The organism is Planotetraspora mira, from assembly GCF_016863275.1.
GTDB classification, from domain to species: domain Bacteria; phylum Actinomycetota; class Actinomycetes; order Streptosporangiales; family Streptosporangiaceae; genus Planotetraspora; species Planotetraspora mira.
The window spans coordinates 56,396-112,978 of sequence record NZ_BOOO01000033.1 but is presented as its reverse complement, the minus strand read 5'-3'; the positions used below and the strand labels follow the sequence as shown (position 1 = coordinate 112,978).

General features: G+C 70.1%; 52 protein-coding genes (2 of these 52 only partly in view). 21 read left to right on the top strand and 31 right to left on the bottom strand.

Going from position 1 to position 56,583, the window contains the following annotated elements:
• Window positions 1-1,599, top strand: the 3' portion of a protein-coding gene (locus Pmi06nite_RS27395; protein ID WP_203956007.1) for a glycoside hydrolase family 15 protein. 156 nt of this gene lie to the left of the window's left edge; 1,599 of the gene's 1,755 nt are visible here — the last part of the coding sequence; its start codon lies beyond the left edge, outside the window; it ends in the stop codon at window positions 1,597-1,599.
• A 51-nt stretch (window positions 1,600-1,650) separates the two neighbouring features.
• On the opposite strand, the gene Pmi06nite_RS27390 is transcribed toward Pmi06nite_RS27395, so the two are convergent.
• Together Pmi06nite_RS27390 and Pmi06nite_RS27385 are read right to left on the bottom strand one after the other, a co-directional pair.
• On the bottom strand, window positions 1,651-2,571 hold the full coding sequence (locus Pmi06nite_RS27390) for a hypothetical protein (protein WP_239114238.1): 921 nt from the start codon (window positions 2,569-2,571) through the stop codon (window positions 1,651-1,653).
• Window positions 2,572-2,614: 43 nt separating this feature from the next.
• Window positions 2,615-3,538: a S66 peptidase family protein gene (locus Pmi06nite_RS27385; RefSeq protein ID WP_239114237.1), complete on the bottom strand. Its 924-nt coding sequence runs from the start codon at window positions 3,536-3,538 to the stop codon at window positions 2,615-2,617.
• Between the two features lie 146 nt (window positions 3,539-3,684).
• Here Pmi06nite_RS27385 and Pmi06nite_RS27380 point away from each other — a divergent pair, with 146 nt between their 5' ends.
• On the top strand, window positions 3,685-4,563 hold the full coding sequence (locus Pmi06nite_RS27380) for a sulfotransferase family protein (RefSeq protein ID WP_203956006.1): 879 nt from the start codon (window positions 3,685-3,687) through the stop codon (window positions 4,561-4,563).
• Here Pmi06nite_RS27380 and Pmi06nite_RS27375 read toward each other — a convergent pair.
• From Pmi06nite_RS27375 to Pmi06nite_RS27355, 5 genes are all read right to left on the bottom strand, one after another.
• On the bottom strand, window positions 4,541-6,436 hold the full coding sequence (locus Pmi06nite_RS27375) for an ABC transporter ATP-binding protein (protein ID WP_203956005.1): 1,896 nt from the start codon (window positions 6,434-6,436) through the stop codon (window positions 4,541-4,543). The genes Pmi06nite_RS27380 and Pmi06nite_RS27375 overlap by 23 nt on opposite strands.
• A gap of 54 nt (window positions 6,437-6,490) precedes the next feature.
• Window positions 6,491-7,393, bottom strand: a complete 903-nt coding sequence (locus tag Pmi06nite_RS27370; protein ID WP_203956004.1) for an enoyl-CoA hydratase/isomerase family protein — start codon at window positions 7,391-7,393, stop codon at window positions 6,491-6,493.
• 189 nt (window positions 7,394-7,582) lie between these two features.
• The gene (locus tag Pmi06nite_RS27365) at window positions 7,583-7,798 is read right to left on the bottom strand and encodes a helix-turn-helix domain-containing protein (protein WP_203886152.1); all 216 of its coding nucleotides are present in this window, start codon (window positions 7,796-7,798) and stop codon (window positions 7,583-7,585) included.
• Window positions 7,799-7,912: 114 nt separating this feature from the next.
• Complete coding sequence (locus Pmi06nite_RS27360; RefSeq protein ID WP_203956003.1) at window positions 7,913-9,511, bottom strand: ABC-F family ATP-binding cassette domain-containing protein; 1,599 nt, start codon at window positions 9,509-9,511, stop codon at window positions 7,913-7,915.
• 148 nt (window positions 9,512-9,659) lie between these two features.
• Window positions 9,660-10,334 (bottom strand): acVLRF1 family peptidyl-tRNA hydrolase, encoded by a 675-nt coding sequence (locus tag Pmi06nite_RS27355; protein WP_203956002.1) that lies wholly within the window; start codon window positions 10,332-10,334, stop codon window positions 9,660-9,662.
• Window positions 10,335-10,497: 163 nt separating this feature from the next.
• Here Pmi06nite_RS27355 and Pmi06nite_RS27350 point away from each other — a divergent pair, with 163 nt between their 5' ends.
• Entirely contained in the window at window positions 10,498-11,865 is a 1,368-nt protein-coding gene (locus Pmi06nite_RS27350) for an EAL domain-containing protein (protein ID WP_239114236.1), read from the top strand.
• Window positions 11,866-11,893: 28 nt separating this feature from the next.
• On the opposite strand, the gene Pmi06nite_RS27345 is transcribed toward Pmi06nite_RS27350, so the two are convergent.
• The 8 genes from Pmi06nite_RS27345 to Pmi06nite_RS27310 all read right to left on the bottom strand — a co-directional run bounded on the left by Pmi06nite_RS27345 (window position 11,894) and on the right by Pmi06nite_RS27310 (window position 19,328).
• On the bottom strand, window positions 11,894-12,499 hold the full coding sequence (locus tag Pmi06nite_RS27345) for a response regulator transcription factor (RefSeq protein ID WP_203956001.1): 606 nt from the start codon (window positions 12,497-12,499) through the stop codon (window positions 11,894-11,896).
• Between the two features lie 17 nt (window positions 12,500-12,516).
• On the bottom strand, window positions 12,517-13,680 hold the full coding sequence (locus Pmi06nite_RS27340; RefSeq protein ID WP_203956000.1) for a sensor histidine kinase: 1,164 nt from the start codon (window positions 13,678-13,680) through the stop codon (window positions 12,517-12,519).
• Window positions 13,681-13,777: 97 nt separating this feature from the next.
• Window positions 13,778-14,515 carry an ABC transporter permease gene (locus Pmi06nite_RS27335; protein ID WP_203955999.1) on the bottom strand — a complete coding sequence of 246 codons (738 nt, stop codon included), beginning with the start codon at window positions 14,513-14,515 and terminating at the stop codon, window positions 13,778-13,780.
• A 2-nt stretch (window positions 14,516-14,517) separates the two neighbouring features.
• Window positions 14,518-15,402, bottom strand: a complete 885-nt coding sequence (locus Pmi06nite_RS27330) for an ABC transporter ATP-binding protein (protein WP_203955998.1) — start codon at window positions 15,400-15,402, stop codon at window positions 14,518-14,520.
• A 214-nt stretch (window positions 15,403-15,616) separates the two neighbouring features.
• Complete coding sequence (locus Pmi06nite_RS27325) at window positions 15,617-16,576, bottom strand: sugar kinase (RefSeq protein ID WP_203955997.1); 960 nt, start codon at window positions 16,574-16,576, stop codon at window positions 15,617-15,619.
• Window positions 16,573-17,325 (bottom strand): SDR family NAD(P)-dependent oxidoreductase, encoded by a 753-nt coding sequence (locus tag Pmi06nite_RS27320; RefSeq protein WP_203955996.1) that lies wholly within the window; start codon window positions 17,323-17,325, stop codon window positions 16,573-16,575. The genes Pmi06nite_RS27325 and Pmi06nite_RS27320 overlap by 4 nt, the downstream gene beginning before the upstream one ends.
• The gene (locus tag Pmi06nite_RS27315; protein WP_203955995.1) at window positions 17,322-18,215 is read right to left on the bottom strand and encodes a dihydrodipicolinate synthase family protein; all 894 of its coding nucleotides are present in this window, start codon (window positions 18,213-18,215) and stop codon (window positions 17,322-17,324) included. Before Pmi06nite_RS27315 ends, Pmi06nite_RS27320 begins: the two co-directional genes overlap by 4 nt.
• Window positions 18,216-19,328, bottom strand: coding sequence for a mandelate racemase/muconate lactonizing enzyme family protein (locus tag Pmi06nite_RS27310; protein WP_203955994.1), 1,113 nt, complete (start codon window positions 19,326-19,328; stop codon window positions 18,216-18,218).
• A 98-nt stretch (window positions 19,329-19,426) separates the two neighbouring features.
• Between Pmi06nite_RS27310 and Pmi06nite_RS27305 the strand changes: the two genes are divergently transcribed.
• The 6 genes from Pmi06nite_RS27305 (at window position 19,427) to Pmi06nite_RS27280 (ending at window position 26,455) form a co-directional block, all read left to right on the top strand.
• Entirely contained in the window at window positions 19,427-20,230 is an 804-nt protein-coding gene (locus Pmi06nite_RS27305; RefSeq protein ID WP_203955993.1) for an IclR family transcriptional regulator, read from the top strand.
• Window positions 20,227-21,105, top strand: coding sequence for a carbohydrate ABC transporter permease (locus Pmi06nite_RS27300; RefSeq protein WP_203955992.1), 879 nt, complete (start codon window positions 20,227-20,229; stop codon window positions 21,103-21,105). The genes Pmi06nite_RS27305 and Pmi06nite_RS27300 overlap by 4 nt, the downstream gene beginning before the upstream one ends.
• The gene (locus tag Pmi06nite_RS27295; protein WP_203955991.1) at window positions 21,102-21,992 is read left to right on the top strand and encodes a carbohydrate ABC transporter permease; all 891 of its coding nucleotides are present in this window, start codon (window positions 21,102-21,104) and stop codon (window positions 21,990-21,992) included. Before Pmi06nite_RS27300 ends, Pmi06nite_RS27295 begins: the two co-directional genes overlap by 4 nt.
• Window positions 21,993-22,026: 34 nt before the next feature.
• Window positions 22,027-23,307, top strand: a complete 1,281-nt coding sequence (locus Pmi06nite_RS27290) for a type 2 periplasmic-binding domain-containing protein (RefSeq protein ID WP_203955990.1) — start codon at window positions 22,027-22,029, stop codon at window positions 23,305-23,307.
• Window positions 23,308-23,422: 115 nt separating this feature from the next.
• A complete protein-coding gene (locus tag Pmi06nite_RS27285) occupies window positions 23,423-25,750 on the top strand; it encodes a golvesin C-terminal-like domain-containing protein (protein WP_203955989.1) in 2,328 nt (775 codons plus the stop codon).
• 63 nt (window positions 25,751-25,813) lie between these two features.
• Window positions 25,814-26,455, top strand: a complete 642-nt coding sequence (locus tag Pmi06nite_RS27280) for a bifunctional 4-hydroxy-2-oxoglutarate aldolase/2-dehydro-3-deoxy-phosphogluconate aldolase (protein ID WP_203955988.1) — start codon at window positions 25,814-25,816, stop codon at window positions 26,453-26,455.
• 74 nt (window positions 26,456-26,529) lie between these two features.
• Here the strand turns inward: Pmi06nite_RS27280 and Pmi06nite_RS27275 are convergent, their stop codons facing one another.
• Both Pmi06nite_RS27275 and Pmi06nite_RS27270 read right to left on the bottom strand, forming a co-directional pair.
• Window positions 26,530-27,528, bottom strand: a complete 999-nt coding sequence (locus Pmi06nite_RS27275; RefSeq protein WP_203955987.1) for an amidohydrolase family protein — start codon at window positions 27,526-27,528, stop codon at window positions 26,530-26,532.
• A complete protein-coding gene (locus Pmi06nite_RS27270) occupies window positions 27,525-27,890 on the bottom strand; it encodes a metal-sulfur cluster assembly factor (protein WP_203955986.1) in 366 nt (121 codons plus the stop codon). The genes Pmi06nite_RS27275 and Pmi06nite_RS27270 overlap by 4 nt, the downstream gene beginning before the upstream one ends.
• Before the next feature lie 104 nt (window positions 27,891-27,994).
• Here Pmi06nite_RS27270 and Pmi06nite_RS27265 point away from each other — a divergent pair, with 104 nt between their 5' ends.
• Entirely contained in the window at window positions 27,995-28,753 is a 759-nt protein-coding gene (locus Pmi06nite_RS27265) for an IclR family transcriptional regulator (RefSeq protein ID WP_203955985.1), read from the top strand.
• A gap of 161 nt (window positions 28,754-28,914) precedes the next feature.
• Window positions 28,915-30,318, top strand: coding sequence for an acyltransferase family protein (locus Pmi06nite_RS27260; RefSeq protein WP_203955984.1), 1,404 nt, complete (start codon window positions 28,915-28,917; stop codon window positions 30,316-30,318).
• 36 nt (window positions 30,319-30,354) lie between these two features.
• Here Pmi06nite_RS27260 and Pmi06nite_RS27255 read toward each other — a convergent pair whose 3' ends face one another.
• From Pmi06nite_RS27255 to Pmi06nite_RS27200, 12 genes are all read right to left on the bottom strand, one after another.
• Entirely contained in the window at window positions 30,355-30,657 is a 303-nt protein-coding gene (locus Pmi06nite_RS27255) for a YciI family protein (RefSeq protein WP_203955983.1), read from the bottom strand.
• Window positions 30,658-30,677: 20 nt separating this feature from the next.
• On the bottom strand, window positions 30,678-31,523 hold the full coding sequence (hisG, locus tag Pmi06nite_RS27250) for an ATP phosphoribosyltransferase (protein WP_203955982.1): 846 nt from the start codon (window positions 31,521-31,523) through the stop codon (window positions 30,678-30,680).
• A gap of 67 nt (window positions 31,524-31,590) precedes the next feature.
• On the bottom strand, window positions 31,591-31,854 hold the full coding sequence (locus tag Pmi06nite_RS27245) for a phosphoribosyl-ATP diphosphatase (protein WP_203886168.1): 264 nt from the start codon (window positions 31,852-31,854) through the stop codon (window positions 31,591-31,593).
• Window positions 31,855-32,333: 479 nt separating this feature from the next.
• Complete coding sequence (locus Pmi06nite_RS27240) at window positions 32,334-34,019, bottom strand: DEAD/DEAH box helicase (protein WP_203956109.1); 1,686 nt, start codon at window positions 34,017-34,019, stop codon at window positions 32,334-32,336.
• A 526-nt stretch (window positions 34,020-34,545) separates the two neighbouring features.
• Window positions 34,546-34,920: a metal-sulfur cluster assembly factor gene (locus Pmi06nite_RS27235; protein ID WP_239095063.1), complete on the bottom strand. Its 375-nt coding sequence runs from the start codon at window positions 34,918-34,920 to the stop codon at window positions 34,546-34,548.
• Between the two features lie 136 nt (window positions 34,921-35,056).
• Window positions 35,057-35,494, bottom strand: coding sequence for a Fe-S cluster assembly sulfur transfer protein SufU (gene sufU, locus Pmi06nite_RS27230; RefSeq protein WP_203955981.1), 438 nt, complete (start codon window positions 35,492-35,494; stop codon window positions 35,057-35,059).
• A gap of 4 nt (window positions 35,495-35,498) precedes the next feature.
• A complete protein-coding gene (locus tag Pmi06nite_RS27225) occupies window positions 35,499-36,764 on the bottom strand; it encodes a cysteine desulfurase (protein WP_203955980.1) in 1,266 nt (421 codons plus the stop codon).
• On the bottom strand, window positions 36,764-37,540 hold the full coding sequence (sufC, locus tag Pmi06nite_RS27220; RefSeq protein ID WP_203955979.1) for a Fe-S cluster assembly ATPase SufC: 777 nt from the start codon (window positions 37,538-37,540) through the stop codon (window positions 36,764-36,766). Before sufC ends, Pmi06nite_RS27225 begins: the two co-directional genes overlap by 1 nt.
• 4 nt (window positions 37,541-37,544) lie before the next feature.
• The gene (locus Pmi06nite_RS27215; RefSeq protein ID WP_203955978.1) at window positions 37,545-37,898 is read right to left on the bottom strand and encodes a non-heme iron oxygenase ferredoxin subunit; all 354 of its coding nucleotides are present in this window, start codon (window positions 37,896-37,898) and stop codon (window positions 37,545-37,547) included.
• Window positions 37,895-39,016 (bottom strand): Fe-S cluster assembly protein SufD, encoded by a 1,122-nt coding sequence (sufD, locus tag Pmi06nite_RS27210; RefSeq protein WP_203955977.1) that lies wholly within the window; start codon window positions 39,014-39,016, stop codon window positions 37,895-37,897. Before sufD ends, Pmi06nite_RS27215 begins: the two co-directional genes overlap by 4 nt.
• Entirely contained in the window at window positions 39,016-40,428 is a 1,413-nt protein-coding gene (sufB, locus tag Pmi06nite_RS27205; RefSeq protein WP_203955976.1) for a Fe-S cluster assembly protein SufB, read from the bottom strand. The genes sufD and sufB overlap by 1 nt, the downstream gene beginning before the upstream one ends.
• On the bottom strand, window positions 40,425-41,174 hold the full coding sequence (locus Pmi06nite_RS27200; RefSeq protein ID WP_203956107.1) for a helix-turn-helix transcriptional regulator: 750 nt from the start codon (window positions 41,172-41,174) through the stop codon (window positions 40,425-40,427). Before Pmi06nite_RS27200 ends, sufB begins: the two co-directional genes overlap by 4 nt.
• Window positions 41,175-41,656: 482 nt before the next feature.
• Between Pmi06nite_RS27200 and Pmi06nite_RS27195 the strand changes: the two genes are divergently transcribed.
• From Pmi06nite_RS27195 to Pmi06nite_RS27175, 5 genes are all read left to right on the top strand, one after another.
• Window positions 41,657-42,589, top strand: a complete 933-nt coding sequence (locus Pmi06nite_RS27195) for an ABC transporter ATP-binding protein (RefSeq protein ID WP_203955975.1) — start codon at window positions 41,657-41,659, stop codon at window positions 42,587-42,589.
• A 120-nt stretch (window positions 42,590-42,709) separates the two neighbouring features.
• Complete coding sequence (locus Pmi06nite_RS27190; protein ID WP_203955974.1) at window positions 42,710-43,474, top strand: ABC transporter permease; 765 nt, start codon at window positions 42,710-42,712, stop codon at window positions 43,472-43,474.
• Window positions 43,475-43,792: 318 nt separating this feature from the next.
• Window positions 43,793-44,698 carry an EamA family transporter gene (locus tag Pmi06nite_RS27185; RefSeq protein ID WP_203955973.1) on the top strand — a complete coding sequence of 302 codons (906 nt, stop codon included), beginning with the start codon at window positions 43,793-43,795 and terminating at the stop codon, window positions 44,696-44,698.
• A gap of 97 nt (window positions 44,699-44,795) precedes the next feature.
• Entirely contained in the window at window positions 44,796-45,800 is a 1,005-nt protein-coding gene (locus Pmi06nite_RS27180; protein WP_373317338.1) for a COX15/CtaA family protein, read from the top strand.
• Window positions 45,801-45,810: 10 nt separating this feature from the next.
• Entirely contained in the window at window positions 45,811-46,509 is a 699-nt protein-coding gene (locus Pmi06nite_RS27175; protein ID WP_203955971.1) for a SanA/YdcF family protein, read from the top strand.
• A gap of 93 nt (window positions 46,510-46,602) precedes the next feature.
• On the opposite strand, the gene Pmi06nite_RS27170 is transcribed toward Pmi06nite_RS27175, so the two are convergent.
• Window positions 46,603-48,012 (bottom strand): PrsW family intramembrane metalloprotease, encoded by a 1,410-nt coding sequence (locus Pmi06nite_RS27170; RefSeq protein ID WP_203955970.1) that lies wholly within the window; start codon window positions 48,010-48,012, stop codon window positions 46,603-46,605.
• Between the two features lie 201 nt (window positions 48,013-48,213).
• On the opposite strand from Pmi06nite_RS27170, the gene Pmi06nite_RS27165 reads away from it, so the two are divergent.
• Entirely contained in the window at window positions 48,214-49,776 is a 1,563-nt protein-coding gene (locus tag Pmi06nite_RS27165; RefSeq protein WP_203955969.1) for a N,N-dimethylformamidase beta subunit family domain-containing protein, read from the top strand.
• Between the two features lie 24 nt (window positions 49,777-49,800).
• Here the strand turns inward: Pmi06nite_RS27165 and Pmi06nite_RS27160 are convergent, their stop codons facing one another.
• Window positions 49,801-50,763: a heme o synthase gene (locus Pmi06nite_RS27160; protein ID WP_373317337.1), complete on the bottom strand. Its 963-nt coding sequence runs from the start codon at window positions 50,761-50,763 to the stop codon at window positions 49,801-49,803.
• A 255-nt stretch (window positions 50,764-51,018) separates the two neighbouring features.
• On the opposite strand from Pmi06nite_RS27160, the gene tkt reads away from it, so the two are divergent.
• The 4 genes in view from tkt to zwf are tightly spaced (at most 46 nt apart) and all read left to right on the top strand, a layout consistent with a single transcriptional unit that may run on beyond the window.
• Window positions 51,019-53,157: a transketolase gene (gene tkt / locus Pmi06nite_RS27155; RefSeq protein WP_203955968.1), complete on the top strand. Its 2,139-nt coding sequence runs from the start codon at window positions 51,019-51,021 to the stop codon at window positions 53,155-53,157.
• Window positions 53,158-53,167: 10 nt separating this feature from the next.
• Window positions 53,168-54,271, top strand: a complete 1,104-nt coding sequence (gene tal, locus Pmi06nite_RS27150; RefSeq protein ID WP_203955967.1) for a transaldolase — start codon at window positions 53,168-53,170, stop codon at window positions 54,269-54,271.
• Window positions 54,272-54,277: 6 nt separating this feature from the next.
• Complete coding sequence (locus Pmi06nite_RS27145) at window positions 54,278-55,903, top strand: phosphoglucose isomerase-related protein (protein ID WP_203955966.1); 1,626 nt, start codon at window positions 54,278-54,280, stop codon at window positions 55,901-55,903.
• 46 nt (window positions 55,904-55,949) lie between these two features.
• Window positions 55,950-56,583: the beginning of a glucose-6-phosphate dehydrogenase gene (zwf, locus tag Pmi06nite_RS27140; RefSeq protein WP_203955965.1), read on the top strand. 1,034 nt of this gene lie beyond the right edge of the window; only the first 634 of its 1,668 coding nucleotides appear in the window; it begins with the start codon at window positions 55,950-55,952; its stop codon lies beyond the right edge, outside the window.

Genomic DNA, 56,583 nt, shown 5'->3' with positions numbered 1-56,583 from the left:
GCCCCCACCGGGCAGGAGACGGCGACCCGGCGGCAGTACGTCAAGGACACGCTGGTCCTCGAGACCGTCTGGGAGACCCCCACGGGGACCGTCAAGGTCATCGACTTCATGCCGCCCCGCCACGCCAACCCCGATCTGGTCCGGATCGTGGAGGGCGTCTCGGGGACGGTGGAGATGACCGCCGAGATCCGCATCCGGTTCGACTACGGGCGGATCATCCCGTGGGTCCGCCGCTTCGACGGCGCCCTCCACGCCATCGGCGGGCCCGACTCGGTCTGGATCCACACCCCCGTCCAGCTGAAGGGCAGCGGCTACCGGCACACCGGGACCTTCACGGTCTCCGCCGGCGAACGCCGGCCCTTCGTGTTCACCTGGCATCCGTCCCATCAGCCGCAGCCGGACCGCATCGACCCCGTCGAGGAGCTCGCGGAGACCAAGCTGATCTGGGAGGAATGGGTCTCCCAGTGCGGCTACACCGGCCCCTGGCGCGACGAGGTCGTGCGTTCACTCATCACCCTCAAGGCGCTCACGTACCGCCCGACAGGCGGCATCGTCGCCGCGCCCACCACCTCGCTGCCCGAGCACATCGGCGGGGTCCGCAACTGGGACTACCGCTTCTGCTGGCTCCGCGACGCCGCGATGACGCTCGACGCGCTGACCGACTCCGGCTACATCGACGAGGCCGGCGCCTGGCGCGACTGGCTGCTGCGCGCCGTCGCGGGCCGCCCGGAGGACCTCCAGGTCATGTACGGCGTGGCGGGCGAGAGGCGGCTTCCCGAGCTCACGCTCGACTGGCTTTCCGGATACGAGGACTCCACGCCCGTGCGGATCGGGAACGGCGCGGCCGACCAGCTCCAGCTCGACGTCTACGGCGAGGTCGTCAACTGCCTCTACCAGGCCCGCAAGAAGGGCCTGCCCCCGGACGACCACGCCTGGTCCATCGTCCGCAGGCTCATGGACTTCCTGGAGCGCAGCTGGGACCAGCCCGATGAGGGGCTGTGGGAGGTCCGCGGCCCGCGGCGGCACTTCGTCCACTCCAAGGTCATGGCGTGGGTGGCGGCCGACCGCATGGTGCGCATCGTCGAGGAGCTCGGCCGTACGGGTCCGGTCGAACGCTGGCGGGCCATGCGCGACCGCATCCACGCCGAGGTCTGCGACAAGGGCTTCGACGCCGAGCGCGGCACCTTCACCCAGTCGTACGGCTCACGCGAGCTGGACGCGGCGCTCCTCCTGATCCCGATCGTCGGCTTCCTCCCGCCGGAGGACCCCCGGGTCGCCGGCACGATCGACGCGATCGAGCGCGAGCTGATGACGGACGGCTTCGTGTTGCGCTACCCGATAGCCGAGAGCAACGACGTCGACGGCCTCCCCGGAGCCGAGGGCGCCTTCCTCGCCTGCAGCTTCTGGCTGGCCGAGGCCCTCGCCCTGGTCGGCCGCAAGGACGAGGCCCTGGAGTTGTTCGAGCGACTGCTGGCACTGCGCAACGACGTGGGCCTGCTCGCCGAGGAGTACGACCCGGTCGAGGGACGCCAGCTCGGCAACTTCCCGCAGGCATTCACCCACATCCACCTGATCCGCACGGCCCAGGCGCTCAGCTAGCCCGGACCGCGCCGCTACCGGCGCCGCCGGCCCGCGAGCCTGGGCCGGGGCTCAGCGGGACGTTCCGGCGATTCGGGCGAGCAGACGGGCGAACTCCGGCGGCGGCGCCACGACCAGGCGGGTCTGCCCGTCATGGGTGATCAGATCGGCCTGGATGCGGGTCAGCCTGCCGCGATGCCACCAGTAGACGTGGGGGCTGATCCCGTCGTCCCTGGAGTCGAACTCCCGCTGGGCGAACAGCCGGAGCCGCTCGATGGCCCGCACGACGCCGATGCCCGCGACGGGGTGGACGGCCACCGCACCCCGGTGCGGGAGCACGGTGAGCGCACCGTCGGACGGCACGAGCACATGGTCGGCCAGGCGGCGCAGGTGCGCAGCGGCGCTCGGCGCGGTCAGGAGCGACACGCGCGTGCCGCCGAGGTCGAGCCACTCGGTCATCGGCCGCTCGTCCGCCAGCGCGTTGTCCAGCGCGAGGTCGAGGGCCTCACCCGGGGGGATCGGCCAGCAGAACGCCTCCTCGGGGCGGACCGGCCGCGCGCCGATGGTGAGCACCTCGATCAGGTCGGCGCTCAGGTGCCGGCCGATGATCCGGGAGGGGTCGGGAATGGCCGGGTCGTCCGCGGCGTGAACCCTCGTGCGCAACAACGGCCGGATGGGCGCGAGGTTGCAGGCGTCGAACGGCTCACCCGACACGGCGTGGGCGAGGTGCTCCGAGACCAGCATCGGCCAGTCCTCACGGACACGTCGCGCGGCCTCCCTGCGCAGTCCCACGAGGTTGACCACGCGCCCGCTCTCCGGGGTCTCGTCGGCCGAACCGAGCGTGAGCGAGGTCCCGTCCTCGGCGAAGCCGCAGGTGAACCCCATCGTCTCGGCGACCAGCGCGAGCAGGGAGTCAAGGTCGGCGTCCTCCGCCGATCTCGATGCGGGGAGATCAGGTTGCGTCCGGCCGAGCAGTCGCCGCAAGAGTCGCAATGCACCATCCCTCCACCGCTGCCCGGATAATTCCAGGCGGCTTTCAGGGTGCCCTGTCCGGATAGCGGAACATGCCAGTCAGAGAGCACGATTTGGTATCAATAACCCCATCTGTCTCCAGCCACACACCGAACTGTGGTGATCCATGTCCGATGGGAAGGCCCGCGATGATGGGCACACCAAGGGATGCGAGCCGTTCGGTCAGCACCGGCAGCGGATCTCCGCAGTCCACCCACGACCCGAGCACGAAGCCCAGCGCGCCGTCGAGACAACCTGCCTGGAGCAACTGCGTCAGCATTCGGTCGATCCGGTAGGGCTCCTCGCTCACGTCCTCGAGCAGGACGATGCGGCCCTCCGCGCGCATGGCGTACGGCGTGCCCGCCAGGGCGGCGAGCAAGGTGAGGTTGCCCCCGGTGACAGGGGCCGTCACCGAGCCCTCGGTCCCGATCGACGCGGTGCCGGTCACCGGCCCGGACGTCCCGCCTTCGAACAGGGTGCCCTTGAGGTGGGCGAGGGTCATCGGCTCGGGGCCCGCCTCGTCCGCCATGGTCGCGGAGGCCGGCATCGGGCCGAAGAGCGTCGAGACGCCGAGCCTGTGGGCGAAGGCCCGATGCAACGCGGTGATGTCACTGGAGCCGAGGAGGATCTTGGGTTCCGCCTCCCCCATCGCGTCCCAGTCGAGCAGGTCGAGCAGCCGGGTCGCGCCGTAGCCGCCCCGTGCGCAGATCACCGCCGCCACCCCCGGGTCGCACCACGCCTCCTGGAGTTCGGCCGCCCGCGCGGAGTCCGATCCGGCCAGGTACCCCTGCCTGTCCAGCAGGCGATGCGACGCCCCCACCTCGAGGCCGAGATCCAGGAGGACCTGCTTCCCCCGGGCCAGCCGTACGGGATCGACGGGGCCGGAGGGCGCCACCAGGACGACGCGGTCCCCCCGCCGCAGCCGCCGGGGCGGGCTAACCACGGGCACGCCCGTCACCCGAAGGGAGGACGACCGAAGATCGGTGCGTTCGCGCAGGCAGAGGCAGGTGCCAGACCGTTATCGAGGCTTCATCGTCCGCCCTGGCCGGGATGCGTCCTTTCACCCCCCAAAGGGTGTCAGACTTAGCCGTACCTATGCGACCTCCGACGCACATTCTCGTGGTCAACGGCGTGAAGGTCCGCCAGCCGGTGTTCGTGGTCGCCGCCCCGCACTCCGGAGCGGGCCTCTTGGGCCGTGCCTTGAAACGATCACCTGGCTTCCACCTGACGATGGGCCGCGGGCCTGTCGCGCGGGTGGTCTACGCCTTCGCCCGGAGGCCGTCGATCGCGCGCAGCGGCGGGGCGCCGACCGTGATCCGCGACGTGCTGGCCGAGGCCTGGCAGGTCGTGCCCGGAGCCTGCACGGAGTGCACCGCGACCTGCCGGGAGGCGGGCGGCGTCATCGGTGCCGGGCCCTGCGTGGGAACGGCGAACATCACCAGGTTCGGGGACGCCAGCCCCGATCTCCTCTACAGCTCGCCCGTGCTGCTCCAGGCCTTCACCGACGCCCGGATCATCCAGATCATCAGGGACGGCCGCGACGTCGTCACCGACATGCTCGACGACCCCGCCTCGATGACCTGGTTCAAACCCCACATGCTCAGCGAGGACGCGGAGTTCCCCAACCCGTTCCTCGGCGTCAAGTCCGCCGAGCACCGCGACCGGTGGAACGCCATGGCCCCGGCGGGCAAGTGCGCCCTGCGCTGGCGCAGCGCCGTACGGCTCAGCGCGACACTGCGCAGGGAGGTGCCCAAGGAACAGTTGCTCACCCTGCGCTATGAGGAGATGCTCGACTCCCCCGCCGAGACGAGCAAGGCCGTGTCGGAGTTCCTGGAGACCAGGGTCTCCACCATCGCCCTGTACGGCACGGCCGCCCCCAAGCCCGGCAGGTGGCGCAAGGCCCTGGCGCCCGCGGACGCCGAACTCGTCGAGAAGGTCGCCCGCGAGGAGCTCACCCGCCTGGGCTACCTGTGAGGTCCGGGCTGCCGGTGAACTGGGTGCGGTACAGCTCCGCGTAGACGCCGTCCCGCTCGAGCAGCGAGTCGTGGTCTCCGCGCTCCACGACCTTCCCGTCCTCGATCACCAGGATCGTGTCGGCCTCGCGGATCGTGGACAGCCGGTGGGCGATCACCAGGGAGGTCCGCCCATGGAGGGCCGACTTCAGCGCCTTCTGCACCGCAGCCTCGGACTCGGAGTCGAGATGGGCGGTGGCCTCGTCGAGGACCACGACCCGGGGCGCCTTCAGCAGGAGCCGGGCCAGGGCGATCCGCTGCTTCTCCCCGCCCGACAACCGGTACCCCCGGTCGCCCACGACCGTGTCGAGCCCCTCGGGCAGGCCGCCGACCAGGTCGGAGATCTGCGCCGCGCGCAGCGCCTCCCAGATCTCCTCGTCGGTCGCCTCCGGCCGGGCATAGCGGAGGTTGCTGCCGATCGTGTCGTGGAACAGGTGGGCGTCCTGCATGACGACGCCGACGGTGTCCCGGATGCTCGCCAGCGTGGCGTCGCGGACGTCCGTGCCGTTGATCCGGACGGCGCCCTCGTCGACGTCGTAGAGCCGGGACACGAGTGAGGTGAGCGTGGTCTTGCCCGCTCCCGAGTGACCCACGAGGGCCACGAGCTCACCTGGCCGCGCCGTGAACGTCACACCCTTGAGCACTTCCTGCGACGGCCCCGTGTCAGGCCGGGCCACCGACTCCAGGGACGCCAGCGACACCTCCGAGGCCGCCGGGTAGCGGAACCGGACGTCGTCGAACTCGATCGTCACCGGCCCGTCCGGGATCGGCGCGGCGCCGGGACGCTCGGCGACCATCGGCTTGAGGTCGAGGACCTCGAAGACCCGGTCGAAGCTCACCAGCGCGGTCATCACGTCCACGTGGACGTTGGACAGGCTCGTCAGCGGACCGTAGAGCCGCATGAGCAGGGACGACATGGCCACCAGCGTGCCGAGCGCGAAGAAGCCCGAGACGGCCAGCTGGCCGCCGAGACCGTAGACGAGCGCGGTTGCGAGGGCGGCGACCAGGCCGAGCGCGATCCGGAACACCGCGCCGTACATCGCGACGATGATCCCCACGTCGCGGACCCGTCCGGCCCGCTGGCCGAAGTGGAGCGCCTCGTCCTCCGGCCTGCCGTACAGCTTGGCGACCATGGCGCCGGCGACGTTGAAGCGCTCAGTCATCACCGAGCTCATCTCCGCGTCGAGCTGCATCTGCTCACGGGTGAGCTTCGACATCCGGCGGCCGACCCACTTCGCGGGGAAGATGAAGATCGGCAGCAGGACGAGCGCGACCACCGTGATCTGCCACGAGAGCACGAGCATGGCGCCGAGCACCATGACCAGGCTCACCACGTTGGAGACCACGGACGACAGCGTGGTGGTGAGCGCCCGCTGGGCCCCGATGACGTCGCTGTTCAGCCGGGAGACCAGAGCGCCGGTCTGGGCGCGCATGAAGAACGCCACCGGCATGCGCTGCACGTGGTCGAAGACCTCGGTGCGCAGGTTGTAGATCAGGCCCTCGCCGATCCGCGCGGAGAACCACCGCTGGACCAGGCCGAGCCCGGCGTCGAGGACGGCGAGCGCGCCGATGGCGCCGGCCAGCCAGAGCACCACGTCGGCCCGCTTGGGGACGATGCCGTCGTCGATGATCGCCTTCATCAGAAGCGGGTTGGCGATCACGATCACGGCGTCGACCACGACGAGCGCGAGGAAGCCGACGATCTGCTTCTTGAACGGACTGGCGTAGCGCGCGATCCGGCGAACCGTCCCAGGCGCGATCCGCTCCTTGACGACCGAACTGTCACGCCGGAGAGATCGCATCACCTGTGGGCCGTAGCCACCACTCATCGCCATATATGTTGTTCCTCCCGCTGCTGAAGCATGCGGAGGATACCCCCGATTCCCGCGTCAGCTGGAGGCGAACAGTGCCCTGATGCGCGCCGCCTGCTCGGTGCGCTCGGCGGCCGACTGCTCCTCCAGCGTCCGTGCGGGCGCCCCCTGCAGGAGCCGCTTGGTCGCCGTCGCGGCCGCACGGTCGGTGGCCAGCAACGCCGTCGCCAGATCCTGTACGGCCTGCGCCAGTTCGTCCCGCGGCACGGCCATCTCCGCCAGGCCGAGCTGCAGGGCCTCGGCCGCGCCGACGGTGCGCGCGGTCAGGCAGATCTCGATCGCCCGCGGAACACCGACGAGCTCCACGAGCGGCTTGGTGCCCGTCAGGTCGGGAACCAGCCCGAGGGCGGGCTCCTTCATGCAGAACTTCACGTCGTCGGCGACGATCCGGAGATCGCACGACAGGGCCAGCTGGAACCCCGCACCGATGGCGTGGCCCTGAACCGCGGCGATGGACACGATGTCGGGACGGCGCAGCCAGAGAAAGCCGCGCTGATATTCCGCGACCTGCCGCTGGAACGCGTCGTCGTCGAGTGTGGCGACGGTCGCGAGCGAATGCTGCCCGGGAGTTCCTCCGGACGTGAACATGCCCAGGTCGAGCCCCGCCGAGAAGGACGGCCCCTCACCTCGGACCACGACGACTCTCACCTCTCCCGGCAGGTTCTCCCCGATCCGGGCCAGTGCCGACCATGTCGCGGACGTCTGAGCGTTCCGCTTGCCAGGCCGGTCCAGAATGATCGTCGCGATCTCGCCGTCCACCTCGAAGCGCAGCCCGATCTCAGCCAGCTCAGCCGCCGAGATCGTCTCCGTGCCAGGCGAGTCGTTCCCCCCGACGATGTCACCGGCATCGAGGACCGTGTCCCCGTGGCCGTCCACCGTCTGAGCCGACTCCCTGTTCCCCCCAAGATCCGCTTCCGCCATCGCCTGCCCCTGCTCCCCTCGAGTGGGCCTCGCCTCGCACGGTCGGTCCGGTGCGGCGTCCCGTCCGTGCGTGGCTCGCCCTCTTCTCCCACGGTCGCGTCGAGCCTACCGAACATCATTCGGTCAGCGGACGCGACCGCTTCGGCTGCGGGAACGAGCGGCTGCGGTCGCGCGTTGTGAGGCGGATCTCTAGCGCTTGGACTTGCCTCGGGTGGCCCCGCCGCGTCCGCGCAGAGTCACGCCGGACTCGCTGAGGATGCGGTGGATGAACCCGTACGACCGACCGGTCGAAGCGGCCAGGGCGCGGATGCTCTCACCCGCGGAATAGCGCTTCTTGAGATCACCGGCCAGCTTTTCGCGGTCGGCTCCGGTCACCCGGGTGCCTTTCTTCAGAGTCTCAGCCACGAGTACCTCCTGTAGTGCCAGACTTCCGCAGCGTTACTTAGGCCATGATCAGTCATTTCGGCGCGATCGGCTACCTACTCCATGGGAAAAGATCCCTACCCGCTCAAATTAAGATCAGGCAAGTGCCACAAGATCGGAAAATTCGTCGCTCCACGCGTCTTCCACCCCGTCGGGGAGCAGGATCACCCGATCCGGGCGCAACGCCTCCACAGCGCCCTCGTCGTGCGTGACCAGCACGATCGCGCCCACGAAGGAGCTGAGCGCCGACAGCACCTGCTCCCGGGAGGCCGGGTCGAGGTTGTTGGTGGGCTCGTCGAGGAGCAGCACGTTGGCGCTCGACAACACCAGCGTCGCCAGCGCCAGACGGGTCTTCTCGCCTCCGGACAGGACTCCGGCGGGCTTGTCCACGTCGTCACCGGTGAACAGGAATGAGCCGAGCACCTTGCGCAGGTCGACGTCGGCCAGATCCGGGCCCGCCGACCGCATGTTCTCCAGGACCGTCCGATCCCCGTCGAGCGTCTCGTGCTCCTGGGCGTAGTAGCCGACCCTGAGGCCGTGACCAGGCCGCACCTCGCCCGTGTCCGGCTTCTCGATGCCCCCCAGGATGCGCAGCAGCGTGGTCTTCCCTGCTCCGTTGAGGCCCAGGATGACGACCCGCGAGCCCCGGTCCACCGCGGCGTCGACGTCGGTGAACACCTCGAGCGAGCCGTACGACTTGGACAGGCCCTGCGCGGTCAGCGGGGTCTTGCCGCAGGGGGCCGGCTCGGGGAAGCGCAGCTTGGCCACCCGGTCGGTGCGCCGCACGGTCTCGACGCCCGCCAGCATGCGCCTGGCCCTGCGCTCCATGTCCTGCGCCGCCTTGGCCTTGGTGGCCTTGGCCCGCATGCGGTCGGCCTGCGAGAGCAGCACGGACGCCTGCTTCTCCGCGTTGGCGCGCTCCCGCTTGCGGCGCTTCTCGTCGGTCTCCCGCTGGGCCAGGTAGGCCTTCCACCCGACGTTGTAGGTGTCGATGACGCAGCGGTTGGCGTCGAGGTGCAGGACGCGGTTTACCGTCGCTTCAAGAAGGTTGACATCGTGGCTGATGACGACCAAGCCGCCCTGGTGCGAACGCAAAAAATCACGAAGCCACGTGATCGAGTCCGCATCGAGGTGGTTTGTGGGCTCGTCCAGAAGGAGAGTCTCCGCCCCGCTGAAAAGAATGCGGGCCAGTTCGACCCTCCTGCGCTGCCCTCCGGACAGGGTCGCCAGAGGCTGTCCGAGCACCCGGTCGGGCAGGCCGAGACTCGACGCGATCGACGCCGCCTCCGCCTCCGCCGCATAGCCTCCGAGGACGTGGAGGCGGTCCTCCAGACGCCCGTAGGCGCGCACCGCCTTGTCCCGGACGCGGGTGTCGTCGGCCGCCATCCCCTTCTCGGCCTCGCGGAGCTCGCGGAGCACCTCGTCGAGCCCCCGGGCGGACAGGATGCGATCGCGGGCGAGCACCTGGATGTCACCGGCGCGGGGGTCCTGCGGCAGGTAACCGACGTTGCCGGTGATCGTCACCGTGCCCTCGGCGGGCATGCCCTCGCCGGCGAGGACCTTGGTGAGGGTGGTCTTTCCCGCGCCGTTGCGGCCGACGAGGCCGATCTTGTCTCCGGGGTTCACCCGGAACGAGGCACTCTCGATGAGCAGCCGGGATCCGGCGCGCAGTTCAACATCAGTCGCGATAATCATGATTTGGGGAACACTCCCGGGAAGATGGGGTCAGGATCGGCGGGATGTCGATCAGTCGGGAGCGCGCATACACGTCATTGTAGGGGCAGCTGCACCCGAGGCACCTGTCCCGCCGTCCGCCTGACCTCCCGCCCCGATCGTGGAGATCTCAGCCCTCGGGGTCGAGCACCCGGATCCGCACCGCGCGGAACAACGCGGGAGTGCCCTCCAGGACGGCCAGTTTCGGGTCGGGCACGGGCAGGAAGACGCCGGACTCGAGCGCGAAGACCGGTGCGAGGCGCCTGTCCCCGCGCAACTCGTCGATCGCCCGCCGGTCGCCGCCGAGCACGACGGCGTCGAGTCCCTCCGCACGGGGGGCGAGCACCCGGGCCGCCACGTCGGCGGCCGCCGCCAGCGCCTCGGACGACTGCTTCTCCCTGCGCCTGGCGAAACGCTGCTGCGACCAGCCTCCGGCGGCGCTGCGCCCGTGGACGAGCCGCGATCCCACCTTCGAGGTCACCAGCCGCTCCCCCTCGAACACCCCGGCCGCGTAGCCCCCGAGGCGGACGAGCAGGACACCGACCGTGCGCTTCCTCTGGGCATGTGCGACGAGCGCGCCGGCCGGCCCCTCTCCCACGCCGGGAGAATCGTCGCGGCCGAGAGGCGGGAAGGGGACGTGACACTCGGCCGCCGAGCCGTCGGCGGCGTCGAGCCGTACCAGGCCGGGACCGGCGGTCGCCTCGACGGCGCCGTGCCGCTCCGCGAAACCCCGGATCCACCCCGCGAGCCGCTCAGGCGCGACCGTCACCCATCGTCCGCCGCCCGCGGCCGGCCGTGCCGTCATGACAGCAGAGATTACCCGTCATCCGTAGGCTCTGTCGGCCCTCACCAGGCATGACGACCTTCAGTCAAGCCCCGCGGGAGCCATCTCAACATATGGGGAAATATGGGTGAATTCTGCTTCCCGGGGCTGATGTGACCGATCAGTAAGGTTGAGAATTCAATACGTGTCGGTCCCCTCACCTTCGGCGGCTCCGCCTGCCATGTCACAGGCCCAGACCGCCCCGGACGCCTCAACGTCCGGAAGTCACCGCGCGCCCGGCCTGGACGCGCCGGCGCCCAGCCGACCCTACGGCGCGACCGCTCCCGCACCGGAGCCGTCGGCGTCCCGCCCGTACGGCGCGGCCGTGCCGGGTACGGACGCACCTCCGGCCGGTCGTCACTCCGGAGCGGTCCAGCCCGGGTTCGAGATGCCGGGATTCGACATTCCCGGCACCCCCGGCCGACCGCAGTTCATCCCGATCATCGATCTCGACACCGGGGGCGTCATCGCGGTCGAGGTGATCGCGTCCACCATCGGCGGGCCGGTCGCCGGCGTCGCCGGGACCGTCAACGGCGTGCTCGCGGCCGCCCAGGAGGAGGCGCTTCTGCCCCTTCTGCTGCCCATCCCCGTCTCCGCCGTGCTCGGCGGGTCCGCGGGGCTCGCGCCGCTCCACGAGGCACTGCGCGCGACCAACCGGCGGCCCCGCGAGGTGATCCTGGTCATCGAGGGAGACGTCTCCCCCGGCGACCGGCGGTATCTCCTGTCCGGGATAGAGGGCCTGCGGGCCGTCGGCTACCTGATCGCGTTCGGGGGTCTCGGTTCCTCCTACGTCCCGCTCGAACTGGTCGCCGACGCCTCGCCGTACGTGATCCTCATCTCCCAGGACGTGGTCGAGCGCGGGCCGCGCGACCCCCGCAGGAGCGGGCTGGCCGAGTCGCTGGTGACGCTCGCCAAGGGCATCGGGGCGCACGTCCTGGCGCCCGGCGTCCGCGACGAGACCCAGTTGGGCGCGGTGCGCGGCTGGGGCATCAGGCTCGCGCAGGGCCCGCTGCTCGCCCCCGCCGACTGGCGGCCGTCCCTCGGCCACAGTCGCGTCCACGTGCCGCTGCCGCTCGCCGAGACGACTCCGGCCAACGCGATGCTGGGCCCGCGGGTCCAGGAGTTCCTGCTTCCGGCCGTGACCCTTCCCATGGAGGCCTCGGCCGAGGACGTGATGTCCGCACTCAGCTCGGAACCGTCCATCACGAGCATCATCCTCGTGGACGAATACCAGCGGCCGCAGGGCAGCATCGACCGCAGCCGCTTCCTGCTGTTCATGGCCGGCGCGTACGGCCACGCCCTGCACGCCAGGAAACCGGCCCACCGTCTCGCCGACACCGCCAAGGTGGTGCCGAAGACCACCCCCGCGATAGCCGCGATGCAGGTGGCCGGTCGTGACAACGCCCGGGTCTACGACGACCTCGTGGTCGTGGACGAGGTCGGCAGGTGCATGGGGATCGTCAGGGTCGGCGATCTGATCCGCCACGTCGCCGACATGCAGGCGAGCCACTGAGGCCCCTCGCCGGGGCGGGAGCGCGAGGTCAGAGCCAGCCCTGGGCCTGAGCCTTCTGCACCGCCTCGATCCGGTTGCGGGCTCCCGTCTTCTGGATCGCCGACGACAGGTAGTTGCGGACGGTCCCCTCCGACAGGTGCAGCCGCGCGGCGATGTCGTTGATCGTCGAGCCGTCCACGGCGGCGCTCAGGACCTCGCGCTCCCGCGGGGACAGCGGATTGGGCCCGGCGCTGAGCGCGGCGGCGGCCAGACCGGGGTCGATGACGCGCTCACCGGCCAGGACCCGCCTGATGGCGGCGGCCAGCTCGCGCGCGGGGCTGTCCTTGACGAGGAACGCCGACGCTCCGGCCTCCATGGCCCGGCGCAGGTAGCCGGGCCGCGCGAACGTGGTGAGGATCATCACGTGGCACCCGGGGACCTCGCGGCGGATCTCCCCCGCGGCGGTGATGCCGTCGCTGCCGGGCATCTCGATGTCCAGCAGCGCCACGTCGGGCCTCGTGGCCGTGGCCACGACGACGGCCTCGTCGCCGGTCGCGGCCTCTCCCACCACTTCGATGTCGGGCTCGAGGCTCAGCAGAGAGGCGAGGGCTCCCCGGATCATGCTCTGGTCCTCCGCCAGTATCACGCGGATCACGGGCCCCAACCTACCGCTCAGACCGGGACGGGCTGCCCGGCCTCCGGCTCGGCGGGCTGGCGCGGGACGACGACCCGCAGGCGGAACCCGGCGGCCGCCGGTTCCGCCTCGACGGAGCCGCCGGCCGCGCCCACCCGCTCCATCAGGCCCGTCAGGCCGCTGCCCGGCTGGTACGGCCCGGAGACGCCGTTGTCGGCGACCTCCAGCAGCGCGCCGGCCTTGCCGTACGTCAGGGTGATCTCGCAGCGCGTCGCCCGGGCGTGCCGTACGACGTTCGTCACCGACTCACGCACGGCCCAGCCGAGCAACCCGTCGAGCGTGTCAGGCAGCGGGGTCCCCGACGTGCGCACGGTGAGCTCGACCCCCGCGGCGGCCAGCGCCGACCTGGCGCCGTCGATCTCCTCGGAGAAACAGCGCCGGCGGTACCCGGTGACGGCCTCGCGGACCTCGACCAGCGCCTGCCTGGCCACGGACTCGATGTCGGCCACTTCCTGGATCGCGCGCTCGGAGCCCTGCTCGGCCAGCCTGCGGGCGAGTTCGCTCTTCAGCACGATGAGGGACAGGCTGTGCCCGAGCAGGTCGTGCAGGTCACGGGCGATCCGCAGGCGTTCCTCGTTGACCGCCAGCCGGCCGACCTCCTTCTGCGCCTGCCGCACCTGGAAGACGAGCAGCCGGGTGTTGCGCACTCCCATGAACAGCAGGCCGAGTGTCAGAACCTCCATCACGAGCAGGGCCAACGTGCCCTTGTCCGCCCCCTCGACCAGGCCTACGACGACCACGACCAGCACCATGCCCCCGACGGCGGGCAGCGCGGCGCGCGGGGGCAACCCCATCGAGTAGATGATGGTCACGTAGATGGGCAACGCGAGCCAGCCGGCGCCGAAGACCAGCGGATATCCCACCGCCATGGCCGTGAGAACGCTGAGCAGCGGCACGGTCAGCGGGTTGCGCTCGTCGTGGTCGTCGGACGCGGTCAGCACCGTCGTCACGTACGTGCCCACGAAGGCGACCAGCGCCACGACCTGCCAGACGGCCTCGGCGAACGGCACCTTCCCCTTGACGATGTCGACCACCGGATAAAACAGGTAGACGAGGCCGAACATGATGCCGATCAACCGTCGCCACCGGGACGACCTGGCGTCCATCGCACCGAACGTGAAGGTGCGGCTGAACCAGCTCATCCTTCCGCCTCCTGTCCGTGACCTCGCCGACGCCGTCTGCCGCCGTCCATGGTCTCCGCCTCGCCCGGCTTCGCCGTACGTACCGGCCGCCCAGCCGTCAGGCGCGGACCGTCGCCCGGCGATAGGCGAGGACGGCGAGGGCGCCGAGCGCGACCGCCCAGCCGGCGATCCCGAGGACGGCGGAGGTCTCCGGGGCGTCGCCCGCCACGATGTTCCATCCGATGCTCGCGTAATCGTAGGACGGCAGAACGTGGGCGATCGACTTCATGGCGGACGGCATGATGTCAACAGGGAACCACAGCCCTCCGAGCAGGGCCAGCCCGAACATCCCGATCATGGCGACGGGCTGCGCGGTGTCCGGAGGCAGGAGCGAGCCGATCGTCAGGCCGAGGGCCACGAAGGGGATCACGCCGATCCACAGGGCGCCGATGAGCCCGAACCACTCGCCCACGGGAAGCGACACGTGCTGGGTCAGCACCGCCGCCAGCCCCACGAGCAGCAGGGACGGCAACACCAGCACCATGGACGCGATGAGCTTGGTGGTGATGATCGCCCAGCCCGGCAGCGGGGTGATCTGAAGCTGGCGCAGCCAGCCGCTCTGCCGCTCCTGGGCCCACGGCACCGCGCTGGACATGATCGACGCGGCGAGCGCGCCGTACGCGGCCATGGAGACCATGAGGATCACGCTGGCCTTGACGCCCGTCGCCTGGTCGACCTCCGACCCCCACAGGTTGGAGTAGAGGAGGTAGAAGACGACGGGGAAGACGACCACGAAGATGACGTACCGCTTGTTACGGAACATGCGCAGCAGTTCGATCTTCAGGTAGTGCGGCATGGTCAGGACTCCTTGGTGAGAGCGAGGAAGGCGTCTTCCAGATCGGCCCCGTGGATCTGGAGGTCGCGGACGTCGAGGGTGGTCTTTCGGTAGAGGGCCTCGACGGTGGCGTCCGGGTCGCCCGTCCTGAGCGTGACGCGGTCCGCCTGGATCTCCACGGCGGAGACTCCAGAGAGCGCGTCGAGCCCGGCGGCCGACTGACTGCCGAGGCGGAAGCTCACCGCGTGCCCGGCGACGCCCGACTTGATCTCCGCGGCGGTGCCGTCCGCGACGACCTGGCCGCGGGCGATGACCACGACCCGGTCGGAGTTCTCGTCCGCCTCCTCCAGGTAGTGGGTGGCGAACACGATCGTCCTGCCCTGGGCCGCGTAGGCCCGCATGTTGTCCCAGAAGGACCGGCGCGACTCGACGTCCATCGCGGCCGTCGGCTCGTCCAGCAGGAGGAGCTTGGGTCCGCCGGCGATGGCCAGGGCGAACCGCACCCGCTGCGTCTGGCCGCCGGACAGCTTGTCCGCCCTCCGCCCCGCGAGATCGGTCAGGTCCGCCATCCGCAGCACCTCGTCGAGGGGCAGCGGGTCGGGATAGAGCCGGCGGATGAAGTCGACGGACTCCCTGACGGTCAGCTCGGGGATCAGCGAGCCCTCCTGCAGCATCGCGCCGATGTCCCCGCGGGTGACCGCCTGGTCCGGGCCGTTCCCGAAGACCTTGATGTCACCGCTGGTCGGGCGGAGCAGCCCCAGCAGCATGTTGATGGAGGTCGACTTGCCCGCGCCGTTCGGCCCGAGGAGGGCGACGGTGCTTCCTATCGGGATGTCCAGCGTCAGGCCGTCCACGGCGACGACGTCGCCGTACTTCTTGGTGACGCCGGTGAAGGCGATGGCGTTCATGACGTCAACGCTAGGCAAACGCCCGGTAGATCATCAGTGCCACGCCTCCGGGCTTCACGGTGACATTTGTCAGGCGCCCGGTTCGCCGTCCGTGCCGGAGCATAGGGTTCCCGACGAGAGACGTTCCTCACCGCGCTGGACGGCGAACCCGTGGCCATGGGCGGTCCGCACGGCGAATGGATGGACTGGCTGCCGGCCTAGTGCCGCGGCGAGATCACCGCGGTCGTCCGAGGCCCGCCATGAGCCCGGCGGCCTCGTCAGGAGCGGGCAGCCCTTCAAGATCCCCCAGCGTCTCCACGACCCGCCCTGCGAGGAGGCTGCCGATGCGGGCGGCCCGCTCGGCGCTCGCCCCGGACAGTCTGGCGGCCAGGTATCCGCCGAGGAGGGCGTCGCCGGCGCCGACCGGATCGCGCACATGGCGGGCCGTGCTCGGCACATGTACCGGGCGGGCGTCGCCGTCCCGGCACCAGACGCCCTCCGGCCCCGCCTTCAGCACCACCTCGGTTCGCTGAGGCACCGAGGCGAACACGGCCTCTGGCGCCGTTTCTCCGAACAGCGGGCCCGCCTCGTCCTGGCCGAGGACCAGCAGGTCGGTCACCTCGAGCAGGTCCCTCACCGCGACGATCACCTGATCCTGGCGGCCGAGCGTGGGACGCAGGTTGGGATCGACGACGAGCAGCGCCCCCGCCTCGGCCGCCGTCGTGCCGAGGGTTCTGACCAGTTGTTCGGGCCCCTCCCCCAGCGCGACCGTGACTCCGCTCACCACCAGCGCCCGCGGACGGCTCTCGATGATCCCCTTCGCGTCGGTCTCATCCATGACCGAGGCGGCCGACCCCGACCGGTAGTAATGCACCCTGCGCCGCCCGTCGGGACGCATGTCCTTGAAGAACACGCCGGTCGGGAATCCCCCATCACGCTTCATCAGTCCCGTGCCGACGCCCAGCGTCCGGACCGCCGCGATCACCCGGTCGCCGAACGGGTCGTCCCCCACACGTGAGGCGAACGACGCGCTCAGGCCCAGCCGGGCGATCGCCGCGCAGACATTCAGCTCGGCGCCCGCGACGTGGACGCCGAGCCGGTCGGCCGATGCCAGATCACCACCTGGCTCGGGCTGGAGCAGCACCATGGCCTCTCCGACGCCGACCACGTCCGGGCGGCCCGCGACCGCACTCACAGGAACCTCGCCCGGAGGTCGGGGCGGAGGAAGGCCGCGGGAGAGGCGACGCTCAGCCCACCGTCGACCGGCAACGTGGCGCCGGTGATGAAGGAGGCGGCCGGCGACGCCAGGAATGCCACTGCCTCGGCCACCTCACCGGGCAGTCCCGTACGGCCGAGGGGATAACCATCGGCCGCCCGCTCCATCCCCTCACCGCCGATCAGACCGGGCGCCACGACATTCGCCCTGATCCCGGCCGGGCCGTACTCGAGCGCCACCTGGCGGATCAGCGCGTCGAGGCCGCCCTTGGCGGCTGCGTAGGCGGGCACACCCGGCGCGGCGAGGAAGGAGTTCACCGATCCCACCGCGACCACGGCTCCTCCTTCCGGAAGGTGCGGCAGGGCCGTACGGCACAGGTGGAACGCCGCGTCGAGGGTCGCCCCGATGGCCGAGCGCCACTGCGCGTCGGTGGTCCGGATGACCGGCGCCACGGGCATGGCCGCGGTGGCGAGCACGAGCACGTCGAGACGGCCCAGCGTCTCGACCGCGGACTCGACGAGCAGGCCCGCCTGACCCGGGTCGGAGCAGTCGGCCACCACGAAGGACTCGTAGGAGCCGGCACCACACGGTTCGAGCCCGGCGCCCACCACCCGGTCGCCGCGGGAGGCGAACAGCGCCGCGATGGCCAGTCCGATCGGCGAGTTGCCCCCTGCCAGCAGCACGCCGCGGCTCATCGGCCCAGCAGCGTCCACGTGGTCCCCGCTCATCGGACGGCCACCTCCGGAAGGACGGCGAGCACCTCGGTGAGAGCGGCCCGGCTTCCGGCGTCGAGGGCCCTGGCCGGCAGCCGCACCGTGGCCGACGCGATGAGTCCGCGCCGCACCAGGACCTCCTTGTGCACCGCCCAGGCGATTCCCGGCTGCATGCCGAAGCGGATCAACGGCAGCAGCTTCGTGAAAGCGGCGGCCGCCTCGGCGGTCCGCCCGTCGCGCCACTCGGCGAGCACCGGAGCGAGCAGGTCGGTGAACTCGCAGGCGGGCATGGTCCCCGTCGCGCCCCGCGCGTACTCCTCCAGGCAGAACAGCGCGTTCTGACCGCCGAACACCGCGAAGTCCCCGGGGACGCGAGCGGACACCGCACCGATCTTCGGAGCGGTCGGCGGCGCCTCGACCTTGACCGACGTGACGCCTTCGAGCCCGCTCAGCTCCACGATGAGGCTCTCCGGCATGCTGACCCCGGTGGCGCCGGGCGCGTCCTGGACCATGACGCCGGCTCCGGACCGCGCCGCGATCTCCCCGTAGAAGTCGACGAGCTGGCCGGCTGACGCCTTCACCAGGTACGGCGGGAGCACCATCAGCGCGTCCGCCCCGCCTTCGGACGCGCTCAACGCCTGCTCCAGCGCCGTGGCCGTACTCGTGGCGCCCACCCCCGCGACGATGGGCACGGCCCCCGCCACGACGTCACGGACCTCACGCAGGATCACCCCGCGCTCGGCGGCGGTCAGCGCGAAGCCCTCGCTGGCCATGCCGAACAACGCGACTCCGTCGGCGCCCGAGGCGAGCTGCCACTCCGTCAGCCTGCGCAGGCCGGACAGGTCGAGGGTGCCGCGCTCGGTGAAGGGGGTGGCAAGGATCGGGATCAGTCCGGACAGGGGCACTTACGACTCCTTTGCTAGTGCGGTGACGACGTCGAGATCGACGTCCACGCCGAGGCCCGGCCCTTCGGGCAGGGGAAGGCTTCCGGCTCCGCCACGTAGCGGAGCCCGGAGGATCGTCTGAGCCACCTCGAAGCTGGTCGGCTGGTACTCGAAGAACGCCAGGTTCGGCAGGGCCGCGCTGACGTGCAGCCCGGCCGCCATCGCGACGCCGAGGCCGGTCGAGTGGTGCGGCGCGACGCGGACGTGGCGGGCCGCCGCCAGCTCGGCGATGGAGATCAGCTCGGTGATGCCGGTGCGGGCCACGTCGGGCTGGGCCAGGTGCAGGGCCCGCCTCCCCAGCCAGTCGGCGAACTCGTAGCGGTTGCGCAGCGACTCGCCCACGGCGATCGGCAGCTCCGCCCGGGCGGCGAGCTCACGGTGGCCCTCGACGTCCTCCGGGGCGAGTGGGGCCTCCAGGAAGAGCGCTCCCCGTTCCGCCAGGCCACGCGCGAGCCGTACGGCCTGGGGGAGTTCGTAGACCCAGTGCGCGTCGACCGCGACCTTGAGCCCCGACGCGGCCACGGCGTCCACGGTGGCGAGGTCTTCCGCGACGCCATGACCGAGATGCAGTTTCACCGTCGTCGCGCCGCGCGCGACCCATTCGGCGGCCAGCTCCGCCCGCTCCGCGTCGGTCTGCCTGGGCAGGCCGCTCACGTACACCGGGACGTCGTCGACGAATGCCCCGCCGAGCAGTTCGGCCACCGGACGCCCGGTGAGCCGCCCGGTCAGGTCCCACAACGCGATGTCGACGGCCGCCAGGGCGTCGGCCTGGTGGCCGGTCAGGTGGCCGCGTTCGCGCATGAGTCCGGACAGGCGGTCCCACAGGGGCCGGACGCGGGTCGGATCCTCGCCGATCAGGGCGGGAGCGAGCAACCGCTCGACGATCGCGGCGGGCACCTCGGGCGCGACGGGGGCGAGGGCCTCGCCCCAGCCGGTGGTCCCGTCGTCGCACGTGATGCTGACGAGGAGCGTCTCGAACCGGGCCGAGTAGAGGCTGCGCCACGGCGGCCGGACGAAGTAGGTGTCCTCCTGGACGGGGGTCCCGAGGTACGCGTCGCTGTGCCGGATCTTCACCGGATGACAGCGCACCTCTCTGATCCGTTGGGGTTGACGGCCTTGCAACATATGCGTAACCATCCCACATAGCGCAAGCGACGTGCAATGGAGACAGAGTGGCTTCCGAACAGAGCAACAACCAGAGCGTAGAACGGGCGATCTCCGTTCTGCGGGCGTTCCTGAGCGGCCGGTCCGAGCTGCGCGTGTCGGATGTCGCCAGGGCCACCGGCCTCGGCGTCTCGACCGCGTCTCGGCTGCTTGCGACGCTCGAAACCCTGGAGTTCGTCGAGCGGGACGAGGTGAGCGGCCTCTATCGGCTGGGCACCGCGCCGATCACGCTGGGCGGCGTCGCGCTCAATCAGAATGCGGTGCACCGGGAGGCCCGCCAGGTGGCCCAGGATCTGGCCGCGACGCTCGGGCTGGGCGTGAACGTGGCGATCCGGCGCGCGGACTCCATGTTCTACCTGCTGAACTTCGAGGGACGGCTTGCCCCCCGCTCGTTCGTGCTCACCGGGCAGCGCAAACCGCTGTATGCCACGGGCATCGGCAAGTGCCTCCTCCTGGGCCTCGGAGCGGACGAGCGCAGGGAGCTGCTCCCGGAGGCGGAGATGCAGCCGTTCACCCCTCACACGATCACCACGCACGCGAGGTTGGACCAGGAGCTGGCCACAGTGGGCGGCCGCGGTTACGCCACCGAGACGGAGGAACTGGCCTTCGGCCGCGCGTGCGTCGCCGCCCCGATCCGCGGCCAGGCGGGCGACATCGTCGCCGCCATCTCGATCTCCGGGCCGCTGTCGGCCATCGACCTGCCGTCCAAGGAGGACGAACTGGCCCGCACCATCATCGAGACCGCCGACTCCGTCAGCATCGGCCTCGGCTACGTCGGTCCCGTGCGCGCCTTCGCCGTGAGCCCGACATGAGGGCCGGAAGGCTGACCAACGGCCAGTTCGCCTGGCTGCTCATGCTCCCGGCCCTGGCCCTCTTCCTCGCGATCATCGCCTACCCGCTCATCTCGTCGGTGGTGACGGGCTTCTTCGAACAGAGCCTGGTCCGGCCCGGCCGCGCGTTCACCGGCCTGGCCAACTTCGCCGACGTGCTCGGCGGCGACTTCTGGCCGGTCCTGCGCAACACCCTGGTATTCACCGCCGGGGCCACGATCGTGCCCTTCCTGATCGGATACGCCCTGGCCCTGGCACTCAACGCCGGGATCAGAGGCAGCGGCCTGATGCGCGGGCTGTTCCTGTTCCCGTGGGTGATCCCCGGCGTCGTCGTGTCCTTCCTGTGGTTGTGGATCTTCAACGCGAACTATGGCGTCCTCAATGGGATCCTGCTCCGGCTCGGGATCCTCGACGCACCGGTGAGCTGGCTGGGCGAGCCGGCCACCGCCATGATCGCCGTCATCGTCACCAAGAGCTGGGCAAGCTTCCCCTGGATCATGGTGATGTTGCTCGCCGGCCTGCAGACGATGCCGAAGGAACTGCACGAAGCGGCCTCGGTCGACGGAGCCGGGGCGATCCGCCGCTTCATCTCGGTCACGCTCCCGCACATGAAGGGCATCGCGAGCATCGTCGTGCTGCTCGAGTTCATCTGGAACTTCCAGCACTTCGACACGATCTACGTGCTCACCGGCGGAGGGCCGGCGGGTGCGACCGAGACCTTCGCGGTCGCGGTCTACGACACCGCCTTCAAAGGCTTCGATCTGGGCCACGCGACCGCGCTCGGCGGCCTGTGGATGTTGCTGCTGCTCGTCCTCGTCGCCTTCTACCTGCGGCACGAGACGAAGGAACGCTCATGACCGTCACACTGCCGAGGCCCGCCACCCTCCCCAGGGAACGGGTACGCCGGAGGCTCAGGCCCGACCAGGCCCGTTCCCGCGTGGCCGCGTGGATCGCCGTCGCCGTCATCGGCCTGTTCGGCATGTTCCCGGTGTACTGGCTGATCGTGACCGCATTCACCCCCGACGACCGGGTGTTCAGTTTCCCGCCGTCCCTGTTCCCCTCCCGGATCACCCTGGATCACTTCGCCGACCTCGCGAAGAACGAGCAGCTCTTCGGCTACCTCGTGAACAGCGTGATCGTGTCGGTGATCACGGCGGTGCTGAGCGTCGTGGTGTCGGCGTACATGGCCTACGCCTTCTCGAAGTTCCGCTACCGCGGCCGCAAGTCGCTGATGCACCTCGTGCTGGCCTCGCAGATGTTCCCGCAGGCCCTGCTGCTCGTCACGCTGTACGCCGTCTTCAGCGCCGTCGGGCTGCTCGGAAGCTACACCGCGATGATCCTTTCGTTCACGACCTTCACGCTGCCGCTGTGCGTGTGGATGCTGAAGGGCATCTTCGACACGGTCCCCGGCTCGCTGATGGAGGCGGCCGCGATCGACGGGGCCTCGCGCTGGCGGACGCTGCACACGATCGTCCTTCCGCTGGCCGCGCCCGGGCTGGTGGCCGCAGGGCTCTTCGCCTTCGTGCGGGCGTGGAACGACTTCATCTTCGCCCTCACCCTCAGCAGCCCCGAACGGCAGACGCTGCCGCCGGGCCTGGTGCACACCTATCTCGGGGAGTTCCAAACCGCCTGGCCAGACCTCATGGCCGCGTCGTTCGTCGTCTCGCTTCCGGTCATCGCCGCCTTCATGTTCCTGCAGCGATACCTGGTCGGCGGCCTGACGGCGGGCGCGGTCAAGGGCTGAGCCCCCACCCCTCATCCTGAACATGGAGAAAGTCATGACGACCATGAACCGGCGGGACGCCCTGCGGCTGCTCGGGCTGTCCACCTTCGGTGTCGCGGCGCTCGCGGCCTGTGCTCCCGACGCCACAGGCGGCGCCGCCACGGGCGACGCCGCCGCCAAGACCTTCGGCTTCACCTCGTGGTCACTGAACGAGGCTGCCCAGAAGGCGGCGGTGCAGGCGATCGTCGACGCCTACGCGGCCACGAACAAAGTCAAGATCGCCACCGCCTCGTTCCCGTACAACGAGTACCTGAACCAGGTGGTGCTCAAGCTGCGCGGCAACCAGCTGACCGGCGCCGTGCAGGTCGACGTCGCGTGGCTGGGCGCGCTCGCCGCGATGGGCAAGCTCAGAGACCTCGGCGCACAGGCGTCCGCGGGCGGTTACACCGACGTGGCCCTGTCCAGCGGCAAGTTCGACGGCAGGCAACTCGGTCTGCCATGGACCACCGGCTCGATCGGCCTGATCGCCAACACCGAGTTGCTCACCAAGGCGGGCGTGGACGGCATGCCCACGACGATCGACGAGTTCGAGGCGGCACTGGGCAAGGTGGCCAAGCTCGGCGGGGGCGTCGTGCCCTACGCCGCGGCGACCAAGGCCGCGCAGCTCAAGGACATCTTCCCCTGGATGCAGACGTTCGGCAGCCCGCTGCTGTCCGGCGACCAGGTCACGATCGGCGACGAGCCCTCTGTGGCGGCCGTCGAGTGGTACAAGAAGTTGTACGACGCGAAGCTCATCGCGCCGGACGTCGACCGTTTCGACGCCCGCGCCCTGTTCTCGCAGGGCAAGGCGGCCTTCTACGACGACGCGATCATCGCTCGCGGCGTCGTCGCGAGCCAGTCGCCCGACAAGGCACTCGTCCAGAAGATGGCTCCCCTGTCCCGGCCGGTGTTGAAGGCGGGAGACACGCCACAGGCGCTCCTGTGGGGTCACGTGATCGCCGTGGTGGAGGGCGAGGGCGCGGACGCCGCCGCCGAGTTCGCCCGTTTCGCCACCTCCGACACCGCGACCGTGGCGGACTTCTTCCAGAAGGTCCAGCTACCGCCGACCACCACCGCCGGCCTGGCCGACCCCAAGGTCGCGGGAGACTCCTTCACCACGGAGTGGACCGAGAAGATCACGAAGACCGCGACCGCGAACCCCTTCTGGCGCTACGCCGCCGACGCCCAGATCGAGTCGGCGGTCGCCGAGCAGGTGCAGGCGGTCCTGGTGGGCAACTCCTCCGCCAAGGACGCCCTGGCCAAGGCGGCCGAGGCCGTCGAGGGCCTGCAGAAGTAGGAAGGCCGCCCAGCAGGTCGTACGTCTCCGCGGAACGGCCATTCCGCGGAGGGCCGTGTCCGGCCGGGCGGCTCCCTGACATCCCCTGCCCATCCCGACAGAGGTGTTCATGCCCATGCTCCCACGCGTCCTCGGCGGCATCCTCGCCCTCCTGCTCATCGTCTCGTTCGCTCCCCCCGTGGCGGCCGCCTCCGGTCCCGTCGAGATCGTCTCCACGACCCGCGATCCCGGCTACCGGGAGACGGGCGTCTGGACTCAGGCTCAGCGCACCGGCCTCCTCGGCGGCACGACCCGCTTCACCAGGCAGGTCGGCGCCACCGCGGCGTGGATCGTCACGGCCCCCGCCGACGACGAGTACACGCTCGACGTCTGGATCCCCGCCTCCTCCGACGTCAACGATCCGGCCGTCACCTACACGTGGGGTGCGACCTCGGTGAAGGCGAATCAGGCCGCCTTCGGTGACGAGTGGCACACTCTCGGCACCGTCCGGCTGAGCCAGGGCGCCTCGCTCACTCTCACGGTGACCGCCAAGACGGCCGGCAAGGTGACCCGCGCGGATGCCGTACGGCTACACTCCAGCCGGCCGACCCAGGACGTGCTGGTCAACCAGAGCGGCTACGACCTGACCGGGCCGAAGCGGTTCACCGCCCCGCGCGCCGCCGACGGCGACACCTTCACCGTCACTCGCGAGGGCTCCGCCGAGGTCCTGTTCCACGGCACGGTGCAGGGCGGAGTGGGCGACTTCACCGCCTTCCAGCCGGCGAGCGCCGGGCCGTACGTAGTCAGCGTCACGGGCGTCATCGGCGCGGGCACCTCGCATCCGTTCGGCATCGGGCCCTACTGGACATACCGGGTGGCAATCCAGCGCGCGGTGGACTTCATGGTGCAGTCGCGCTGCGCGAACGGCGACGCCACCAAGCTGGTCTTCACCGATCCGGCGGGTGACCACTGCAACCGCGGCAACACCGGAGTCGCATGGCGGGACGACCACCAGTTCTCCTTCACCCTCCAGGGCCTCATCGAGCTCTACCTGTCCAACCCCGACGCGTTCACCCGAGCGCCGGGCACCGGTCGCTACGACGGGCTGGCGATCTCCACGACGCCGGACGCGCCGGAGATCGTCAAGCTGATCAACTGGGGCGTGGACCTCTACCTGCAGGGGAAGGTGAACCACACCCTGCTCAAGGAACAGCTGGCCTGGTTCGTGTACGCCTATCCGCACCTGTCGAGATGGATCCCCCGCGAGCAGTACCTCAAGGCCCGCGACCACCTCGTGGCGACCTGGTCGGATGCCGCGCGTGACCGGTGGAACTGGTACGACATCCCCCACAGCGCCGACCTGTTCCAGACCTACACCGTCATCGGCACGGGCAAGGGCCAGTTGCCGCCGGGCCACTCGATCGTGCCGAACCTCATGATGTACGAGGTGGCCGAGCGTGACGGGCTGGCCGGCGCGCAGCGGTATCTCGACGCCGCCCGCGCCCAGGTGGACTGGCTGGTGGCGAACCTGGACTGGGACGACCCTGCCACGACCAAGGGCCAGCGGATGAACGAGCACGTCACCATGGAGTCGCTGGCCTACTATGCCGAGCGGTTCCCCTCCCCCGCGCTGGCGGCCAAGATCGGGCAGTGGGCGGATGTGGCCATCGCCCGCTCCCAGAACATGTGGGATTTCCGGAAATATTCAGACACGTTGTGGATCATCCCGGAGTACAACGAGCCGGGGAATGTCGCGGGCCTGCCCGCCGCGGCCCTCGCGGCGGCCCGGGTGATCGAGGATCCGGCGAAGCAGGCGGCTCTGCGCCGCATCGCAGCCGGGCAGATCGACCACGTCTTCGGCCGCAATCCCGCCGACGCCCATTTCTCGCACGACGCCGCCACCGCTGGAGGGTTCGAGGGAGTTGAGCGCGGCTGGCCCAAGGAGTACCCGCCCGGCAGCGGAGCCGGCGAACTCGAGGAGGTCCAGGGAGTGCTGGACGGGTCACCCAAGGAGGCGTCCTACCCGTACAACCCGGAGGCCGACCTCGGCTACGCCGAAGGCTGGGTGGCCTTCAACACCGCCTGGAACTCTAGCCTCGCCCAATTGTCCGTCGACCAGACGGCGGTGAGCGCCTCCGGCTCCGTCTCCGGACTCGCCCCCGACGTGGTCGCCCCCGCCGACACGATCGACGTACGGCTCCGCGCACCACTCAACCTCGACGCGTCCGCACCCGAACACGGCACGGTGACGATCCGCACCTCTGGCGGCGACGAGGAGGATGTGCGGGTCACTGAGACCGGGCCCAGCGCCCTGGACTTCACCGGCCAGATCAGCGCCCTCCCCGGGGAAACGCGGGAAGGCGACGGCGTGCTGCAACTCAGGCCCGGCGACACCGTGACCGTCTCCTACGGCCTCGACGCCTTCGCCGCCACCACCACGCTCCACGTCACTCCCGCACGCTGACGGTTCGTTTTCACATTGACCGCACGACCCGACCACACATCGACGAAACGGAGGCTCACACTCATGGCTGACGTCCGCTGGCGACTGGCGGCGCGCGTGGTGGCGGACCGGGTGATCGGCATCGTCCGCGCCCCCTCGCCAGAGGACGCGATCTCGTACGGCTCTCGCCTCCTGGCGGCGGGGCTCGGCTCGGTCGAGGTCTCGCTCGTGACGCCGGGCGCGCTCGCCGCGATCCGGCGGCTGACGGCCCTCGCGCCCGGGCGAGAGACCGAGGGGTCCGCCCCGATGATCGGCGCCGGCACGGTGCTCGACGGGCATCAGGCGGTGCTCGCCATCGAGGCCGGCGCGAGGTTTCTTGTGTGCCCCGCCCTGAGCACCAAGGTGATCAGGGCGGGACACCGCCATGGCGTACCCGTCGTGGCCGGAGCCGCGACCCCGACCGAGATCGTCTCGGCGCTCGAGGCGGGAGCCGACCTGGTGAAGCTGTTCCCCGCCTCGCAGAGCTCCCCGAGTACTCTGCGCGATGTCCTTCAGGCGCTGCCGTACGCCCCGCTCGTCCCGACCGGCGGCGTCACCATGACGTCCGCCCCAGGATGGATCGGCGCCGGAGCCGTCGCCGTCGGCATGGGCGGCGAACTCGTCCGGGCCGATCCCGGTGACATCCGCATCTTCCTGGAGACCCTCCGCCACCCGGCCTCCATCTAGCCCCGTCCGACGGCGACGACGCCTGGCGGAGTACCTGACACTCCCGCTCGGCGTCATCGATCCGGAGGCGGATCTCAGCGGCCGAGACGCGCCCTGGCGTCCTCGACGTCCATGCCGTGGAGCCTGAGCAGGTTCTCCCCGAGGATCTTGCGCTTGGCCTGCTCGGTGAGCTGCGGGTAGCCGTACCCGTCGCAGAGGTCCTGGGGGATCTGGAAGTCCTTGAAGGCGCGAAGCGCCCACTGCGGATGGAAGATCGGGGCCTCCGACCCATAGATGATCTTGTCTTCCCCGCACCAGAAGAGCAGCTTGCCCATGATCTCGGCGAACATCCTGGGCGCGCGGACGACGAAGTTGATCGTCGCCGCCAGCGACGCGTACAGGTTGGGGTAGCGGATGAGCTGCCAGCAGGTCTCGTCCAGGAACGGCAGCCCGACGTGGAAGATGACGAAGTTGATGTCGGGGAAGTTGGCCGCCGCGCCGTCCATGTCCCAGGTCTGGGTGTGCTCGATCGGCTGCGGGCCGAGCGGGACACCCTTGTGCACGCCGATGAGGTTGATCCCGAGCTCCTGCGCCTTCTCGAAGATCGGGAAGGCGATGCGCGGGTCGTCCATCCGCCACGGGTACGGCGAGCCGTAGTCGTAGCGGACGTTGTAGAGCTTGAACGCGCGGGCGCCGAACTCGCCCACCTGGCGTTCCATCAGGTCGAGCGCCTTGCGGCCCTCGAGGGGGTTGATCGTGCCCCAGAAGACGGTCCGGTCGGGGTCCCGCGCGGCGAGCTCGGCGCACTCCGTCCACGGCGACAGCCCGTCGTGGTAGAGGTCGGTGAGCGGCAGGGGCATCGCGACGAGCATGTCGGTGTCGGACTCCTCGTAGACCATCCGCCGGATGTCCTCGATCGTCCACTGGCGCAGGAACTCCTCCGGCGGCAGCTTGGTCTCGCCCTCCGGGGTGAGGGCGTTGTGAAAGGCGTAGAGATGGTTGGAGAACATCTCGCCCGGCTTGCCGAACGCGTTCTTGGCCTCGAAGTTGAACACGTGCGCGACACTGTCGAACACGAACGCGTCGTCGATCATGACAGCTCCTCCAGGATGTAGGCCTCCCGGTCCTGGACCTTCGAGGGGGGCGGCAGGAAACGCAGGATTCGAGCGGCGCGCGGGGAGAGCCGGTCGACGGTCCAGGCCTCGTCCCAGACGACCTCGACATCGGCGTCCTCGATGCCGGGCTGGGCGGCGATCTTCTCGCGCACCTCGGTGAGGACCCGGGCGGCGAAGGGACACCAGCCCGAGGTCAGCAGCAGTTCGACCCGGGCCCGGCCATCGGCGACCTCGACGGACCTGACCAGGCCCATCTCCACCACCGAGATGCCCTTCTCCTTGCAGCACGGGTCGAACACCTCGGCGAGCGCCTCACTCGCCCACGGCGGTATCTGTGACATGGCCCCATCGTGTGACGGAGGCGCGGCGGGCGGTAGCCGCGGAATTTCAGATGGCGCACACCACGGGTATTCCGTGCGCTACCGGGCCGGGACATGCTGTGAGGATGGCCGACACCGCGCCCAGCGACCTGATCCGCAGCGTCTCCCGCGCTCTGCGTGTGCTGGAGCAGGTCACTCGGTCGGAACGCCCGCTGACGGTGAAGGCGCTGGCCCGGCGTTGCGGGCTCAACCTGTCCACGACCTACCACCTCGTCAGGACGCTCTCCTACGAGGGTTACCTCACCCGGTGCCCGAGCGGCGAGTACACCATCGGACCGCAGATCGCCGAGCGCTTCCACGAGCTGATCGGAGCCTTCCACCGGCCGCCCCGCGCCTCGGCCGTGCTGCATCATCTGGCCTCGGCCACCGGGCACACGGCCTACCTCGCCCGGCTCTCCCACGGACGACTCTTCATCCTCGACGTGGCCGAGGGGCCCAGATCCCCCTGGCTGGAGGACCTGCAGGCCGGGCTCGAGACCGCTCCCCACGCGACGGCGCTCGGCAAGGCGCTGCTCCTCACGCTCTCGCCCGGCACGCGGCGGAGCATCCTGGCCGAGTACGGCATGCGCCCGTTCACCTCCACCACGCCGACCAGCCTCGAAGATCTGGAGGCCGAGTTGTCCGGTCTCCACCCGGGTGAGCTCGTGGAGGAGCACGGGCAGTTCCGCGACACCGTGGCGTGCGCCGGCGTCGCCGTCCCTGACGGCGACAGAGGCACCTGCCTGGCCGTGGGCATCTCCACCCGCGGCCTCGATCTTCCCGATCTCGCGGTGTCGCACCTCCGCCAGGCCGCCGCCGACCTCCGGATGGCCGACACAGACTGAGCCGCCCGGGCAGGTCACGGGCCCGAGTGGACGGCCGGGGGCCCGAGCGGACGGCCTGCCCCGATGCGGACGCCCAGGCCGATGAACGCGGGCGGGCTCCATGGGGTAGGGATCCGATCGTCACCCATCGATCCGAGGGTGCCCTGGAGGTCACGGACGACATGGGCGCCACGTTGCGAGAGCTTCGGCGGCTCGCGGAGCAGACGCCGCCGTCGCGGGAGCGGTTCGCCGACCTGCTGCGAGGGCTGTCGATCCTGGCCGTGGTCCTGGGCCACTGGCTGGTGACGGTGGTCGGCTACGACCGGCACCGGGAGTTGGTCGGGCGGTCGGCGCTGCCCGACCTGCCGTGGGCTCATCCGCTCACCTGGGTCTTCCAGGTCTTGCCGGTGTTCTACTTCGTCGGCGGGTACGCCAACGCGGTCTCGCTGAGCAGGCACCGCGGCCGAGGCGGGGACACGACCGAGTGGCTGCTCAACCGGAGCGGCCGGCTGATCCGGCCGACCACCGCCCTGGTCCTGGTGATGGCCGGGGGTGCGCTCGCCGCCCACCTGACCGGCGCCGATCCCGCCCGGGTGCGCCTGGTGGTGTGGTTCGCCTCGATCCCGCTGTGGTTCCTGGTGGTCTACCTGATCGTCATCGTCCTCACCCCGCCGATGTACGCCCTGCACCGCCGCTACGGGTTGCGGGTCCCGCTGGTGCTGGTCGGCCTCGTCGCCCTCGGCGACGTCGCCCGTCTCCTCGGTGCGGCGTCCTGGGGCGTCGGCAACTTCCTGTTCGGCTGGCTGGCCATCCACCAGATGGGCTTCGCCTGGCGGGAGGGGCTGCTGCCCGCCCGTCCCCGAGTGGGGGTGCCGATGCTGCTCGGCGGAATCGGCGCGCTGCTGCTGCTCACCCTGGCCGGCCCCTACCCGATCAGCATGATCAATGTGCCGGGTGAGCGGCTGCACAACATGTCGCCTCCGAGCCTGGCCCTGCTCGCCGTCGCCGCCTCCCAGTTCGGGGCGATCCTGCTGCTGCGGGACCGGGCGGAGCGGTGGCTGCGGGGGCCGCGACCGTGGATGGCGGTGGTCGCCGTCAACACGGTGATCCTGACGATCTTCCTCTGGCACGTCACCGCCGCGATCCTGGTCACCTTCGTCCTGCACACCGCCGGCGCCCTGCCCACGCCCGAGGTCGGCTCGGCAGGCTGGCTGGCCTGGCGGATCCCCCTGCTGATCCTGTGCGCCTGCGGGCTCATGCCGCTGGTCGCGATCTTCGGGCCGATCGAGGTCCGCAGCGCCCGCCGTCCCGCCACGCGCCGGCCCTGGATTCCGGCCGGCCTCGCCCGGGCGGCGAACCACCCGGTGGCCCGCCTGGTGCTCGCCCTGGCGGGGTTCGCCGGGGTCGTCTCCGCCCTTCTCGGCAACAGCCTGCTGCCCAGCACCAGTCCGACCGTGTTCGGCCTGCCGACGGCCGCCCTGATCGCGTATCTCGCCGGCGCGGCGGTGCTGCGCCTTCTGCGGTCGGCACCACCCGACGTGCCGCGCCTTCTGCGGTCGACACCACCCGACGTGCCGCACCGATGAAACGACTCAGGCTTCCCTGTCCCACTCGGGCTGGAGTCAGGCGTCGCCGGCGAGGAGCCCGGCCAGGACAGGATGCGCACGGCCCGGATCGATCGTGACGATGGCGTATTCCGCCACCCCGGCCAGGACGAACGGGTCCTCGGCGACGATCCGCCCCGCCGAGGCCCGGTCGATCCCGTGAGCCACGATCGCGCCGCCCTGTGCCGTCGGCACCGTCTGGCCGGACACCAGGAACGTGCCCTCCCGGTGATGACGCTCCAGGAACCTCACGTGCGCGGCGACGTGCGGTTCCGCGTCCTGTTCCGACCCCCGATAGCTCAGGAGCAGCAGATGTAACACCCGTGCCTCCGGCCTGCGGGCTAGAGTCGCGCGGCGAAGATGGCGGTGATCAGGATGGCCTTCGCGCCGATCTCCCAAAGCTGGTCCATCACCTGCTGGTGGCCCTTGCGCGGGATCATGGCGCGGACGGCGACCCAGCCCTCGCGGTGGAGCGGGGAGACCGTCGGCCCCTCCATTCCGGGAGTGATCGCGATGGCCTCGTCGATGCGCTCGGCCCGGATGTCATAGTCGATCATGACGTAGTCCCGGGCCACGAGCACGCCCTGCAGACGCCGGATCAGCTGCTGGAAGCCGTTCGTCTCCGCCGCGCCGGACTGCTTGATCACGATGGCCTCGGAGTGGGCGATCGGCTCGCCGAAGACCTCCAGGCCGACGTTGCGCAGGGTGGTGCCCGTCTCCACCACGTCGGCGACCGCGTCGGCGACGCCCAGCCGGATCGCGGTCTCCACGGCGCCGTCCAGCTTGATCACCCGGGCGTCGATGCCCTGGTCGGCGAGGTACTTGCCCAGCAGGCCGGCGTACGACGTGGCGATCCGCAGCCCGGAGAGGTCGTTGACGCTGCTGTAGGTCGCGGGAGTCGAGGCGAAACGGAACGTCGACCGGCCGAAGCCCAGTGGCACGACCTCCTCGGCCGGGGCACCGGAGTCGAACAACATGTCGCGGCCGGTGATGCCGGCGTCGAGGGTGCCCTCGCCGACGTAGACGGCGATGTCACGAGGGCGCAGGAAGAACAGCTCGATGGAGTTCTCGGGGTCGACGACCACGAGTTCCTTGGAGTCTCTGCGCGGCCGGTATCCGGCCTCTTTCAGCATGGTCTGGGCGGCATCGGTGAGCGCGCCCTTGTTCGGTACGGCTAGACGCAGCATGGCGTGAGGTGAACCTTTCGGAATCGGGATGGACCAAGGTCAGAAGCAGATGGCCGCGATCACGCGGCTACAGATGCTTGTAGACCTGGTCGAGCCCGATGCCACGCGCCAGCATGAGGACCTGGACGTGATAGAGCAGCTGCGAGATCTCCTCGGCAGCCCGGTCGGCCGACTCGTGCTCGGCCGCCATCCAGCTCTCGGCGGCCTCCTCCACGATCTTCTTCCCGATGGCATGGACACCGGCGTCCAGGGCGGCGACGGTCCCCGACCCCGGGGGCCGGGTTCGCGCCTTCTCGGCCAGCTCGGCGTACAGCTCTTCGAACGTCTTCATGATCTCTCTCGGATCGTCGGGCGTGCCTGTCCAGGGTATCCGCCGCATGGACGCATCGAGGTCAGTCACGCCTGGGGCGCGTCGCGCCCGCCGCCTCCGCGGGCCCGTGCCGTACGGCGTGGGCGGTTCCGGGACTCAGCCGAAGAGCTCGCGGGCGATCCCCTTGCGGCCCCCAACCTCACCCGTGATCATGCACACATTCGTGAAAACGTGGTCCCAGCAGGGCGAACTCCAAGCGTGATCATGCGCACATTCGGCTATCCGCCGTACGACCAGCGGAAACGCAAAACGTGATCATGCACGCGCTATTGCGTGCATGATCACGTTAGGCAAAACCGCAGATCAGGACCCAGCCACAAGAATCCGTGCATGATCACGAATCAAGAACGGCCAGCTCAGACCCTCATCTTCCGAACCTGTGCATGATCACGATCGGAATCGGGCCAGCTCAGCGACCCGATTTCCGAACTTGTGCATGATCACGCCGAAGCGTGGTCACGGCGAGGGGGACGACGGTCGGAACGGGGGGCGGGGCCCTCCGACGACCTGGGCCGCTCGCCCTGGTAACGGGCGCGGGAGTCACCGCGGGAGTCACCGCGGGAGTCACCGGTGGCCGGGCCACGGCGCCTGTCTCCCTGGAGCCCACGGTTGTCGCCCTGACGGTCTCCACGGAACCCGCCATTCCCGCCACGGGAATCGTCACGACGCTCGGCCGGCCGGTCGTCGCGCCGCTCTCCGCGCCCCTCCGACGGCCTGTCGCGGAACCGGCCGCGGGTCTCGCCCACGCTGCCGGCCGACTCGTCGCGCCGACGGGCCGGCCTGGCCTCGCCGGGACGGCCGTCCCGGTCTCGGCGCTCGCCGAATCGGCCACGCCGACGCTCGCCGCCCGCGTGGTCGGCCTTGGCCCGCAGGGGCTTGCGCACGTCCGGCTCCCACACGGGGATCGACTCGCCACTGGGCCGGCGGGCGCCGGCGATGTCGGCGAGCACGGGGTCGCCGGGCGTGACGCGGTGCCGGGAAGCGTTGATGCCCGCCCGGCGGGCCATCTGCTCGGTCGAACGGCGCTCGTTCGGCATGACCAGGGTCAGGACGCTGCCCCGCTCGCCCGCACGGGCCGTACGGCCGCCGCGGTGCAGGTAGCTCTTGTGGTCGGCCGGCGGGTCGACGTGGAGGACGAGGCTGACGTCGTCCACGTGGATGCCGCGGGCGGCGACGTCGGTGCAGACGAGCACCTTGATGTTGCCCTCGCGGAACTCGCCCAGGATCCGGGTGCGCTGGTTCTGCCGCTTGCCGCCGTGCAGGCCGCCGGCCCGGACGCCGACGCGCGCCAGTTGCTTCACGACCCGGTCGACGCCGTGCTGGGTGCGGACGAACAGGATCGTCCGGCCGTCGCGGTTGGCGATCTCCGCCGTCACGTCGACCTTGTCGTCACGGTGGACCTGGACGAGGTGGTGCTCCATGGTCTCGACCGACGAGGTCGCCGGGTCGAGGGAGTGCGTGATCGGGTCGGTGAGGAACGCCCGCACGAGCTTGTCGACGTCGCCGTCCAGCGTGGCGGAGAACAGCAGCCGCTGGCCGTTGGCGGGCGTCTTGGCGAGGATCGAGCTCACCACGGGATAGAAGCCGAGGTCGCACATGTGGTCGGCCTCGTCGAGGACGCTGATCTCGATGTCCTCCAGGGAGCACTCTCCCTGCTCCATGAGGTCGGTCAGCCGTCCGGGCGTGGCGACGACGATCTCGACGCCGCGGCGCAGCGCCTCGATCTGCCTGCCCATGGACATGCCGCCCACGACCGTCTTGACGCGCAGCGACAGGCCGCGGGCCAGCGGTTCGAGCGCGTCGGCCACCTGGAGGGCCAGTTCGCGGGTGGGGACCAGGACGATGGCGCGGGGGCGCCTCGGGAGCGCCCGCTCACCGGCGATCCTGGTCATGGTGGGAAGCCCGAAGGCCAACGTCTTGCCGGAGCCGGTCTGGCCACGGCCGAGGACGTCGCGCCCATCGAGGATGTCGGGGATGGCCGCGCTCTGGATGGGGAACGGCGCGGTGATGCCCTGACGGGCCAGCCCCGCCACGAGCGGCTTGGGCAACCCGAGCTGAGCGAAGTCGGCTCGGGTGACCTCCGCCTCCGCGGCGTCGGTGATCTCGGGCAGGCCGGGGTCGAGCATGGTCACGAAATCGTGCCTTTCATCGAAGGTGACGTGTCGGAACACGGGGGCGCGTCACTTCTGCGAAAGGACGAGCCAGGGCAAGTACGGCGGCGCCGTACCTCGTTCAGGACGTGAGGGAGCGACTCCCACTCGGCGGAACTCCGGGAGTTTCTCCCGGGCGGACTTGACGTCCGGCTCTTCCGGTCATCAGTCCTTGGCACGTAGGGTCTCGTGCCGTTCAGCAGCGTCACGCGGTCGTCGCGTCTGGTGATCCAACGCTGATCTTTCCGCGAGTCTACCCGAACACGGCCGACTCGCGATCATCAGTGATGCCGGTGTCCCCGCAGATGTATCGGTCCTCACGAAAGGACTTCACGGACACCGGGCTCCGTCACATCGGGCAAGCAGCCCAGGAAAGTAACGAAACCATCAGAAAAGCATCAACTGCTCGCTAGCTTACATCATTCCCGGAAGCCTCTGGGGACACGCGGGTTTCCGGGATCACGCCGGGCCGTCCGGCGTTCACCGGACGGCCGGACGGACATCAGACGTTGAACCCCAGCATGCGAAGCTGGTCACGGCCGTCGTCGGTGATCTTGTCGGGGCCCCACGGCGGCAGCCACACCCAGTTGATCACGACGCCGGAGACCAGGTCGGCCAGGGCCGAGTTGGCCTGGTCCTCGATGACGTCGGTCAGCGGGCAGGCCGCGCTGGTCAGCGTCATGTCGATCGTCGCGACCGGGCGCTGGCCCTCACCCGCGGCGTCGAGGTTCAGCCCGTAGATCAGGCCGAGGTCGACGACGTTGATCCCGAGTTCGGGGTCGACGACGTCCCTCAGCGCCTCCATGACGTCGTCAGGGGAGGTCTCCCCGTCGTACGCCGGAGCCGGGCTCGTCGGCGTCTCTGTCGGCTTGCTCACGTCGTCTCCTCACCTCGCGGCTCCCCCGCACCCCGTGCCGGGCCGCCGCCTTCACTACCTTGGGGAACACCTTGGGGAACGCCCGCGCCCACGTGCCACCCGGATCGGGTGACGCCGTCGGCGCCGGTACGGCAGGTCATGCCTGGCTCCTCACCAGGGCGTCCTTGTAGGCCATCCAGGCCAGCAGGGCGCACTTCACCCGGGCGGGGAACTTCGCCACGCCGGCGAAGGCCACCGCGTCGCCGAGCACGTCCTCGTCGGCCTCGACCTGGCCCCGGCCCTGCATCAGCCGGGTGAACTCGTCGACCACGGACAGGGACTCGTGCACGGTCGACCCCGTGGCCAGCTCGTGGAGCACCGACGCCGCGGCCTGGCTGATCGAACAGCCCTGGCCGTCGTAGGACACGTCGAGCACCTTGCCGCCGTCGCCCAGCTTGACCCGCATGGTGACCTCGTCACCACAGGTCGGGTTCACGTGGTGGACTTCCGCGTCGTACGGCTCACGCAGCCCCCTGCCCTGAGGGTGCTTATAGTGCTCCAGGATCAGCTCCTGGTACATGGATTCAGCGATCATGGTTCTAGCCGAACACCTTCTGCACGTGGTGGAGGCCGCGGACCAGTGCGTCGATCTCGGCCGTCGTGTTGTACAGGTAGAAAGACGCCCGCGTGGTCGCTGGAATTCCGAACCGGAGATGCAGCGGGCGGGCGCAGTGATGGCCTACCCGGACCGCGATGCCGTACACGTCGTCGAGGATCTGCCCGACATCGTGCGGGTGGATCCCCTCCATCGTGAACGAGACCGTGCCGCCACGGGCGACCACGGTGCGAGGACCGATGATCCTGAGCCCGTTGACCTCCTGCAACGCGTCGAGCGCGTAGCCGGTGAGCTCCTTCTCGTGCTGCTTGATCTCCTCCATGCCGACGGAGGTGAGGTAGTCCACCGCCGCGCCGAGGCCGACGGCCTCCACGATCGGCGGCGTCCCGGCCTCGAACTTGTGCGGCACGGGCGCGTAGGTCGAGTGGTCCATCCAGACCGCCTCGATCATCTCGCCTCCGCCCAGGAACGGCGGCATGGCGTCGAGCAGTTCCCGGCGCCCCCACAGGACGCCGATCCCCGAGGGGCCGACCATCTTGTGCCCGGTGAAGGCCACGAAGTCGACACCGAGCTCGGCCACGTCGACCGCCTGATGCGGCACCGACTGCGAGGCGTCGAGCATCATCAGCGCGCCGACCTCGCGGACTCTGGCCAGGATCGGCGACTCCGAGTTGACCGTGCCCAGGACGTTCGACTGGTGCACGATCGAGACGATCTTCGTCCGCTCGGTGACCAGCTCGTTGAGACCCTCGATGTCCAGACGGCCCTCGTCGGTGACGGGGAACCAGCGCAGCGTCGCGCCGGTGCGCTGCGCGAGCAGCTGCCACGGCACGATGTTGGAGTGGTGCTCCATCTCGCTGATGACGATCTCGTCGCCGGGACCGACCTTGAACCGTTCGTCGGTGTTGATCGGGTTGCCGAAGGCGTACGCCACGAGGTTGATGCTCTCGGAGGCGTTCTTGGTGAAGATCACCTCGTCGCGCGACGGCGCTCCGATGAAGGCGGCGATCTTGTCCCGGGCGCCTTCGTACGCCTCGGTGGACTCGCTGCCCAGGGCGTGCAGGGCGCGGCCGACGTTGCCGTAGTGCTGTGCCAGGTGCTCACGCATGGTCTCGATCACCAGCGTGGGCTTCTGCGAGGAGTTGCCGGAGTCGAGATAGACCAGCGGGCGGCCGCCGGGCAGCTCGCGGGACAGGATCGGGAAGTCCTTCCTGATCCTCTCCACGTCGAAAGGCGCCGCGCTGGTCATCAGGCCGACGCCTTCGTGTACGCCTCGTAGCCCTCGTTCTCCAGCTTCTCGGCCAGCTCGGGACCACCCTCCTCGACGATCCGGCCGGCGGCGAAGACGTGGACGAAGTCCGGCTTCACGTAGCGCAGGATGCGGGTGTAGTGGGTGATCAGCAGCACGCCGGTGTCGACGCCGGAGCCGGTGTCCGCACCCGACGCGTCGAGACCGCGGAACCGGTTGATGCCCTCGGAGACGACGCGCAGGGCGTCGACGTCGAGGCCGGAGTCGGTCTCGTCGAGGATGGCGATCTTCGGCTTGAGCAGCTCGAGCTGGAGGATCTCGTGGCGCTTCTTCTCACCGCCGGAGAAACCCTCGTTGGTGTTGCGCTGGGCGAACGCGGGGTCGATGGACAGCGCGTCCATGCCCGCCTTCAGGTCCTTGGCGAACTCGCGCAGCTTGGGCGCCTCGCCGCGGACCGCGGTGATCGCGGAGCGCAGGAAGTTCGACACGCTGACGCCCGGCACCTCGACGGGGTACTGCATGGCCAGGAACAGGCCGGCCCGGGCACGCTCGTCGACCTTCATCTCGAGCAGGTCCTCACCGTCGAGCAGGACCGTTCCGGACGTGATGGTGTATTTCGGATGACCGGCGAGCGCGTAGGCGAGGGTCGACTTGCCGGAGCCGTTGGGCCCCATGATGGCGTGGGTCTCTCCCGAGCGGACGGTCAGGTCGACGCCGCGCAGGATCTCCTTGTCGCCGACGGCGACATGCAGGTCACGAATCTCAAGGGTGGGCACTTGATTACTCCTTCGAGAGCGAGACGTACACGTCGTCGCCTTCGATCTTGACTCGGTAGACGTTCACGGGCTTGGTGGCGGGAGGGCCGGTGGGCTTGCCGGTCCGCAGGTCGAAGCAGGAGCCGTGCAGCCAGCATTCGAGGGTGTGGTCGTAGACCTCTCCCTCGCTCAGCTTGACCTCGGCGTGCGAGCAGACGTCGTGCAGGGCGAAGACCTCGTCACCGGTGCGCGCGAGCGCGACCGGGACCCCGTCGACCTCCACGCCGATGGCACCCTCGTCGGGGATGTCGCCGGCCTGGCAGACCTTCTCCCAGCGCTCGCCGTGAACGGCGTCGGCGTCTGCTCGTGCGCCGGTCATCGCGCCAGCTCCGCCTCGACGGCGGCGAGGACGCGCTCGCGGATCTCCTCGACCTCGATCTTCTCGAGAAGCTGGGCGAAGAATCCGTGGATGACCAGGCGGCGCGCCTCATCGAACGGGATGCCCCGCGCCTGCAGGTAGAAGACCTGCTCATCGTCGAGGCGGCCGGATGCCGACGCGTGGCCGGCGCCGGCGACCTCGCCGGTGAGGATCTCCAGGTTGGGCACCGAGTCGGCGCGGGCGCCGTCGGTGAGGATGAGGTTCCGGTTGAGCTCGTAGGTGTCGGTGCCCTCGGCCTCCGCCCGGATGATCACGTCGCCGATCCAGACCGCGTGGGCGTCCTCGCCCTGCAGCGCGCCCTTGTAGGTCACGTTGCTGCGGCAGTTCGGCACCGTGTGCTCCACGAGGAGGCGGTGCTCCAGGTGCTGCCCGGCGTCCACGAAGTAGAGACCGGTCAGGTCGGCGTCGCCGCCGGGAGCGGTGTACGACACCGAGGGCGACAGCCGTACGACGTCGCCTCCGAGGGTCACCACGAACGAGCGGAACGTCGCGTCCTTGGCGAGCTGGGCGTGGTGGTGCGAGACGTGGACGGCGTCGTCGTCCCAGTCCTGCAGGCTGACGACCTTCAGCGTGGCGCCGTCGCCGATGACGAACTCGACGTTGTCGGCGTACACCGCGCTGCCACCGTGGTCGAGGACCACGACGGCCTCCGCCATGGCCTCCACCTTCACCACGATGTGGCCGTACGCCGCACCGTCGCCGGAGCCGCGGAGGGTGATCACCGACGGCCGCGAGGCCACGGCCTCGCGCGGGACGGTGATGACCGTCGCCTTCTCGAACGACGCGTAGGCCTGCGCGCTGATCCGGTCGGCGGGCACGTACGCCTTGCCGATCCGGACGTCGTCGCGGCCCACGGTCTCCACGGTCACCTCGGGGGCGGCGTCGACGGTGACGTCGACGGTGCCCGAGGCGGCCGCCGTGCCGTTGTGCAGGCCCTTGAGGCGGGAGAGCGGGGTGAACCGCCACTCCTCCTCACGGCCGGTCGGCACGTCGAAGTCGGCCACGTTGTACGACGAACGCTCGTGCAGCGTCGACAGCGGCTTCGTTTCGAGACCCATCAGCCGACGGCTCCTTCCATCTGCAGCTCGATGAGGCGGTTCAGCTCAAGCGCGTACTCCATCGGGAGCTCGCGGGCGATCGGCTCGACGAACCCGCGGACGATCATCGCCATCGCCTCGTCCTCGTTCATGCCGCGGCTCATCAGGTAGAACAGCTGGTCCTCCGACACCTTCGAGACCGTGGCCTCGTGGCCCATCGACACGTCGTCCTCACGGACGTCGACGTACGGGTAGGTGTCGGACCGGCTGATCTGGTCGACGAGCAGGGCGTCGCACTTGACGGTCGACGCCGAGCCGGCCGCGCCCTCCTCGATCTGCACGAGACCGCGGTAGGACGTCCGGCCGCCGCCGCGCGCGACGGACTTGGAGATGATCGTCGAGGAGGTCTTGGGCGCGAGGTGCACCATCTTGGCGCCCGCGTCCTGGTGCTGGCCCTCACCGGCGAAGGCGACCGACAGGGTCTCGCCCTTGGCGTGCTCGCCCATGAGGTAGACCGCCGGGTACTTCATCGTGACCTTGGAGCCGATGTTGCCGTCGATCCACTCCATGGTCGCGCCCTCGTACGCCACGGCGCGCTTGGTGACCAGGTTGTAGACGTTGTTCGACCAGTTCTGGATGGTCGTGTAACGGCAGCGGGCGCCCTTCTTCACGATGATCTCGACGACCGCCGAGTGCAGCGAGTCGGACGAGTAGATCGGCGCGGTGCAGCCCTCGACGTAGTGGACGTAGGAGTTCTCGTCCACGATGATCAGGGTCCGCTCGAACTGCCCCATGTTCTCGGTGTTGATCCGGAAGTAGGCCTGGAGCGGGATCTCGACGTTCACGTTCGGCGGCACGTAGATGAACGAGCCGCCCGACCAGGTGGCGGTGTTCAGCGAGGCGAACTTGTTGTCGCCCACCGGGATCACCGAGCCGAAGTACTCCTTGAAGAGCTCCTCGTGCTCCTTGAGGCCCGTGTCGGTGTCGACGAAGATGACACCCTTCTCCTCGAGGTCCTCACGGATCTTGTGATAGACGACCTCGGACTCGTACTGCGCGGCGACTCCGGCGATCAGGCGCTGCTTCTCCGCCTCCGGGATGCCGAGCTTGTCGTAGGTGCTCTTGATGTCGGCGGGCAGCTCGTCCCAGGAAGCGGCCTGCTTCTCGGTCGAGCGCACGAAGTACTTGATGTTGTCGAAGTCGATGCCCGTGAGGTCAGAGCCCCACGTGGGCATGGGCTTCTTCCTGAACAGCCGAAGGCCCTTGAGGCGCAGGTCGAGCATCCACTCCGGCTCGTTCTTGAGCGCGGAGATGTCTCGGACGACCTCTTCGGACAGGCCACGCCGGGCCGCGGCGCCTGCCGCGTCCGAGTCGGCCCAGCCGAACTTGTAATTCCCGAGGCCTTCCAGCTCCGGGCGGTCGGTGACAGTCACCTGCCGGACTCCTTGCTCGTCGATGTGCTCGATATCTGGGTTGGCGCCTGCCGTGCGGCCAGCGCGTGGGAACTCACATGGGTGGTGCAGACCCCGTCGCCGTTCGCGATGGTGGCCAGCCGTTGCACCGGCGTGCCGAGCAGTTGCCCGAAGGCCTCCGTCTCGGCCTCGCACAGCTGGGGGAACGCGGCGGCGACGTGCGCCACCGGGCAGTGGTGCTGGCAGAGCTGTTCCCCGCCCTGCCCCGTCTTCGTGGACGACGCGGCGTAGCCCTCGGCGGACAGCGCCTCGGCCAGCACGCGGACCCGCTGGTCGGCGGGGACCTCACGCATGAGCTGCTCGAGCCTGCTGACCAGACCGGAGATCTGCGCCTGCGCGAACTCCGACACCGCCTCGTCGCCCAGCCGCTCGGCCAGGAACCGCAGGGCGCTCCCCGCCAGGTCGTCGTAGGCGTGCACGAACGCGCTGCGGCCGTCGTCGGTGATCGCGAACAGCTTGGCCGGCCTGCCGCGGCCCCGCTGGCCGCGCGGCCGTGCCGTACGGGACTCGATCATGCCGTCGCAGAGCAGCGCGTCGAGGTGGCGGCGGACCGCCGCGGGCGTGAGGCCGAGCCTCTCGCCCAGGGACGCCGCGGTCACCGGACCGTGCTCCAGGATCAGCCTCGCGACCCGGGCGCGCGTGCCGCGCTCGGCCGTGATCTGGGCGGACACGCCGGGCCCGAGATGCACGGGGTTTCCCTGCCCCACGTCGGCCTGCGGCACGTCGGGGGTGGAAGTATGGGGCTGCGTACGCGCTGAGGGCACCACAGAAGGCCGCGGCACGGCGGTCTCCTCGGTGTTCGTCCTTGCGGGCACGTATTTCACAACATCAGTGTGCCGTAATTCCTTCCCGGACGACAAACCAAGAGGAAGACAAGAAGAATGCAATTTCTCACGCAGGTAAGGCTTACCTAACCTGCGAAGACGTACCGTGGAGCCCGTGCCGGACAGCCCGCCCGCAGATCATCAGGCGGGGCGGTACGCGATGATAATGGGGCGGATGTTCACCGGCGGCGTCTCAGCCTTCGGCCGTGTTTCGGCCGCGGGACGGCCATCCCCCGGCAGGACCGACCGTCTTGCTCCCTAGACTCGATGGGAATCGGCAGGCCGGTTCGAATCGACGACCAGTGAGGGCGGACCGGTTCCCGGACGGCCCCGATGGTTCATCTCGCTGAGGGGAGGCCCGTGACGTGCGGGCGGGTGGCAGCGCCTCGGGCGCCGGAGCAGCCGTCGAGATCAGTGGGCTGATCAAGCGGTACGGGCGGACGACCGCCGTGGACGGTCTGACCATGGCCTGCGGACGCGGCGAAGTGACGGCGATCCTGGGCCCCAACGGGGCGGGGAAGACCTCCACCATTGAGATCTGCGAGGGCTACCGCCGTCTCGACGCGGGAACCGTGCGGGTCCTGGGACTCGATCCGGCCGACGCCTCTCTCCGGCCGCGTCTCGGCGTGATGCCCCAGGCTGGAGGCGTCCCCCCTGCCGCGCGGGCCGGCGAATGGCTTCGCGTGGTGTCCCGTTTCTACGCCCATCCTCTCGATCCCGGGGCACTCCTCGATCTTCTGGGCCTCACCGAGCACGCGCGGACGCCGTACCGGCGGCTCTCAGGCGGGCAGCAACAGCGGCTCTCGCTCGCGGCGGCGGTCATCGGGCGGCCGGAGCTGGTCTTCCTCGACGAGCCGACGGCCGGACTCGACCCCCAGGCCCGGCACGCCTGCTGGGACGTGGTGACGGGCCTTCGCGACGCGGGCGTCTCCGTGGTGCTGACCACCCATCACATGGACGAGGCGGAGAAGCTCTCCGACCACGTGGTGGTCATCGACCACGGGCGGGTCGTCGCCGAGGGGAGCCCCGAGACGCTGACCGGCGCCGAGCGCCAGCTCCGCTTCCGCGCGCGTCCCGGCCTCAACCTCGACGAGCTGCTCAGCGCGCTGCCCCCCGGCAGCGCGGCCAAGGAGTCGCCCGCGGGCCACTACATCATCGAGGGCCAGGTCGGCCCGCAGCTGCTGGCGACGGTCACGGCCTGGTGCGCCACGGAGGGCGTCACCGCCGAGGACCTGAGCATCGAACGTCGCACGCTGGAGGACGTCTTCCTCGAGCTGACCGGCAGGGAGCTGCGATGACGGGCCCCGGCCCCTCCCGCCGCCCGGCGCGGACGCCTTCGACTGACGGAGCGGCCTGATGAGCCGGCAGAGGGGCCTGATGAGCCGGCGGAGTGACCTGATGACTGGTGGGACGACCTGATGACGACGCTCGACTTCAGCCCCCGGCCCGGGGCGGCTCCGCTGCCCCGGATGGTCCTCGCCCAGGCGGGCGCCGAGGCCCGGGCCATGCTCCGCAACGGCGAGCAGTTGCTGCTCACGATGATCATCCCCATCCTGCTTCTGGTGGGGTTCTCCCAGGCCGCGCTGATCGACGTCAGCGGGTCGCGGATCGGCTTCGTCACCCCCGGGATCCTGTCGCTCGCCGTGATGTCCACCGCGTTCACCGGGCAGGCCATCGCGACGGGCTTCGAGCGGCGGTACGGCGTGCTGAAGCGGCTCGGAGCGACTCCCCTGTCCAGGACGGGACTGCTGCTGGCCAAGACCTGCGCGGTCATCGCGGTCGAGATCGTGCAGGTCGTGGTGATCGGGGCCGTCGCCCTGGCTCTGGGATGGTCGCCTCAGGGGGACCCGCTGTGGGTGGTGCTGCTGGTCCTGCTCGGGACGGCCGCCTTCAGCGGGCTCGGCCTGCTCATGGCGGGGACGCTGCGGGCCGAGGCGACTCTGGCGGGGGCGAACCTGGTGTACCTCCTGCTGCTCGGGCTCGGGGGCGTCGTGTTCCCGCTGACCAAGTTCCCTGACGGTGTGCGGCCGGTGCTGGAACTGCTCCCGATCACGGCGCTCACGGACGGCATGCGCTCGGTGCTGGAGAACGGCGCGGGCTTCCCCACGGGACCTGTCATCGTCCTGGCCTGCTGGACCGTGGCCGGCCTGGGGCTGGCCGCCCGTACGTTCCGCTGGGAATAGCCCCTCCCGCGCATGATCACGCCGGGTTTCCGCCCAGGTCGGAGTGTGTTTCCCCGAAGGTGTGCATGATCACGCATGCCGTACACGCAGGTCAGGGATGATGCGGCCGAAAGTGTGCATGATCACGCTGGGTGGGTGCGCAGGTCAGGGCGGGTCTTTCCGAACCTGTGCATGATCACGCCTGGGGTGGTGGGTGATCACGCCTGGAGTGGTGGATGATCATGGCTGGGTGGGCGGGGTGTCGGATCGGTGGTCTGGCATAGTGCTGGTTGTCCAGTTTTGGGCGTTAGATCGTTCCTGGCTCCGGGAGTTGCCCGCATGACCGCTGAATCCCTGTCCGGGGCCGCTGAGCCGTACAGGATGAGGGCGGGAAAGGCGCTGCGGGCGACGTCCGACGCGATCCCGCCACCCGGGCTCGTCCTCCTGGCGATCCTGTCCGTCCAGGTCGGCGCCGGGCTGGCCAAGAACCTGTTCGCCCAGCTTCCCCCCTCCGCGGTGGTGTTCCTCCGGATCGCCACCGGTGCGATCATCCTCGTCGCCATGGTCCGGCCCAAGGTGCGCGGGATGACACGACGCGACCTCACCGTCGCGATCGCCTTCGGGCTCAGTCTCGGCCTGATGAACCTCTCGTTCTACGAGGCGCTGGCCCGCCTGCCCATCGGGATCGCGGTGGCCATCGAGTTCATCGGGCCCCTCACCCTCGCCGTGGTCTCCTCCCGCCGCCGGCTCGACCTGATCTGGGTCGTCCTGGCCGGCGCGGGCGTGATCCTGCTCGCCCCCTGGAGCCAGGGAGGCGGGGCGAACTGGGCCGGCATCGGCTTCGGCGCGCTCGCAGGCGTGTTCTGGGCCGCCTACATCGTGCTGTCCGCCGCCACCGGCGCCCGGTTCCCCGGCGCCAGCGGGCTCTCCTTCGCCATGATCGTGTCCACGGTCCTCGTCACGCCCATCGGCATCGTCTCGGGCGGCAGCGGCCTGCTCGACCCCGAGATCCTTCTCGTGGGCGCGGGCGTCGGGCTGCTGTCGTCGGTCATCCCCTATTCGCTGGAACTCGAGGCGCTCCGGCGGATGCCCAAGCAGGTCTTCGGGATCCTGATGAGCCTGGAGCCCGCCGTCGCCGCACTGGTCGGGCTCTTCGTCCTCGGCGAGGTGCTTCAGTTGCACGAGTGGGCCGCCATCGGCTGCGTCGTCGTGGCGTCCATCGGCGCCACCCGGATCCGGTCCTGACCCGCTGACGTAACACGAAAGCGATTCAGATCACCTTGCTATAGGAGGATCAGGGTCGAAGGGGACACCACCCCTGCCGCGGCCTACGATGATTGCCGTGACCCGCCTAGTTGACCGGCTTCGCCCCCATGCGATCGCCTTCTATCGCTCGTTCTGGTTCTCCACCGCCGCCACGATGCGGCTCTGGGCCCTGGCGGCGGTCGTGGTCAACGCGGGCATCACCGTCACAGGGGCCGCCGTGCGGCTGACCGGATCCGGCCTCGGCTGCCCCACCTGGCCGCGGTGCACCCCGGACAGCTTCGTCCCGGCTCCGCACGACTCGCACTCCCCGGTCAACATGGCCATCGAGTTCGGCAACCGCCTGCTCACCTTCCTGGTCCTGGCCGTCGCGATCGCCTGCCTGATCGCCGCCGTACGGCTCGCGCGGCCCGGCAACGGGGAGGGCCGCCGCGTCCTGGTACGGCTGGCCGCGCTCCAGCCGATCGGGGTCGTCGCGCAGGCGCTGTGGGGCGGCCTGGTGGTCCGCACCCTGCTCAACCCGGTGACGGTCAGCGTGCACTTCCTCCTGTCGGTCGGCATGATCGCCGCGGCCTTCACCCTGTACGCCCGGTCCGGGGAGGGCGACGCGCCGCCCCATCGGCTGGTCCACCGGGACATCAGGACGCTGGGCTTCTTCCTGACCGCCGCGGTCTTCGTCCTGATCATCGTGGGCGTCGTGGTCACGGGCACCGGCCCGCACTCCGGCGACCAGGCGGCCTCGCGGTTCGGCTTCGACATCGAGAGCGTGGTGCGACTGCACACCGACGTCGTCTGGATCGTGGTCGGGCTGACGTTCGCGCTGCTGTTCGCGCTCCACGTGACCGACTCGCCCGGCCGGGCGAGACGCGGGGCGCTGGTGCTGCTCGGCGTGGAACTGGCCCAGGGCGTGATCGGCTACGTGCAGTACTTCCTCGCCGTCCCCGCCTTCATCGTGGGCCTGCACGTTCTCGGCGCGACCCTGGTGTGGATCGCGACCCTGCGCGTGGTGTTCCTGATGCGATCACGCGGCACGCTGGGCACGCCCGCACCCGACCGAGCCCTCCCCCACACCGCGAACGCCTGATCCGCCGCGCATGATCCGCCTGCCGCGCCCCCCGTGGTCACGCGCGACACAGCGAACGGCCTTCCAGATCCTCGTCGTGCTGAGCCTGCTCCCCCTGGTGCCGATCACCTGGGCCTGGCTGGAGAGCGCGCCCCATCGGGTGGTCGCACGGCCTGACACCGACTGGATCGACTCGGTGCCCGTGATGCCCGCGGCGCTCGTGCTCGGCGCGGGCATCGGCGGCGACCGGCCCACGCCGATGCTCCGGACCCGGCTGGACCTGGCGGCCCGGCTGTACCAGGCCGGCAAGATCAGGGCGATCCTCGTGTCAGGCGACAACAGCCGGGCCGGGTACGACGAGCCGACCGTGATGCGCGATTACCTCGTCGGCCGTGGAATCCCGGTCACGAAGATCGCTCTCGACTATGCCGGTTTCGACACCTGGGACTCCTGCGTCCGGGCCAACAAGGTCTTCGGTGCGACCCGCCTCATCGTGGTGACACAGGAGTTCCATCTCCCCCGGGCCGTGGCGCTGTGCCGTACGGCGGGGATGGAGACGTTCGGCGTCGGCGACGACTCGAGCCACGACTGGCCCTTGGAGACGGCCGTGTACGCCGCCAGGGAGATCCCCGCGGCGGCCAAGGCGCTGCTGAACAGCCTGGTCCTGAACTCCTCCCCCCGGTTCCTCGGTCCCCGCGAGACCACCCTGGACGACGCGCTCACGGGCTGACCGTGACGGGCGGCCGCATCCGCACCGCGGTATGAGGCGAATCCCCCTCCGCCCGCCCATCGCGGGCGGCCCGGGCCAAGGGAGCCGCGGAGGCTATCCGGCGGAGGAGCCCGGCGGATAACCACCGGAGTCGTATCCGGAGCCCGGTGGATAGCCGCCGGGGTCGTATCCGGAGCCCGTTGGGTAGCCGCCGGGGTCGTATCCGTGCGGACCCGAGGGGTGGCCGCCCGGACCGTAACCGGGAGGGCCGTATCCCTGCCCGGGACTGCCGGGAGGGAAGCCGCCTGGTCCGTAGCCGGGGATGCGCGGGTGGCCCGCATTGGGGGCCCCGGGTGCGTACCCGGGCGGCGGCATTCCCTTCGCCGCGCGGGCCTGGTGCCGCTCGGGCATCGGGAAGGACAGGCGGGCGTAGGCCATCAGGTCGGCGAGCGAGCGCTGGGTGCCCCGGAAGGACTCCTCGCCGACGCCGCCGCGGGCGGCGCGCTCGTGGAGCAGACCTAACTCGGTGGCGGCGAGCTGGTAGTCGCTCATGGCCCGGGCGCCGGCCTTGCCGCCGAGTGCCTTGGCCCAGGTGCGGGCGTGCCTGCGCCGCCGCAGCGACGACAACATGTAGATGTCCGCCTGGTTGACCAGGCCGTTGCGCTCGTACGGCGGCAGGTAATGGTGGATCAGGCCGACGATGCGCTTCCTGTCCCTGACGATCACCGTGATCTCGATCACCAGGATGACCATGAGGATCAGGTAGGCGATCGCGAGCCCGCCGAACCCGCCGAAGGAGGCGAAGCCGTTCCAGATGCCGTGCAGGGCCATGGCCCCGATCCAGCCCGCGATGATCATAATGGTCGCGGGCGCTCCCCTGCGGTTGGCCGCGTACGCCACCGAGATGCCGATCAACGAGGTGAACAGGGGATGCGCGAACGGGGAGAGCACCCCGCGCAGCACCACGGTGGCGGCGAGCCCCTCGGGACCGTTCTGGTCCAGCGCGGCGAGGTAGTAGCTGACGTTCTCCGACATCGCGAAGCCGAGGCCGACCATGCTCGCGTAGATGATGCCGTCGGTCGGGCCGTCCAGCTCCTGCCGCCTGAACCGCAGCAGCCCCAGCAGCACCAGGCCTTTCAGCGTCTCCTCGACCGGTGGCGCGCCGAACGTGGCGACGAGGTTCCGCGCGCTGTTCGGGTCCCCGAGCGTCCGCTCTAAAGCGAGCAGGTTGAGCGAGTTGAGGATGCCGGCGAGCAGGACGGCGATCCCCGCCCCCCACGCGAACGCGAAGATCAAAGTGGTGCGCGGCTCCGGCTCCATCCGGTCGAGGGCGAGCACGCCCGCGAGCAGCAGCGGAACGGGCGCCACAGCCAGCCCGAGCGCGAGGGTGAACTGGACCGGATCGCCGTTCAGGATGTCGAAGGAGAACGACACCAGGGCACAGATCCCCGCGATGACCAGGCCGATGATCAGGCCTGCCGACGGGCGATCCTTCAGCACCGCGCGGGGATCAAGGCTCGCCATTCCGCGACTGTAACCGAACACGCACGTCCTGTCCCCTCCGGCCCCGGCAGATCGCCGCGCCGGCCGGGCCCGCAGTCCTTCGGACCGGAAAGCCAGGCCTTTCCACGAAACAGGCGGACAGCAGACCTCAGGCTCGGCCTCCATCGCGGGGACCCGCGATATTTTCGCCAGCGCGATGTCGGCTTCGAGCAGGTGAGGATGATGGACGAGGCATCTCAGGACGGCCTCGGCCGGCGCCGTTTCCTTCGCGTGGCCGGCGCCGCGGCCGTCGCGGGATCCATCGGCGGGTGTGCGGGATCACGGGAGCCCGCCGCCCTCAAGCCGTCCCCGGCGGTCCCGCCCCCGCCCCCCTCACCGCCCGCTCTGCCTCTCGCGCCGCCGCCCCTGCCCGAGCGGCTCCTCCCCGGCGACCCCGGCTGGCGCCTGACCTCCTACGGCCTCGCGGGCGCCGTCGACGGCTACTGCGACAAGGTCAGCGTGCTCCCCGGAGAGCCGGTCGGCCTGCATGTGTCGACCGTCACCGACGGCTTCCGCGTCACGGCCTACCGCATGGGCTGGTACGGCGGAGCCCTCGCACGGAAGATCTGGAGTTCCGGATGGATTCGCGGGCGGGCCCACGCTCCCGCCGGGCTGGACCCGGCCACCCGGACCGTCACCACCGGATGGCCGCGGTCGGCCACCGTGCCCACGGACGGCTGGCCCGAGGGCGCCTACCTGCTCCGCCTCGACGCCGCCGGAGGGTCCCAGCGATACGTCCCGCTGGTCGTCCGATCAGCGAGCGCCGCGGGGAAGACCGTGCTGGTCCATGCCGCCGCCACCTGGCAGGCCTACAACGCCTGGGGCGGCTACAGCCTCTATCTCGGTGCGGGCGGCCGGTACGACACCCGTTCGCTGGCCGTCAGCTTCGACCGGCCGTACGACGTCACGGGCATGGAGAAGTTCCTCATCCACGAGCGGGCGGTCGTGGCGCTGGCCGAGCGGCTCGGCGTCGACCTCGCCTACACCACCGGACTCGACCTCGGCCGTGACGGGGCCCTCGACGGCGCCAGGGCGGTCTTCTTCCTCGGCCACGACGAGTACTGGACGCCCGAGGCGCGCCGTCGCGTCACCGCCGCCAGGGACGCCGGCACGAACCTCGCGTTCCTCGGGGCCAACACCTGCTACCGCCGCGTCCGGCTGGAGGGGAACGATCGCCGGGTGGTCTGCTACAAGACCGACGCGGGCCTCGATCCCGTGTACGGCACCCGCCCGGACCTGGTGACGGCGGACTTCCGGGCCGAGCCGATGCCCGATCCCGAGTCGTCGCTCGTCGGCGTCTACTACGACGGCTTCCCGGCCGACGCGCCCTATGTGGTCACCGCGCCGCATCACTGGGTCTTCGCGGGCACGGGAGTCGCGTACGGCGACTCCTTCCCCCACCTGGTGGGGGTGGAGTACGACCGGGTGAACCCGAGCGTGCCGACCCCGCGGCCGCTGGAGATCCTCGCCCACTCGCCCCTGATGTGCGGCAGGAGGCCGAGCCACGCCGACTCGGCCTATTACACGGCGCCGAGCGGGGCCGGGGTGTTCGCCTCGGGCACGATGCGGTGGGCCGAGGCGCTGATGGCCGGCACGCGCGACAGCCCGGTGGCCCACGGAATCGACGGGCGGACCCGGTGTTTCGTCACGACGGTGACGGAGAACCTGCTGCGTTCCTTCGCGCGCGGCCCCGCCGGAGAGCTCGAACCGGCCCCGAGGGACAACGTCACCGACCTGTACGGCTGAGCCGTACGGAGCGGGGGCGGACGGTCAGACGAAGAGCGCGTCGACCGCGACCGCGAGGAAGAGCAGTGCCAGGTAGACGTTCGACCAGTGGAAGAACCGCATCGGCCGCAGGTCGACGCCCGTCTTGCCGGCGTTCAGCCGGCCGAGCAGGCGGTAGACCTCCCACAGGCACCCGGCGCCGAGGACGAGGGCCACCGCCGGATAGATCAGGGTGGTCTTCGCCACAGGCCACAGCAGCAGCGAGCACAGCACGGTCGCCCAGGTGTAGGCGATGGTCTGCCGCACGACCTGGCGTTCGGTGGCCACGACGGGCAACATCGGCACATGGGCCGCGGCGTAGTCCTCGCGGTAACGCATGGCGAGGGTCCACGTGTGCGGGGGCGTCCAGAAGAAGACGACGCCGAACAGCACGAGGGGCGCCCAGGACAGGCCGCCGGTGATCCCGGCCCAGCCGATCAGCACCGGCATGCAGCCCGCGATGCCGCCCCACACGATGTTCTGTGACGTCCGCCGCTTGAGGATCATCGAATAGACGAAGACGTAGAACAGGATCGCCGCCAGCGAGAGCCCCGCGGCCACCCAGTTCACCGTGAGGCCGAGGCCGAGGGTGGACAGGACGCCGAGGACGATGCCGAAGACCAGCGCGCCCTGCGGGGTGACGTCGGCCTTGGCGAGCGGCCTGCGGCGCGTGCGCCGCATGGTCTTGTCGATGTCCCTGTCGATGTAGCAGTTCAGGACGTTAGCGCTGCCCGCCGAGAGGGTGCCGAAGATCATCGTCGCCGTGGCCGTCCACAGCGGAGGAAGACCCCGCGCCGCGAGGAACATCACCGGCAGGGTCGTGATCAGGAGCAGCTCGATGATCCGGGGCTTGGTCAGCGCCACGTACGCCTTGATGACCGCCCCGAGGGTACGGGGGGTCGTGGCGGCGGCGGCCGTCTCGGCGGTTCCCGGCGGGGCCATCGTTTGCTTGTTCGTCAGCAGCGTCAAGGCGCTTCCAACACATGCGGGGTCAACGCGTAACCTCTGATTAGAGCGGATCTCCGGGCAGCACCCGGCAGTTGAGCAATCACTGTAGTCGGGGAGACCGGTGGTCCAGGAACTGGGGCCGAAAGCCCTCCCTGTCCCGCCACCCGGAGGCCTCGCTGCTCAGGTGCCTCACGGCCGACCGAGGGGCTGCCGAACGGCAGTACAGCGGACCCACTAGGGTCCCCGTGTGGGCGGGAATGCCACAACCCAGCGCGGATGACAAGCGCGAATGAACAAGAGGGGATCGAGCAGTTGAGCAGCGAAAGCCTTGAGTGGAGCGACCTCGATCGGCAGGCTGTCGACGTGGTGCGCGCCCTGGCCATGGACGCGGTGGAGAAGGCGGGCTCGGGCCACCCCGGCACCGCGATGAGCCTCGCTCCCGCCGCCTATCTTCTTTTCCAGCGGGTCATGCGACACGATCCGTCCGACCCCCAGTGGGCGGGCCGTGACAGGTTCGTGCTTTCCGCCGGCCACAGCAGCCTGACGCTGTACATCCAGCTTTACCTGTCGGGCTACGGCCTGACCCTGGACGACCTCAAGGCGCTGCGCCAGTGGGGCAGCCTGACCCCGGGTCACCCGGAGCACGGGCACACCGTCGGCGTGGAGACGACCACCGGCCCTCTCGGCCAGGGCTTCGGCAACGCCGTGGGCATGGCGATGGCCGCCCGCCGCGAGCGCGGTCTGTTCGACCCCGACGCGCCCGCGACCGAGTCCCCCTTCGACCACGCCATCTGGTGCATCGCCTCCGAGGGTGACATCGAGGAGGGCATCAACCACGAGGTCGCCTCGATCGCCGGCCACCAGCGGCTCGGCAACCTCGCGGTGATCTTCGACGCCAACCAGATCTCGATCGAGGACGACACCGACATCGCCCTGTCCGAGGACGTCCTCAAGCGCTACGAGGCGTACGGCTGGCACGTCCAGAACGTCGACTGGCTGAAGACCGGCGACTACAAGGAGGACGTCCCCGCGCTGTACGCGGCTCTCGAGGCCGCCCGGGCGGAGACGGGCAAGCCGTCCATCATCAGGCTGCGCACGATCATCGGCTGGCCCGCGCCGAACAAGCAGAACACCGGCAAGATCCACGGTTCCGCGCTCGGCGCGGCCGAGGTCGCCGCCACCAAGCAGGTCATGGGCATGGACCCGGACAAGCACTTCGACGTGCCCGCCGAGGTGCTCGAGCACGCCCGCGCGGTCGTCGCACGGGGCCGCGACCTGCACGCCGAATGGAACAAGGGCTACGCGACCTGGCGTGAGACCAGCCCGGAGCGCGCCGAGCTGTTCGACCGGATCTCGCACCGCAAGCTGCCCGCCGGCTGGGACGATGCTCTGCCGTCCTTCGAGGTGGGCTCCTCCGTCGCCACGCGCAAGGCGTCCGGCGAGGTCCTGAACGCGCTGGCGCCGGTCCTCCCCGAGCTCTGGGGCGGTTCCGCCGACCTGGCCGAGTCCAACAACACCACGATGAAGGGCGAGCCCTCCTTCATCCCCTCGGACCGGCAGACCAAGGAGTTCCCCGGCAACCCCTACGGCCGCACGCTGCACTTCGGCATCCGCGAGCACGGCATGGGCGCCATCCTCAACGGCATCGCGCTGCACAACGGCACGCGCCCCTACGGCGGCACGTTCCTGGTCTTCAGCGACTACATGCGCCCGGCCGTACGGCTGGCCGCGCTGATGAAGCTGCCGGTGACCTACGTCTGGACGCACGACTCGATCGGTCTCGGCGAGGACGGCCCGACCCACCAGCCCATCGAGCACCTGTGGGCGCTGCGCGCGATCCCCGGCCTCGACGTGGTGCGCCCGGCCGACGCCAACGAGACCGCCGCGGCGTGGAAGGTGATCCTGGAGCACGACGACCGCCCCGCGGCCCTCGCGCTCACCCGGCAGAACCTCCCGGTCTACGAGGGCACCGCCGACGCGGACAAGGTCGCGCGTGGTGGGTACGTCCTCCAGGACGCCTCCAACGGGCAGCCTGAGGTCGTGCTCATCGGCACCGGCAGCGAGGTCGAGATCGCCGTCGAGGCCCGCGGGATCCTCGAATCCCAGGGCATCGCGACGCGCGTGGTCTCGATGCCGTGCGTGGAGTGGTTCCAGGCCCAGGACGACGCCTACAAGCAGACCGTCCTGCCTCCGGCGGTCCGGGCCAGGGCCGCCGTGGAAGCGGGAATCTCACTGGGCTGGCGCGAGTTCGTCGGTGATGCGGGGGAAGTGCTCAGTTTGGAGCACTTCGGCGCCTCCGCGCCGTACAAGACGATCTACGAGCAGTTCGGCCTGACCGCCGACCGACTGGTGGCCGCCGCCAAGGCCAGCCTGGCCAAGACCGGGGCTGACAAGGGCGAGACGACCGGAAACTGAGGAACAGACAATGACCGAGAACCTGAAGCGGCTCGTCGACGCCGGCGTCTCCATCTGGCTTGACGACATCAGCCGGGAGCGGCTGCGCAGCGGCAACCTTGCCGCCCTGATCCGTGACAAGGCCGTGACGGGCGTCACGTCCAACCCCACGATCTTCGCCGGCGCGCTGAGCAAGGGCGACGCCTACAACGTCCAGCTCCGCGACCTCGCCCTGCGCGGCGTGTCCGTCGACGAGGCCGTGCGTGCGATCACCACCTTCGACATCCGGTGGGCCGCCGACGTGCTGAAGCCGGTCTACGACGCCACCAACGGCGTGGACGGCCGCGTCTCCATCGAGGTCGACCCGCGCCTGGCGCGCAAGACCGAGCCGACGATCGCCGAGGCCCGGGCCCTGTGGTGGATGGTCGACCGCCCCAACGTCCACATCAAGATCCCCGCGACGGTCGAGGGTCTGCCCGCCATCACGCAGGCCCTGTCGGAGGGCATCAGCGTCAACGTCACGCTGATCTTCTCCCTCGAGCGGTACCGCGGGGTCATGGACGCCTGGCTGACCGGCCTGGAGAAGGCCAAGGCCAACGGGCACAACCTCGCCGGCATCGAGTCGGTGGCGTCGTTCTTCGTCAGCCGTGTCGACACCGAGATCGACGCCCGGCTGGACAAGCTCGGCACGCCGGAGGCGCTCGCGCTGAAGGGCCAGGCGGGCGTCGCCAACGCCCGGCTCGCGTTCGCCGCCTTCGAGGAGGTCATGAGCTCGCCGCGCTGGCAGGCCCTGCGCGCCGCCGGCGCCCGTCCGCAGCGTCCGCTGTGGGCCTCGACCGGCGTCAAGAACCCGGACTACCCCGACACCCTCTACGTCGACCAGCTCGTGACCGCGGGGATCGTCAACACGATGCCCGAGAAGACGCTGGACTCGGCGGCCGACCACGGCAAGATCTCCGGCGACACCATCCGTCCGTTCTACGAGCAGGCCTGGAACGTGATGGCCGCGCTCAAGGACGCCGGGATCGACTACGACGACGTCGTCCGCGTGCTCGAGGACGAGGGCGTCCAGAAGTTCGAGACCTCCTGGAACGAGCTCCTCGAGACGGTCGACTCCGAGCTTCGGAAGGCCTGACCACGCATGTCCATCGATGTTGGCATCGGCCATGAGGCCGATGCCGTACAGGCGGTCAGGGAGATCCTGGCCGCCGAGGGGGTGCCCGCGGCGCTCGCCGCGGGCGATCCCTCGCTGTGGGGGGCGCCCAGCCAGGCCGAGGCGAGGATCCGGCTCGGGTGGCTGAACCTCCCCCTGACCAGCAGGGAACTGCTCCCTGAGATCGTGAATCTGGTCGAGCGCGCCCAGGCGCAGGGTCTCGACCACGTGGTCCTCGCGGGCATGGGCGGTTCCTCGCTGGCCCCCGAGGTCATCTGCGCGACCGCTGACGTGCCGCTGACGGTCCTCGACACGACCGACCCGCACCAGGTCCGGCGGGCGCTGAACGACCGGCTCGAGCGGACGCTCCTGGTGGTCTCCAGCAAGAGCGGCGGCACGATCGAGACCGACAGTCACCGAAGGATCTATGAGAAGGCCTTCAGGGACGCCGGGATCGACCCCGCGGACCGGATCATCGTCGTCACCGACCCCGGCTCGCCGCTGGAGCAGACGGCCATCGAGTCCGGGTACCAGGTCATCCTGGCCGACCCGAACGTCGGAGGCCGCTACAGCGCCCTGAGCGCGTTCGGGCTGGTGCCCAGCGCACTGGCGGGGGCCGACGTGCGGAGACTGCTCGACGACGCCGCCGGGGTGCGTGCCCTGCTCTCCCAGTCGGAGGGCAACCCGGGCCTCGACCTCGGCGCCCTGCTCGGCGCGCAGTATCAGGCGGGCCGCGACAAGCTGATCCTGCTCGACACCCTGTCCGAGATCAACGGGCTGCCCGACTGGATCGAGCAGCTGATCGCCGAGTCGACCGGCAAGCAGGGCAAGGGCATCCTCCCCGTGGCCGGCGCCGAGGCGGCCGAAGGCCACGACCAGTACACCCTGAACATCGGGCGCGACGGGGAGCGGACCATAGACGGGCCGCTGGGCGCGCAGTTCCTCGTGTGGGAGTACGCCACGGCCGTCGCGGGCCGCGTTCTGGGCATCGACCCCTTCGACCAGCCCAACGTGGCCGAGTCGAAGGAGAACACCACCGCGATCCTCTCTGAGGCGGGGGACGGGCCGCTGCCGACCGGGACACCGATCCTCACGGACGGCCCGGTAGAGGTCTACGGCGACCTGCCGGGGCACCCGAAGGACCTGGCCGACGTGCTGAGGTGGGCGCTGAAGGCCGTGCCCGATCGCGGATATCTCGCGATCATGGCGTACCTGGACCGGGAGGCGGCGTTCGACGCGGCCACGGTGGGGGACGCCTCGTTCGAGGAGATGACCGAGCAGTGGGCGAGTGCCGACATCGCCACACTCCGCGCGCTGCTCGATTACCGTACGGACCGTCCGGTCACGTTCGGCTGGGGACCGCGTTTCCTCCACTCGACCGGCCAGTTCCACAAGGGCGGGCCCGCCGTGGGCGCGTTCCTTCAGATCACGGGGGCGATCACGGACGACATCGAGGTCCCGGACAAGCCGTACACCCTGGGCAGGCTGCAACTCGCCCAGGCGCTCGGCGACCTCCGCGCGCTGACCTCCCGGGGCCGACCCGCCGTACGTCTCCACCTGACCGACCGGGTCGCCGGCGTCAGGCACCTTCTCTCGGTGGCAGAGGAGCTCTGACCATGCGATGCGTAATTGGCGAAGGAATCGCCAGGGAGGTGGCTCCATGACCGAGCCGACAGGGCCGGCGGAGACCGCCGAGCCGGAGGTATCCGTGACACCGCAGGCCCCCACGACCATTCCCGCCGCGCCGGTCGAGCCTTCGACCGCGATCGCGGCCCAGGTGGCGACCGTCGCCACGACCGAGGAGACGATCGCCTTCAATCCCCTGCGCGACCCCCGCGACAAGCGGCTCCCCCGCGTGGCCGGCCCGCACGTGCTCGTGCTGTTCGGCGTGACGGGCGACCTCGCGAAGCGCAAGCTGCTCCCCGCGATCTACGACCTGGGCAACCGGGGGCTGCTGCCGCCCGGGTTCTCCCTGGTGGGCTTCGCCCGCCGTGACTGGGCGCATGAGGACTTCGCGCAGGTCACCTACGAGGCGGTCAAGGAGCACGCGCGGACGCCGTTCCGCGAGGAGGTCTGGAAGCAGATCCGCGAGGGCATCCACTTCTGCCCCGGCGAGTTCGACGACGACGGCGCCTTCGACGTCTTGTCGATGATGCTCAAGGAGATCGACCAGACGCGGGGAACGGGCGGCAACTACGCCTTCTACCTCTCGGTGCCCCCGAAGTTCTTCCCCACGGTGATCGAGCAGCTCAAGCGGACCGACCTCGCCAAGGCCCCCGAGGGGTCGTGGCGGC

Excerpts from the sequence above, each read along its gene's own strand:
- Pmi06nite_RS27380 (WP_203956006.1), top strand. The coding sequence starts at position 3,685 with ATGCGACCTCCGACGCACATTCTCGTGGTCAACGGCGTGAAGGTCCGC.
- Pmi06nite_RS27375 (WP_203956005.1), bottom strand. The coding sequence starts at position 6,436 with ATGGCGATGAGTGGTGGCTACGGCCCACAGGTGATGCGATCTCTCCGG.
- Pmi06nite_RS27370 (WP_203956004.1), bottom strand. The coding sequence starts at position 7,393 with ATGGCGGAAGCGGATCTTGGGGGGAACAGGGAGTCGGCTCAGACGGTG.
- Pmi06nite_RS27360 (WP_203956003.1), bottom strand. The coding sequence starts at position 9,511 with ATGATTATCGCGACTGATGTTGAACTGCGCGCCGGATCCCGGCTGCTC.
- Pmi06nite_RS27355 (WP_203956002.1), bottom strand. The coding sequence starts at position 10,334 with ATGACGGCACGGCCGGCCGCGGGCGGCGGACGATGGGTGACGGTCGCG.
- Pmi06nite_RS27340 (WP_203956000.1), bottom strand. The coding sequence starts at position 13,680 with ATGAGCTGGTTCAGCCGCACCTTCACGTTCGGTGCGATGGACGCCAGG.
- Pmi06nite_RS27335 (WP_203955999.1), bottom strand. The coding sequence starts at position 14,515 with ATGCCGCACTACCTGAAGATCGAACTGCTGCGCATGTTCCGTAACAAG.
- Pmi06nite_RS27330 (WP_203955998.1), bottom strand. The coding sequence starts at position 15,402 with ATGAACGCCATCGCCTTCACCGGCGTCACCAAGAAGTACGGCGACGTC.
- Pmi06nite_RS27320 (WP_203955996.1), bottom strand. The coding sequence starts at position 17,325 with ATGAGCGGGGACCACGTGGACGCTGCTGGGCCGATGAGCCGCGGCGTG.
- Pmi06nite_RS27300 (WP_203955992.1), top strand. The coding sequence starts at position 20,227 with ATGAGGGCCGGAAGGCTGACCAACGGCCAGTTCGCCTGGCTGCTCATG.
- Pmi06nite_RS27295 (WP_203955991.1), top strand. The coding sequence starts at position 21,102 with ATGACCGTCACACTGCCGAGGCCCGCCACCCTCCCCAGGGAACGGGTA.
- Pmi06nite_RS27290 (WP_203955990.1), top strand. The coding sequence starts at position 22,027 with ATGACGACCATGAACCGGCGGGACGCCCTGCGGCTGCTCGGGCTGTCC.
- Pmi06nite_RS27285 (WP_203955989.1), top strand. The coding sequence starts at position 23,423 with ATGCTCCCACGCGTCCTCGGCGGCATCCTCGCCCTCCTGCTCATCGTC.
- Pmi06nite_RS27280 (WP_203955988.1), top strand. The coding sequence starts at position 25,814 with ATGGCTGACGTCCGCTGGCGACTGGCGGCGCGCGTGGTGGCGGACCGG.
- Pmi06nite_RS27275 (WP_203955987.1), bottom strand. The coding sequence starts at position 27,528 with ATGATCGACGACGCGTTCGTGTTCGACAGTGTCGCGCACGTGTTCAAC.
- Pmi06nite_RS27270 (WP_203955986.1), bottom strand. The coding sequence starts at position 27,890 with ATGTCACAGATACCGCCGTGGGCGAGTGAGGCGCTCGCCGAGGTGTTC.
- Pmi06nite_RS27265 (WP_203955985.1), top strand. The coding sequence starts at position 27,995 with ATGGCCGACACCGCGCCCAGCGACCTGATCCGCAGCGTCTCCCGCGCT.
- Pmi06nite_RS27260 (WP_203955984.1), top strand. The coding sequence starts at position 28,915 with ATGGGCGCCACGTTGCGAGAGCTTCGGCGGCTCGCGGAGCAGACGCCG.
- hisG (WP_203955982.1), bottom strand. The coding sequence starts at position 31,523 with ATGCTGCGTCTAGCCGTACCGAACAAGGGCGCGCTCACCGATGCCGCC.
- Pmi06nite_RS27245 (WP_203886168.1), bottom strand. The coding sequence starts at position 31,854 with ATGAAGACGTTCGAAGAGCTGTACGCCGAGCTGGCCGAGAAGGCGCGA.
- Pmi06nite_RS27240 (WP_203956109.1), bottom strand. The coding sequence starts at position 34,019 with ATGCTCGACCCCGGCCTGCCCGAGATCACCGACGCCGCGGAGGCGGAG.
- sufU (WP_203955981.1), bottom strand. The coding sequence starts at position 35,494 with ATGATCGCTGAATCCATGTACCAGGAGCTGATCCTGGAGCACTATAAG.
- Pmi06nite_RS27225 (WP_203955980.1), bottom strand. The coding sequence starts at position 36,764 with ATGACCAGCGCGGCGCCTTTCGACGTGGAGAGGATCAGGAAGGACTTC.
- Pmi06nite_RS27215 (WP_203955978.1), bottom strand. The coding sequence starts at position 37,898 with ATGACCGGCGCACGAGCAGACGCCGACGCCGTTCACGGCGAGCGCTGG.
- sufD (WP_203955977.1), bottom strand. The coding sequence starts at position 39,016 with ATGGGTCTCGAAACGAAGCCGCTGTCGACGCTGCACGAGCGTTCGTCG.
- Pmi06nite_RS27190 (WP_203955974.1), top strand. The coding sequence starts at position 42,710 with ATGACGACGCTCGACTTCAGCCCCCGGCCCGGGGCGGCTCCGCTGCCC.
- Pmi06nite_RS27185 (WP_203955973.1), top strand. The coding sequence starts at position 43,793 with ATGACCGCTGAATCCCTGTCCGGGGCCGCTGAGCCGTACAGGATGAGG.
- Pmi06nite_RS27175 (WP_203955971.1), top strand. The coding sequence starts at position 45,811 with ATGATCCGCCTGCCGCGCCCCCCGTGGTCACGCGCGACACAGCGAACG.
- Pmi06nite_RS27170 (WP_203955970.1), bottom strand. The coding sequence starts at position 48,012 with ATGGCGAGCCTTGATCCCCGCGCGGTGCTGAAGGATCGCCCGTCGGCA.
- Pmi06nite_RS27165 (WP_203955969.1), top strand. The coding sequence starts at position 48,214 with ATGGACGAGGCATCTCAGGACGGCCTCGGCCGGCGCCGTTTCCTTCGC.
- tkt (WP_203955968.1), top strand. The coding sequence starts at position 51,019 with ATGACAAGCGCGAATGAACAAGAGGGGATCGAGCAGTTGAGCAGCGAA.
- tal (WP_203955967.1), top strand. The coding sequence starts at position 53,168 with ATGACCGAGAACCTGAAGCGGCTCGTCGACGCCGGCGTCTCCATCTGG.
- Pmi06nite_RS27145 (WP_203955966.1), top strand. The coding sequence starts at position 54,278 with ATGTCCATCGATGTTGGCATCGGCCATGAGGCCGATGCCGTACAGGCG.